This window comes from Streptomyces sp. FXJ1.172 (assembly GCF_001636945.3).
Taxonomy (GTDB): Bacteria; Actinomycetota; Actinomycetes; order Streptomycetales; family Streptomycetaceae; genus Streptomyces.
In genome coordinates, this window is sequence record NZ_CP119133.2 from 6700496 (window position 1) to 6757204 (window position 56709).

The window sequence follows — 56709 nt, forward strand, 5'->3', positions numbered from 1 at the left end:
GCGGGGGCGAGGACGGGGAGGGCGGCGGCGGGCGGGTACTGCCAGGTCACGTCGTCCAGCGGAAACGTTCCCTGCCGCAGGACCTCGTACCAGCCGCGGTAGGTCACCGACACGTCGGAGGTGACGTCCAGCCCTCCGGGGAAGACCCACACCTGGAAGACGAACAGCAGCAGCACCAGACGGGTGACGCCCCAGGTCGCGAGCAGCCATGCCAGGGACCGCCCGGCGCCTTTGGTCTCCACGTGATCCCCTTGCCGTCCGGTTCCGGTTCGATAGCCGCGTCGCGGACCATGATGTCGTGCGCGGCCGTGTACCTGCCACAGACCCGGCCGCGCACAGCCCATTCGGTCGCGGCCGGGTACGTCCCGTTCGGTAAGGTCGGCGACGATGCACAAGACCCTGATCGTCACCAACGACTTCCCGCCCCGGCCGGGCGGCATCCAGGCGTTCCTGCACAACATGGCCCTGCGCCTGGACCCGGACCGGCTGGTCGTCTACGCCTCCACCTGGAAGCGGAGCCGGGAGGGCGTTGAGGCCACGGCCGCCTTCGACGCCGAGCAGCCCTTCACCGTCGTACGCGACCCTACGACCATGCTGCTGCCCACCCCGCAGGCGACCCGGCGCGCCGCCGGGCTGCTGCGCGAGCACGGCTGCACGTCGGTGTGGTTCGGTGCGGCGGCACCGCTCGGCCTCATGGCCCCGGCCCTGCGCAAGGCCGGTGCCCAGCGGCTGGTCGCCACCACCCATGGGCACGAGGCCGGCTGGGCCCAGCTGCCCGCCGCCCGGCAGCTGCTGCGCCGGATCGGCGAGTCGACGGACACGATCACCTATCTGGGTGAGTACACACGGTCGCGCATCGCCCCGGCCCTCACCCCGCGGGCGGCCGGCCGCATGGTCCAGCTGCCGCCCGGGGTCGACGAGAAGATCTTCCACCCCGGCTCCGGCGGCGACGAGGTCCGCGCCCGCCTCGGCCTCACCGACCGCCCGGTCGTGGTCTGCGTCTCCCGGCTGGTCCCGCGCAAGGGCCAGGACACGCTGATCCGGGCCATGCCCCGCATCCTCGCGGCCGAGCCCGACACCGTGCTGCTCGTCGTCGGCGGCGGCCCCTACGAGCAGGACCTGCGCCGACTGGCCCGCGAGAGCGGCGTCGAGGCCTCGGTCCGTTTCACCGGCGCGGTCCCCTGGTCCGAGCTGCCGGCCCACTACGGCGCCGGGGACGTCTTCGCCATGCCCTGCCGGACGCGACGGGGCGGCCTGGACGTGGAGGGCCTCGGCATCGTCTACCTGGAGGCCTCCGCGACCGGTCTCCCGGTCGTGGCCGGCGACTCCGGCGGCGCCCCCGACGCGGTCCTGGACGGCGAGACCGGGTGGGTCGTCAGGGGAGGCTCCCCCGAGGAGGCGGCCGACCGCATCGTGCCCTTGCTGGGCGATTCCGGACTGCGCCGCAGGATGGGCGAGCGGGGCCGGCAGTGGGTGGAGGAGCGCTGGCGCTGGGACCTGCTGGCGGAGAAGCTCAAAGCCCTCCTCTAAAACGTTCCGGAGAGTCTAGGCGGAACCGGAAAATCCGCACATGCTGCGCGCATGGCAGCAAAACTGATAGAGCGTCAGCTGGCAGAGCGTCAACTGACCAGACGCCACATCCTGGGCATGATCGCCCTCCAGACCGCCGCCACGGCCGGTCTCACCCGCATCGGTCTCCAGTCCGCGCACGCCGCCGAACCGCCCGAGGCCGACAACTCCCCGGCCATCGTGGTCGGTTCGGGCTACGGCGGCGCCGTCGCAGCCCTCCGGCTCGGCCAGGCCGGCATCCGCACCCTCGTCCTGGAGATGGGGCAGCTGTGGAACACCGCCGGCGCCGACGGCAAGGTCTTCTGCTCCACCCTCGCCCCCGACCAGCGGTCCATGTGGTTCCGCAGCCGCACCGAGGCCCCGCTCGCGACCTTCCTCTGGCTGGACGTCGTCAACAAGGACATCAGCCCCTACCCCGGCGTCCTGGACCGCGTGCACTACGACAACATGTCCGTCTACGTCGGCCGGGGCGTCGGCGGCGGCTCGCTCGTCAACGGCGGCATGGCGGTCACACCCGTGAAGTCGTACTTCGCCGAGCAGTTCCCGACCGTCGACGCCGACGAGATGTACGGCACCTACTACCCGCGCGCCCGGGCCGCGCTCGGCGTCAACACGATCGACCCGGCCTGGTTCGAGTCCACCGAGTGGTACCGGTTCGCCCGCACCTCCCGGAAGGCGGCGGGCAACGCGGGCCTGAAGACCACCTTCGTGCCCAACGTCTACGACTTCGGCTACATGCAGCAGGAGGCCGCCGGCACGGCCACGAGGTCCGCGCTCGCCGGGGAGGTCATCTACGGCAACAACCACGGCAAGCGCAGCCTCGACAAGACCTATCTGGCCGCCGCCCTCGGCACCGGGAACGTCACGGTCAACACCCTGGAGAAGGTCACGTCGGTCAGCCGCGCGAGCGACGGGTCGTACGTCCTGAGCACCGACCGGACCGACACCACCGGCGCGGTCGTGGAGAGACGGCAGTACAGCTGCACGTACCTCTTCCTCGGCGGCGGCAGCCTCGGCACCACCGAACTCCTCGTCCGCGCCCGGGACACCGGCACCCTGCCCGGCCTGACCGCCGACGTCGGCGCCGGCTGGGGCACCAACGGCAACACCATGCTCGGCCGCGCCAACCACGTCTGGGACACCGTCGGCGCGAACCAGGCCACCATGCCGGTGCTGGGCATCGACGACTGGGCCAACACCGGCAACCCGGTCTTCGCCGAGATCGCCCCGCTGCCCATGGGGTTCGAGCACTGGATCAGCCTCTATCTGGCGATCACCAAGAACCCCGAGCGGGCGTCGTTCTCGTACGACTCCTCGTCCGGGGCGGTGAAACTCGGCTGGACCCCCGCCCAGAGCGCGGTCTCGGTGGCTATGGCCAAGAAGCTGTTCGACCGGATCAACCTGGCCAACGCCACCATCTACCGCTACGACCTGTTCGGCTCCACGAGCAAGGTCTTCGCCGACGACTTCTGCTACCACCCGCTCGGCGGCTGCGTCCTCGGCAGGGCGACCGACGACTACGGCCGGGTGAAGGGCTACGACCGGCTCTACGTCACCGACGGCTCGCTCGTGCCCGGCAACATCGGCGTGAACCCGTTCGTCACCATCACCGCGCTCGCCGAACGCACGATGGCGCGGGTCCTCGCCGAGGACACCGCGCCATGACGCACCGTCAGGAGGCACTGATGGGTGACTACTTCGCGTAGATGGCCTCGATCTCGGATGCGTAGTCCTTCGCCACCACGTTCCGCTTCAGCTTCAGCGACGGGGTGAGGTGGCCCGACTCCTCCGTGAACTGGGAGGACAGAATGCGGAACTTCCGCACCGATTCCGCCTTCGACACCGCGGCGTTGCCGTCGTCGACCGCCGCCTGGATCGCCGCGACCAGGTCCGGATCGTCCTTCAGCGACGCCGCGGTGGAGCCCGCAGGCTTGCCGTGCTCTTCGGCCCAACGGCCCAGGAACTCGTCGTCGATGGTGACCAGCGCGCCCACGAACGGCCGCCCGTCGCCCACCACCATGCACTCCGCGACCAGCGCGTGCGCCCGGATCCGGTCCTCGATCACGGCCGGGGCGACGTTCTTGCCGCCCGCGGTGACGATGATCTCCTTCTTGCGGCCGGTGATCCTGAGGTAGCCGTCCTCGTCCAGGGTGCCGATGTCACCGGTGTGGAACCAGCCGTCGGCCAGCGCCTCCGCGGTCGCGCCCGGGTTGTTCCAGTACTCCTTGAACAGGTGCTCGCCGTGCAGCAGCACCTCGCCGTCGTCCGCTATCCGGACCACCGAGCCGGGCAGCGGCTGGCCGACCGTGCCGATCTTCTGCCGGTCCCACGGGTTGAACGCCGTCGCCGCGCAGGACTCGGTCAGGCCGTAGCCCTCCAGCACCGTGAAGCCGATGCCGCGGAAGAAGTGGCCGAGCCGCTCGCCCAAGGGGGCGCCGCCGGAGATGGCGTACTCGCCCCGGCCGCCGAGCACCGCGCGCAGCTTGCTGTAGACCAGCCGGTCGAAGACCTTGTGCTTGACCTTCAGTCCGAACGACGGCCCGGAGGCGCTGTCCAGCGCCTTGCTGTAGGCGATCGCGGTGTCCGCCGCCTTGTCGAAGACCGCGCCCTTGCCGTCCGCCTGCGCCTTGGCGCGCGCGGAGTTGTAGACCTTCTCGAAGACGCGCGGGACACCGAGGACCAGCGTCGGCCGGAAGGCGGCCAGTTCGTCGGTGAGGTGCTTGATGTCCGGGACACAGCCCAGCTTGATCGGCGCCATCATCGGGGCGATCTGCACGAGCCGGCCGAAGACGTGCGCGAGCGGCAGGAAGAGCAGCACCGAGCACTCGCCGGTGCGGAACAGCGGGCGCAGTCGCTCCACGATGTTGCCGCACTCGGCGAAGAAGCTGCGGTGGGTGAGCACACAGCCCTTGGGGCGGCCGGTCGTACCGCTCGTGTACACGATGGTCGCCGGGTCGTCGGCCCTGGCGAGCGAGCTGCGCTCCTCCACCGTCTGGTCCGACACGTCCTGCCCGAGCCGGCCCAGCTCCTCCACGCCGCCGGCCTCGATCTGCCAGACGTGCTTGAGGGCGGGCAGCGACTCGCGCACCGACTCCACGGCCGCCGCGTGGGAGTCCAGCTCCACCACGCACGCGGTCGCGCCCGAGTCGGACAGGATCCACTGCACCTGCTCCGGCGAGCTGGTCTCGTACACCGGCACGGTGACCGCGCCCGCGCTCCAGATCGCGAAGTCCATGAGCGTCCACTCATAGCGGGTGCGGGACATCAGGCCCACCCGGTCGCCCGGCTGCACCCCGGCCGCGATGAGGCCCTTGGCGGCGGTGTGCACCTCGGCGAGGAACTGCCGGGCCGTCACGTCCTGCCAGACCCCGCCGACCTTGCGGGCGATGACGGCGACGTCCGGATGCTGCGCGGCGTTTCTGCGGACGATGTCGGTCAGGTTGCCGTCCGCAGGGACCTCGTACAAAGCCGGAAGGCTGAACTCGCGCAAGACTGCTGCTCCTCATAGGGCGCCGGCGCCACGACACTGTGTGATGCGACGGTGCGGTCCAAGGCTCGGGCTGGTGCTCGGGTCTTCGGTGGTTGAAATCCAGAGCACGACTGGACGGCCCGGACGTTACCCGCCGGTATGGCGTTCCCGACAGGGGGTCCGGGCGAGATGTTCGCTGCGTCACACACGATGGCGTTCCTTCCGCGCACAGTAGTCCACGGCCGAACCGACCGGCGAGTAACCGCAGGCCGGGCCGCCACTGTTCACGCACACCGCACACGCCTACGCTTGATCGCCATGGCATCCACACCCGCCGGTAACCGGAACGCCGGAATACGCAGGACACGCGGCACACGCGTCCACGTGGTCAGCGACGTGCACGGCAACGCCCGGGACCTGGCCCGGGCCGGCGAGGGTGCCGACGCCCTGATCTGCCTGGGCGACCTCGTCCTCTTCCTCGACTACGCCGACCACTCGCGCGGCATCTTCCCCGACCTGTTCGGCAAGGAGAACGCCGACCGCATCGTCGAGCTGCGCACCGCCCGCCGCTTCGAGGAGGCCCGGGAGTTCGGTGCACGGCTGTGGGCCGGCATCGGCGCCGACCGGGCCGGGGCCATCGAGAAGGCGGTGCGCAAGCAGTACGCCGAGATGTTCGCCGTGTTCCCCACCCCTACGTACGCCACCTACGGAAATGTCGACATGCCGCCTTTGTGGCGGGAGTACGCCCGGCCCGGCACCACCGTCCTCGACGGCCAGCGGGTGGAGATCGGTGGCCGCACCTTCGGCTTCGTCGGCGGCGGCCTGAAGACGCCCATGCGCACGCCGTACGAGATCGACGACGAGGAGTACGCGGCGAAGATCGAGGCGGTCGGCGAGGTCGACGTGCTGTGCACGCACATCCCGCCGGAGGTCCCCGAGCTGGTCTACGACACCGTCGCCCGCCGCTTCGAGCGCGGCAGCCGCGCCCTGCTGGCCGCCATCCGCCGCACCAGACCCCGGTATTCGCTCTTCGGGCACGTCCACCAGCCGCTCGTGCGCCGGATGCGGATAGGCGCGACCGAGTGCGTGAACGTGGGGCACTTCGCCGGGACCGGCAGGCCGTGGGCGCTCGAATGGTGATCAGCGGGACACGCAGTGAAGGCGGCAGGTCGGCGGCGCGGTAGCCTTCACGCTGCACACACGTGCGCACGACGACCTCAGTACGGCCCGCATCTGGAGGAGCCACGGCGATGGCGGAACACACCAGCTCGAGCATCACGATCGAGGCGGCACCGGCCGACGTCATGGCGGTGATCGCCGACTTCGCGCGCTACCCGGACTGGACCGGCGAGGTGAAGGAGGCGGAGGTCCTCGCGACCGACGGCCAGGGCCGCGCCGAGCAGGTCCGCCTGGTCATGGACGCCGGCGCGATCAAGGACGACCAGACCCTCGCCTACACCTGGACCGGCGCGAACGAGGTCTCCTGGAGCCTGGTGAAGTCCCAGATGCTCCGCTCCCTCGACGGCTCCTACCTCCTCCAGCCGGCCGGCCAGGGCGCCACCGAGGTCACCTACCGGCTCACCGTCGACGTCAAGATCCCCATGCTCGGCATGATCAAGCGCAAGGCGGAAAAGGTCATCATCGACCGGGCGCTGGCCGGTCTGAAGAAGAGGGTGGAGTCGGGCGAGCAGTAACCCGGCCCGCAGCACGGGGCACCGGTCCAACGCCCCGCGGCCCTGCAGTCCGTTACGGTTCACCCTCATGCGCACCATCCTGATCACGGGCCCCGGCGGCAGCGGTCGTACCACGATCGCCGCCGCGACTGCGCTCACCGCCGCCCGCGAGGGCACCAGAACCCTCCTGCTGAGCGCCGACCGCACCGACACCCCCGGCGCGGCCCTGGGCTCCGCGACAGGGCCGGCGCCGCAGGAAACCGCGCCGAACCTCACCACCTGGCGGCCCGACGCGGCCGACCGCTTCCGCGAGGACCTGACCGCCTTCCAGTCCCGCGCCGCGAACGTCCTCGACCTGCTCGGCGCCTCCCGCCTGGACGCGGAGGAGGTCACCCCGCTGCCCGGGGCCGAGGAGCTGTCCTTCCTGCGCGCGCTCAGGGACGCCGCCCTCAGCGAGCGCTACGACCTCCTCGTCGTCGACCTCCCGCCGCTCCCGCAGGCCCTGGCGCTGCTCGCCCTGCCCGAGGAACTGCGCCGCTATCTGCGCCGGCTGCTCCCGCCCGAGCGGCAGGCGGCCCGCGCCCTGCGCCCGGTCCTCGGCCGGCTGGCCGGGGTGCCGATGCCCGCCGACTGGCTGTACGAGACGGCGGCCCGCTGGGACGTCGAACTCGCCGCCGTCGAGGCCGTCCTCACCGACCGCGCCACCGCCGTACGCCTGGTCGCCGAGCCCGGCCCGGCCGGCGCCGACGCCGTGCGCACCGCCGGCCTCGGCCTCGCCCTGCGCGGCCTGCGCACCGAGGCCCTGATCGCCAACCGCACCCTGCCCGAGACCGGGCCGGACAGCTGGCCGGCCGCGCTCCTCGCCCAGCAGCGCAAGACCCTCGCCGACTGGCAGGAACAGCCGTACGACGTCCACCCCGTCGCCCACCTGGGCCGCGACCCGCGCGGCGACGACGACCTCGCGGACCTCGCCGTACCCCGCGTCAACCCGTCGCCCGCCCCGGTCGGGTGGCCCGTCACCGACCGGATCGCCGGGGACGGCGTGCTGGTCTGGCACATCCCGCTGCCCGGCGCGATACGGGACGAGCTGGACCTGATCCGGCGCGGCGACGAAGTCGTGATCGCCGCCGGCCCGTTCCGCCGGATTGTTCCGCTGCCCTCGGCCCTGCGCCGCTGCACCGTCGCCGGCGCCGCACTGCGCGAGGGCGAGCTGTGCATCCGGTTCGCCCCTGACCCGGACCTGTGGCCCGCCGCCGGACGATGAACCGGGTACGCCCGTTCGGGTAACGTCGTACAGGCGAACCGTAGTCAGGAGTCCGCCATGAGCGAAGAGCGCCCCGCATCCGACTCGCACGAGGAAAAGGCATACGGGAAACAGGGCCGGGCGACCGACGCCGACGCCTGGGCCACCGCCTGTGCCGAGGACCTCGCCGCCGAGAAGGCCCGCCGCCGCGCCGGGCACGGCCCGCAGCCCGGCTCGGCCGCCGAGGAACTGAAGAAGTTCGTGGACACGGTGGCCGACAAGCTCTCCGGCCTGCAGTCACCCCTCCTCGGCGGCCTCGCCGGACCGGCCGCCCAGCAGATGGTGCGCCAGGTCGTACAGCAGGCCAAGGCCGCCGTCGAGCCCGTCGTGGAGCGCAACCCGGACGTCTTCGACCACCTGGCCGCGGCCGGCGGCGAGCTGCTCGCCGCCTACCGGTCCGCCGTCCAGGGCCAGGAGCGCCGCTGGACCGCCCGCACGGCCGAGGACCTGACCCGCGAGCGGCCCGAGGACCCGGGCGACCGGCGCGAGCGCCGGGACCCGGGCGAGGGCACAGGTCCGGGGGAGCGGATCGACCTGGACTGAAGCGCTCCCACGGCAGGGCCTCGGGTACGGTTGGCCGTAGCGGGGCTCGACCGAAACTGAGGGATTCATGGGACTCACCATCGGCGTCGACATCGGCGGCACCAAGATTGCGGCCGGCGTGGTCGACGAGGAAGGAAACATCCTCTCGACCCACAAGGTGCCGACCCCGGGCACGCCCGAGGCGATCGTGGACGCCATCGCCTCCGCCGTGGAGGGCGCGCGCGCCGGGCACGAGATCGTCGGCGTGGGCATCGGTGCGGCCGGTTACGTCAACCGGCAGCGCTCGACGGTGTACTTCGCGCCGAACATCGACTGGCGCCAGGAGCCGCTGAAGGAGAAGGTCGAGGCCCGCGTGGGCCTCCCGGTCGTGGTCGAGAACGACGCCAACGCCGCCGCCTGGGGCGAGTACAAGTTCGGCGCCGGCAAGGGCCACCGCAACGTCATCTGCATCACGCTCGGCACCGGCCTCGGCGGCGGCATCATCATCGGCAACAAGCTGCGCCGCGGGCACTTCGGCGTGGCCGCCGAGTTCGGCCACATCCGGATGGTCCCGGACGGCCTGCTGTGCGGCTGCGGCTCGCAGGGCTGCTGGGAGCAGTACGCCTCCGGCCGTGCCCTGGTCCGCTACGCCAAGCAGCGCGCCAACGCCACCCCCGAGCACGCGGAGCTGCTGCTCTCGCTCGGCGACGGCACCCCCGAGGGCATCGAGGGCAAGCACATCTCCATGGCCGCCCGTCAGGGCGACCCGGTGGCCGTCGACTCCTACCGCGAGCTGGCCCGCTGGGCCGGCGCCGGCCTTGCCGACCTGGCCTCGCTCTTCGACCCGTCCGCGTTCATCGTCGGCGGCGGCCTGTCCGACGAGGGCGAACTGGTCCTCGACCCGATCCGCAAGTCCTACAAGCGCTGGCTGGTCGGCGGCAACTGGCGCCCGGTGGCCGACGTGATCGCGGCGCAGCTGGGCAACAAGGCGGGCCTGGTGGGCGCGGCGGACCTGGCGCGGGAGCCCGACCCGATCATGTGAGAAGCCGTACGACAGTGCCCGCCGCGTCCGGTCCCGGGACGGGCGGGCATCGTCGTACGCCGGCGGGCATCGTCGTATGTTGAGCGGCATGGCGACCAGCACGCTGCTTCCCAACTCCCGTACCGAATCCGATGGTTCCGCGGTCATCCGCGTCCTGAGCTACAACATCCGCTCGATGCGCGACGACACCGCTGCCCTCGCCCGGGTGATCACCGCCTGCGCCCCCGACCTGGTCCTCGTCCAGGAAGCCCCCCGCTTCTTCCGCTGGCGCAAGAAGCTGGCCCGGCTGGCGGCGGCCTCCGGCCAGGTCGTCCTCACCGGCGGCGCCACCGCGGCAGGCCCGGCGATCCTCTGCTCGCTCCGTGTCACGGTCGAGCGCACCGAGGACGTCCTCCTTCCGCTCACCCCCGGACTCCACCGGCGCGGCTTCGCCACGGCCGTGATCCGTGTCGGCGGGGCCCGGCTGGGGGTGATCAGCTGTCATCTGAGCCTGGACGACAAGGAGCGGTACGAGCAGGGCGGCCTGCTCCTCGACCGCGTCGCCGGGCTCGGCGCCGAGCACGCCGTCGCCGGCGGCGACCTCAACGAAGGCCCCGGCGGCGCCGCGTTCGGGCGGCTCTCCGCGAGCCTCCAGGACTGCCGCGTAGTGGCCCCTTGGGGCGGCGAGACCACCTGGCCGCACAGCGACCCTCCGCAGCGCATCGACGCCGTCTTCGCGACCAAGGGCATCGAGGTGCTCGGCTGCGGGGTGCCGATCGGGCAGCCGGGCGTCACCCGCGCCGATCTGACCGCGGCCACGGACCATCTCCCGGTCCTCGCCGCCCTGCGGGTACCGGCGACGTGAGCACTGCCTGATCAGTCGGAGGAGTTCAGACCACCGCGCCCCGCCCCGGGTCGTCGTCCTCGTCGTCGTCCGTGCGCATCCGCGCCACCAGCGTGGCGAAGCCGCCGAGGAAGCCGCCGATGCCCAGGGTGGTCAGCCACCACGTCATGTCCCAGCCGAACAGCACCGCCAGCAGGAGCAGCACCGGGCCGCCGACCACCCCGAGCCAGGCGAACTTGGCGGTGGTGTCCGCGGTCGGCAGCGGGGGCGGCTCCGGCGGGACGAAATGGCCCTCGTCGTCCTCGTCGAAGTCGTCCTCGGAGGGCTCCGGAGCCCTGTGGTCGCGCGGGCCGATGCCGGGCGCGAAGGTGACCGAGCTGCCCAGCGGGCGGACGGGCGGCGGAGAGGCGGAGTCGTCCTTCCCGCTCCTGCCGTCCTGCGCGGTGTCCGCCTCAACGTCCTTCTCCGGGAGCGCGAGGTCCTGCACCGGCTTGAAGGGTCTGGCGCCCGGCGGGTCCGGCGGCTCCTCGCCGTACCCGGCGACGATGGCCCGCCAGGCGGCGTCCTCGTCGAAGGGCGCCCCCTGGTCGTCCGGCTCGCGACCCTCGCGGTCCGAGTCGTGCTCAGCCAACTGCGGCCGTCCCTTCCTTGCCGTCCTTGCCGACACCGGGCGCGAGCCGGCCGATGAAAGCGAGGCTCTCCTCGAAGATCCGGTCCGCATCCTCGTCCAACGTCGCCACGTGGTAGCTCTGTTCCAGCACGATCTCCGTCACGTCCGTGGACGACACCCGGCTCAGCACCCGGGCCGAGTCGACGGCCGGCACGACGTGGTCCTGCGCGCTGCGCAGCAGCAGCAACGGCTGGGTGACCTGGGGCAGCTCGCCGTCCAGCCGGCGCAGGAACACCCGCAGCGAGTGCGCCGCGTGCAGCGGCACCCGGTCGTAGCCCAGCTCCGCCGCGCCCTCCTTGGCGATGTCGCTGGCGATGCCCTTCGTCGTGCGCACGAGGTGCCGGGCCACCGGAAGGGCGTACGCCGACAGGCCGTGCACCTTGTTCGCCGGATTGACGACCACCGCGCCCGTGACCCGCGCGCCGTGCCGGGCCGCGAGCCTGAGGGCCAGGGCGCCGCCCATCGACAGGCCCGCGACGAACACCTGCGAGCAGCGCTCGGAGAGCAGGCGCAGCTCGCGGTCCACCTCCGCGTACCAGTCCTGCCAGCCTGTGACCTGCATGTCCTCCCAGCGGGTGCCGTGGCCGGGCAGCAGCGGCAGCGACACGGTCAGGCCGTGGGCCGCGTGGTGCTCCGCCCAGGGGCGCAGCGACTGGGGCGAGCCGGTGAAGCCGTGGCAGAGGAGGACCCCCGCCTCCCCGCCCTCGTGGCGGTACGGCTCGGCTCCGGGGAGAAGTGGCATGTGCTTCACCGTACGCGACCGCACTGACACCGACCAGGGTCGTCGGGCCCTTTGACGGTCCTCCGGGTTAAGGTCTGTTCGACGGAAACGGGAGGCACACGGGTGTTGTACGGCACGATGAAGGTCGCCATCGGAGGGCCGCTGAAGGTCGCCTTCAGGCCCTGGGTGGAGGGGCTGGAGAACATCCCGGCCGAGGGCGCGGCCATCCTGGCGAGCAATCACCTGTCCTTCTCGGACTCGTTCTTCCTGCCCGCCGTCCTGGACCGCAAGGTCACCTTCATCGCGAAGGCCGAGTACTTCACCACCCCGGGCGTGAAGGGCCGGCTGACGGCGGCCTTCTTCAAGGGCGTCGGACAGCTGCCGGTGGACCGCTCCGGGGCGCGCGGCGCCGGCGAGGCCGCGATCAAGAGCGGCATAGAGGTGCTCGAGCGCGGCGAGCTGTTCGGCATCTATCCCGAGGGCACCCGCTCGCCCGACGGCCGGCTCTACCGGGGCAAGCCCGGCGGCCTCGCGCGCGTGGCGCTCGCCACCGGCGCTCCGGTCATCCCCGTGGCGATGATCGACACGGAGAAGATCCAGCCGCCCGGCAAGGTGATGCCGAAGCTGATGCGGCCCGGCATCCGGATCGGCAAGCCGCTGGACTTCAGCCGCTACCACGGCATGGAGCACGACCGCTTCGTCCTGCGCGCCCTGACCGACGAGGTCATGTACGAGATCATGAAGCTCTCCGGCCAGGAGTACGTCGACATGTACGCGACCGCCGCCAAGCGGCAGATCGCGGAGGCGGCGAAGGCGGCCAAGGAAGCGGAGAAGGCCAAGGAGGCCGAGAAGAAGGCGGAAGCCCAAGGGGCTTGACCGAGAGGCCTGACCGAGGGGCGGGGGACCGGGGGAGATGCCCGAGCGCGAGCGCGTGATACGGATGTCGGTCGAGCTGCCGCTGTGGCGCGCGCTCGCCGGCTACCGCGTCCTGACCATGCTGTACGCGATCGGCCTGGGCATCACCAGGCACTCCCTCTTCGGGCGTCCCTGGGTCGCCGTGTGCTACTTCGCCGTCCTGTTCGTGTGGACCCTCGCCACCCTGCCGAGGGTGCGCAACGCGGTGAGCTGCACCAAGCGCTTCCTGGCCGCCGACCTGGCCATCGCCCTCACCGGCGTCCTGATCACCCCGCTCGCCGACAGCCACCAGCCGGTCGCGGGCGGCCCCACCCTGCCGTCGATATGGACCGAAGGCGCGGTGCTGGCCTTCGCGATCAAGGGCGGCTGGCACTGGGCCGCCGTCGCCTCCACGCCGGTTGCGCTGGCCAACCTGGTCGAACGCGGCCATCCCGCCCGGGACACGGTGAACAGCCTGATCCTCGTCTGGGTGGCCTCCCTCGCCATCGGCTACGTCGTGGAGGTCGCCCGCGCCTCCGAGCGCACCCTCGCCCGCGCCCTGGAGATCGAGGCCGCGACCCGGGAGCGGGAGCGGCTCGCCCGGGACATCCACGACAGCGTGCTGCAGGTGCTGGCGATGGTGCAGCGGCGCGGCGCGGTCATCGGCGGCGAGGCGGCGGAGCTGGGGCGGCTCGCGGGCGAACAGGAGGTGGCGCTGCGCACGCTGGTCTCCGGCGGTCCGCTGCCGGTCTCCCGGATGTCGCCGGGCGCCGCCGGAGCCGTCGTACGCGGCGCCGGGGGGCCGGACGACGAGGGCGTGGTGGATCTGTGCACGCTGCTGATGCCCTTCGCGGGCGCCCGGGTGAGCCTGGCCGAGCCCGGCGCGCCGGTCGAACTGCCCGCTTCGGCCGCGCGGGAGCTGGCCGCCGCCGTCGGGGCCGCCCTGGACAACGTACGCGAGCACGCGGGCGAGGGGGCCCGGGCCTGGATCCTGGTCGAGGACGAGCCGGACGAGGTCCTCGTGACCGTCCGGGACGACGGACCCGGCATCCCCGAGGGCCGGCTCGCCCAGGCCGAGGGCGAGGGCCGGCTCGGGGTCGCCCAGTCCATCCGCGGCCGGCTGCGCGACCTGGGCGGCAGTGCCGAACTCGGCTCCGTCCCCGGGCAGGGCACGGAAGTGGAACTGAAGGTACCGAAGAACGCGAAGGCGGGGCGGCGATGAGCGAGCAGCAGGACCCGATCAAGGTCATGGTGGTGGACGACCACCCCATGTGGCGCGACGCGGTCGCCCGGGACCTGGCCGAGTCCGGCTTCGACGTGGTCGCCACCGCCGGCGACGGCGAGCAGGCGGTCCGCCGCGCCAAGGCCGCCGCCCCCGACGTCCTCGTCCTGGACCTCAACCTGCCCGCCAAGCCCGGCGTCCAGGTGTGCAAGGAACTGGTCGGCCACAACCCGGCGTTGCGCGTCCTCGTCCTGTCCGCGAGCGGCGAGCACGCCGACGTCCTGGAGGCGGTGAAGTCCGGCGCGACCGGCTATCTGCTGAAGTCGGCCTCCACCGAGGACCTGCTGGACGCCGTGCGCCGTACCGCCGTCGGCGACCCGGTGTTCACCCCGGGCCTCGCCGGACTGGTCCTCGGCGAGTACCGCCGCCTGGCCTGCGAACCGGCCCCCGCCCCGGACGCCGACGAGCCGGGCGCACCCCGGCTGACGGACCGGGAGACGGAGGTGCTGCGGCTGGTCGCCAAGGGGCTGAGCTACAAGCAGATCGCCGAACGCCTCGTCATCTCCCACCGCACGGTGCAGAACCACGTCCAGAACACCCTCGGCAAGCTCCAGTTGCACAACCGGGTCGAGCTGGTGCGCTACGCCATCGAGCGCGGACTCGACGACGAGTAGGACCGCCGGGCCCGCTCCGGCCGTGCACCGGAATCACCCGTCCCGCCCCTCCCTATGTGACGTAAGTCACCGTAGCGTGACCAAGTGTCAGGAAACCGCGGTGAAGGGACTTTTCCATGCGGGTCGGAGTACTGACCGGAGGCGGCGACTGCCCCGGGCTCAACGCCGTCATCCGGGGCATCGTCCGCAAGGGCGTGCAGGAGTACGGCTATGACTTCGTCGGCTTCCGGGACGGCTGGCGCGGTCCTCTCGAGGGCGACACCGTCCGTCTCGACATCCCCGCGGTGCGCGGCATCCTGCCCCGCGGCGGCACGATCCTCGGCTCTTCGCGAACGAACCCCCTCAAGGCGGACAACGGCGTCCGCCGGATCAAGGACAACCTCGCCAAGCTGGACGTCCAGGCCCTCATCGCGATCGGCGGCGAGGACACCCTGGGCGTCGCCGCACGGCTGTCCGACGAGTACGCGGTGCCCTGCGTCGGGGTGCCCAAGACGATCGACAACGACCTGTCGGCCACCGACTACACCTTCGGCTTCGACACCGCCGTCAACATCGCCACCGAGGCCATCGACCGGCTGCACACCACCGCCGAGTCCCATATGCGGGTCCTGGTCGTGGAGGTGATGGGCCGGCACGCCGGCTGGATCGCCATCCACTCGGGGCTGGCCGGCGGCGCCAACGTCATCCTCATCCCCGAGCGGCGCTTCGACATCGAGCAGGTCTGCGCCTGGGTGACCTCCCGCTTCAGGGCGTCGTACGCGCCGATCGTGGTCGTCGCCGAGGGCGCCATGCCCAAGGACGGCGAACTGGTCCTCAAGGACGGCTCGTTGGACTCCTTCGGGCACGTCCGGCTCTCCGGGGTCGGCGAGTGGCTGGCCAAGGAGATCGAGAGCCGCACCGGCAAGGAGGCCCGCACCACCGTCCTCGGCCACGTCCAGCGCGGCGGCACGCCCAGCGCCTTCGACCGCTGGCTCGCCACCCGCTTCGGCCTGCACGCCATCGACTGCGTCCACGACGGCGACTTCGGCACCATGGTCGCCCTGCGCGCCACCGACATCGTCCGTGTCCCGCTGGCCGCGGCCACGGCCAAGCTGAAGACCGTGGACCCGAAGCTGTACGAGGAGGTCGGGGTCTTCTTCGGCTGACAGTCCGGTCCGGGCCCGGGGACCGAGCGGTCCCCGGGCCCGCCCGCTCATCTCGCGCTGCTCGCCCCGCGCAGCCGGCCGACCAGCTCCCGCACGATCGCGGCCCCGTTCAGAGTGAGGACCGACTCGGGATGGAACTGCACCCCGGCGAAGCCCGGACCCCGCAGGGCGTGCACCTCGTGCGAGCCGCTCCGGCTCACCTCCACGCCGTGCGCAGCCAGCTCCCGCGCCGCGTCCTCGTCGCACCGCGCCACGAAGCTGTTGTAGAACCCGACGGTCTCCTGTCGCCCGAACAGGTCCACGCTCGTCTGCGCTCCCTGGTACGGCACCTCCTTGCGGACGATGTCCAGGCCAAGCTCGGCCGCGATCAGCTCATGGCCGAGGCAGACCCCCAGCACCCCGTGCCGGTGCTCCCGGAGCACCGTGGCGGTCAGCTCCCGCAGCAACCGCATCTTCGGGTCGGCCAGGTCACAGGGGTCGCCCGGGCCGGGACCGAGCACCATCAGGCCCTGGTGCCCGAGCACGGCCGCCCGCAGCCCCGGCTCGTCGTACCGCCGTACGGTCACCTCCAGGCCGCCCGAGCGCAGCACGTGCGCCAGCATCGCCGTGAAGGTGTCCTCGCCGTCCACGACGAGGGCGTGGCCCTCGACCGCCGGCAGCCGTTCCTGCATCCGCAGCCAGAACGGGGCGAGCGAGGCCCGCCGCCCGTCCAGCGCGGCCCGCACCCGCGGGTCGTCGGCGAGCCGGGGCCGCTCCCGCTCCGCGCGCGGCCGGGCCGGCCGTACCCCGAGGGCCGCCAGCACACCGGCCGCCTTCGCATGCGTCTCCGCGACCTCGCCCGCCGGGTCCGAACCGCGCACCAGCGTCGCCCCGACCGGGACCCGCAGCTGCCCCTCGGCACAGATGTCGGCGGTGCGGATCAGGATGGGGGAGTCCAGTGTCTGCGCACCGCCGCAGTCCCGCCCGAGCAGCGCCAGCGCCCCCGCGTAGTAGCCGCGCCCCCCGGTCTCGTACCGCTCGATCACCCGGCAGGCGTTCTGCACCGGCGAGCCGGTGACGGTCGCCGCGAACATGGTCTCCTTCAGCACCTCCCGCGCGTCCAGGGAAGACTTGCCGCGCAGTTCGTACTCGGTGTGCGCGAGGTGGGCCATCTCCTTCAGCCGCGGTCCGACGACGACCCCGCCCATGTCGCCGACGGTGCACATCATCTTCAGCTCCTCGTCGACGACCATCGACAGCTCCTCGATCTCCTTGCCGTCGGCGAGGAAGGAGAGCAGGTGCTCCGGGGTCGGGCCCTGGGCGGGATACCGGTACGTGCCGCTGATCGGGTTCATCACGACCGTGCCGCCGGACATCCGCACATGCACCTCCGGGCTCGCGCCCACCAGCGTCCGGTCCCCGGTGTGCACCACGAACGTCCAGTACGCCCCCCGCTCGCCCGCCAGCAGCCGCCGGAACAGCGCGAGCGCGTCCGCGCGCCCGAAGCCCGGGATCCTGCCCCCGTAGGTGCGCCGGATCACGAAGTTCGCGCCCTCGCCCCGGCCGATCTCCTCGGCCAGCACCCGCCCGACGGTCTCGGCGTACTCCTCGTCGTCGACGTCGAAACCGCCGTCCTCGACCCGCACCTCGTGCGCCGGGAGCCGCTCCAGCGCCTCCTCGAGGGGGATCTCGTACGACTGCTCGGGGGTGAGCACCAGCAGCGGGGTGGCGTCGTCACGGACGTCGAAGCCACGTTCGCGGATCTGCCGGAACGGGACGAGGGCGAGGCCCTCGTCCGGCAGGTCGGCCAGCCGCTCGCGGCTGCTCACCGGGCCGAGCAGCAGTTCCACCACGTTCTCGTCCCGGCCGGGCGTACGGCGGCGGAGCAGGGCGAAGGGACGGGGGTCGTGCAACAGGTCCTGGAGATCCACGGGTGCTCCTTCTCGATCTTCTGACAGAGAGGAACGACCCCGGAACGCACCGAAGGCCGCCCCTCGGGCGGCCTTCGCGAAGTCTGGATACGCGCAGTCAGCGGGCCGCCGGAGAAGCGGTCCACCACCAGTTCTGGGTGCAGTTCTGGGTCGAAAGCGCGAACATGCCAGGAACTCTACCGCACCCGGCACCGGTCCACGGGTCAAACGGCGCGTCTCACCCTTCGAGCCAGAAATCAACGCACGCGGCGCGACCCCGTAATGTTTACGAGGTGACCGTGAACGCTAAGACCAGCGAGAGCGCTGGCAACACCTGGCGAAACCTGCCCGCGGCGCAGCAGCCCGAGTACCCCGACGCCGAGGCTCTGCGCGCAGTGATCGCGGACCTCGAGTCGTATCCGCCGCTCGTCTTCGCGGGCGAGTGCGACCAGCTGCGCGCCCGGATGGCGGCCGTCGCCAAGGGAGAGGCGTTCCTCCTCCAGGGCGGCGACTGTGCCGAGGCCTTCGACGCGGTGTCCGCCGACCACATCCGCAACAAGCTGAAGACGCTGCTCCAGATGGGTGCCGTCCTCACCTACGCGGCCGCCGTGCCCGTGGTGAAGGTCGGCCGGATCGCGGGGCAGTACTCCAAGCCGCGCTCCAAGCCGACCGAGACCCGCGACGGCGTGACGCTCCCGGTGTACCGGGGCGACTCCGTCAACGGTTTCGACTTCACCGAGGCGTCCCGCATCCCGGACCCCGAGCGGCTCAAGCACATGTACCACGCCTCGGCGTCCACGCTGAACCTGGTGCGCGCCTTCACCACCGGCGGTTACGCCGACCTGCGCCAGGTGCACGCCTGGAACCAGGACTTCGTCCGCACCTCGCCGTCGGGCCAGCGCTACGAGCAGCTCGCGCGGGAGATCGACAACGCGCTGAACTTCATGCGGGCCTGCGGCACGGACCCGGAGGAGTTCAAGACCGTCGAGCTGTTCTCCTCGCACGAGGCGCTGCTGCTGGACTACGAGTCCGCCCTGACCCGGGTCGACTCCCGCACCGGCAAGCTGTACGACGTCTCCGCGCACATGGTGTGGATCGGCGAGCGCACCCGCCAGCTGGACGGGGCGCACATCGAGTTCGCCTCGAAGATCCGCAACCCGCTCGGCATCAAGCTCGGCCCGACGACGACGGCCGAGGACGCGCTGAAGTACATCGACCGCCTCGACCCCGACCGGGAGCCGGGCCGGCTGACGTTCATCGTCCGCATGGGCGCCGACAAGATCCGCGACAAGCTCCCCGAGCTGGTCGAGAAGGTCACGGCGTCCGGCGCGACGGTGGCCTGGGTGACCGACCCGATGCACGGCAACACCTTCGAGGCGGCCTCCGGGCACAAGACCCGCCGCTTCGACGACGTGCTGGACGAGGTCAAGGGATTCTTCGAGGTCCACAAGGCCCTCGGCACCCACCCGGGCGGCATCCATGTCGAGCTGACCGGCGACGACGTCACCGAGTGCGTGGGCGGCGGCGACGAGATCTTCGTCGACGACCTGCACCAGCGCTACGAGACGGCCTGCGACCCGCGGCTGAACCGCAGCCAGTCGCTCGACCTGGCGTTCCTCGTCGCGGAGATGTACCGGGACCAGTAGGACCGGCAGGTCCCCGTGGGCGATCTGGGGCGCGGATCACATCCGATCCGCGCCCTTCCCCACTTTTGCGGACCCTGCCCGACGGGTAAGGTTAGGTTTGCCTCACCGATCAAGGGGATGGCAGTAGCACAGTGATCCCGTCGGGAGGTGAATCCGCGTGTACGTCTGCAGCTGCTTCGGCATCACCGAGGCCCAGGTCAAGCAGCACGCGGAGGACGGCGCCTGCACCCCCCGCCAGATAGCCTCCGCATGCAAGGCCGGCACGGACTGCGGCTCGTGCGTCCGCCGGATCCAGGCCCTCCTCGGCCGCGGCGCCTGCCCCCGCCGCGAGCTGGCCGACCAGGGCAGGCCGGTGCTCGCCGAGCTGCCCGGCGCCGTCGGCCTGGACGAGGCCGCCTAGCTGTGCTGTCCGGTCAGCACGCCTAGCTGCTCTCGGGCTGCTCGATGATCTGCGAGATGTAGAGCGCCTCGCCGAGCTTCTCCACCAGTTCCAGCTGGGTGTCGAGGTAGTCGATGTGGTGCTCCTCGTCGGCGAGGATGTCCTCGAAGATGTTCGCGGACGTGATGTCGCCCTTCTCGCGCATCACCTTGACGCCCCGCTTCAGCCGGTCGATCGCCTCCACCTCGATCTGCCGGTCCGCCTCGAACATCTCCTTCACGGTCTGTCCCACGCGGACGTGGAAGAGCCGCTGGTAGTTCGGCAGCCCCTCCAGGAACAGGATCCGGTCGGTGAGCACCTCCGCGTGCTTCATCTCGTCGAACGACTCGTGCCGCGTGTACTTGGCGAGCTTGTACCAGCCGAAGTTCTCCTGCATCTTCGCGTGCAGGAAGTACTGGTTGATCGCGGTCAGCTCGCCGGTGAGCTGCTCGTTGAGGAATTCGATGACCTCGGGGTCGCCCTGCATCGCAGCGGCTCCTTCCACGGGAATCGGGGGAGGTGTGCGGCGGCATGATCGCACCGGCGACGAAGATCGTCCAGTAAGTGCGTACTTAGTAAGTAAGTGATTGCTTGATGTGAGTTGTCCGGTTCATGAATCCATGGTCAAGGGCACGGTCCGAGGTCTGTCAGGATGGATACATGGGTCATCCGGTGGAGCGAGAGTCTGGAGCAGCGGCAGGGTCCGAGCTTCCGCCGGGTCAGCGGCTCCAGCGCGGCTGGCCGGTCACCCACTACGGGCCCGTACCGAAGTTCCGGCCCGAGCGCTGGGAGTTCCGGGTCTTCGGCGCCACCGCCGACGGTGACAAGCACACCTGGGGCCACGAGGAGTTCACGGCGCTGCCGTACACCACCGTGGTGGCCGATCTGCACTGCGTGACCAAGTTCAGCATGATCGGCGCCGAGTGGGGCGGCGTCCCGGCCGCCGCGATCCTGGACCTGGCCCCGCCCGCCCCGGACGTCACCCATGTGATGGTCTGGGCGGAGTACGGCTTCAGCAGCAATCTGCGCCTGTCGGACTTCGCCTCCGACCGCACGATCTTCGCCACCCACAAGGACGGCGAACTCCTCACCGCCGAGCACGGCTTCCCGGTCCGCCTGATCGTGCCCCACCTGTACGCCTGGAAGGGCCCCAAGTGGGTCCGGGGCGTGGAGTACATGACCGCCGACCGCCGCGGCTTCTGGGAGGAGCGCGGCTACCACAACGTCGGCGACCCCTGGAAGGAACAGCGCTACTCCTACCAGGAGGGACCGGGCGACGGCCCGGAGCTGTAGCCCCGGGCGGGCGGGTCAGCCGTCGCGCAGCTTCTTCAGCCGCTCCACGTCCGCCGCGTGCCCCTCCTGGCCGCCGGGTGTCTCGATGACGAGCGGGACGCCCTCGGTCGCGGGGTGGGTCATCAGCGCGCGGAACGGGTCCTCGCCGATGTGGCCGGCGCCGATGTTCTCGTGCCGGTCCTTGTGGGCGCCGACCACGTCCTTGGAGTCGTTGGCGTGGATCAGCTTCAGCCGGCCCTCGCCGACGGTGTCCACCAGCAGGTCCAGCGTCTGGTGCATACCGCTCGGCCCGGTCAGGTCGTGTCCGGCGGCGAAGACGTGGCAGGTGTCCAGGCACACGCCCAGCTTCGGATGGGCGTCCAGCGCCTCGAAGTACGGCCCGAAGTCCCAGGTCCGGGAACACAGTGAGGCGCCCTGCCCGGCCGTCGACTCCAGCAGCAGGAACGGATCGTCGTCGTGGGTCAGCTCGTCCAGCAGCGGCAGCATGCGCTCCCGTACCTGCCGCAGCGCCACGGCCCGCTCCCGTCCGCCGGTCGCGCTCCCGGTGTGCACGACGACACCGAGCGCTCCGATCTCGCGCCCGCGCCGCAGCGAGTGCCGCAGCGACTGGACCGACAGCTCCACGGTCGCCTCGGTGTGCGAGCCGAAGTTGATCAGGTAGGGGGCGTGGACGTACGCCGGGACCGACTCCTCGGCGCAGGCCTCGCGGAACCTCTCGTCCTGCTGGGGGTTGCCGGCCGGCGTCGCCCAGCCGCGCGGGTTGGCCACGAAGACCTGCACGGTCTCCGCCCGCAGCGCACGGGCGTAGGACAGCCCCACGGAGTGCAGGCCGCCGGCCACGGGGACGTGCCCGCCGACGGGGTTGCGGGGCGGGGAAGGCCGGGGCGGTGAAGGCCGAAGGGACGACGACTGGTCGGGACTCACCCGTTCAGGGTGTCATGCCCGGCCGGGGCTCCCGTCACCGGATGGTGATCGTGATCGTCGAGCCCTTGGGGGCGGTGCCGCCGCCCTTGACCGACTGCTTCTTCACGGTGTCGCCGAACAGCCCGAGCAGGCCGCGGTCCTCGCTCACCTTGAAGCCGGCGCCCTCCAGCGCCTTGTGGGCGTCCTCCACGCTGTCGCCGGTCACGTCGGGCACCTCGACCATCTGCGGACCCTTGGACAGCGTCAGCGTCACCGTGTCGCCCTCGGCGGCCTGACTGCCGCCGCCTGGGCTCTGCTGGGCCACCTTGCCCTTGTCGTACTCGGAGTTGACCCGGTCCGGGGCGACGACCACGTTCAGCCCGGCGTCCGTCAGCTGCTGCCGGGCGTCCGCCGGATCGTCGCCGGTGACGTCCGGAACGTCGATCGGGCTGCCCTTGCTGACCGTCAGCGCGATCGCCGAGCCCGCGTGCCGCTTGGTCCCCGCCTGCGGTGCCGTGGCGATCACGGAGCCCTTGGCGACGCTGTCACTGAACTCGCGGGTGACCATGCCCGGCTCCAGCCCGTCCGCCTTCAGCCGCGCCCGCGCCTCGGCGAGCGTCCGGCCCGTCACATCCGGCACGTTCACCGTCTCCGGGCCCAGCGAGACGGTCAGCGTCACCGAGTCGTTGTCACGGATCCGGGATCCGGGCGCCGGGTCGGAGCTGATGACCGTGCCGCGCTGGACGGCGTCGTTGTACGCGCGCCTGACCTGCCCGACCTCCAGCCCGGCCGTCTCGAGCCGCGCCCGCGCCTGCGCCTCGGTCTTCGACAGCAGCGGCGGGACCTTCGTGAACTGGCCGGAGTTGATGTACCAGACACCCGCCCCCACGCCGAACACCACCAGGACGGCGGCGACGACCGTCAGCATCAGGCGCCTCGACCGGCGCGGCGGCACCGGCGGGGCCTGGAGCCGGCTGGTGTGCTGGACCGCGCCCCCGGCGGACGAGGCCGGCTCGTCCTCGTTCACGGGCAGCGGCCGGGATGGGGGTCCCCCCGCGCGAGCGAAGCCGAGCGTGGGGGAGGTCAGCGAGCGCGGTATCACGCTCGTACGGTCACCGGCGTTGTCGTGCTCCGCGGACAGCGCCTGCGGCGGCAGCGCGTCCAGCTGCTCGTCGCTCAGTGCCCGGCGTGCCTCGCGCACCCGGGCGAGCAGCGCCACGGCGTCCTGCGGCCGGCCGTCCGGGGTGCGCGCGGTGGCCGCCGCGACCAGCTGGTCCAGCTCGTACGGCAGCCCCGGCACCAGCGCCGAGGGCGGGGGCACGTCCTCGTGTATGTGCTTGTAGAGCACCAGGGCGGGGGAGTCGCCGGAGTGCGGCTTGTCGCCCGTCAGCATCTCGTAGAGCACCACACCGCACGCGTACACGTCGACGCGCGGGTCCGCGGTGCCCTGCTCCATCTGCTCGGGCGCGAGGTACGAGACGGTCCCGAGCACGGCGCCCGTGGTGCTGGTCACGGTGTCCACGGACCGCACCAGCCCGAAGTCGGCGACCTTGACCCGGCCGTCGTCGCCTATCAGCACGTTCTCGGGCTTCATGTCCCGGTGCACGAAACCGGCCCGGTGCGCGGCGCCGAGCGCGGCGAGCACCGGCTCCAGGATGTCCAGCGCGGCCCGCGGCTGCAGCGCGCCCCGCTCGCGCAGCACGTCCCGCAGGGTGCACCCGGCGACGTACTCCATCGCGAGGTACACGTACGACCCGTCGGCGCCCTGGTCGAAGACCTGGACGACATTGGGGTGGGCGAGCCGCGCGACGGACTTCGCCTCCCGGATGAACCGCTCGACGAAGGTGCCGTCGGCCGCGAGCGTCGGGTGCATCACCTTCAGCGCGAGGACGCGGTCCAGCCGGGTGTCCAGGGCCCGGTAGACCGTGGCCATCCCGCCGACGGCGATCCGCGCGTCGACGCGATAACGGCCGTCGAGCACCTGCCCGACGAGAGGGTCCTGAAGGGTCGTATCCACGAAAGGGGAGTCTACGAGGACCGACCGACAGTGCCGCACGCTGCGCTGCCGGGCGCACGGACTGCAGCCGAGCTGTGACGCTCGCGCGACCGGCGGGCCGGCAGCCAGTGCCCCGGCACTGGCCGGCACTAGAAGGCGGGGCGTTCGGGGTCCAGCCGGGCCAGCCCCCCCATCGGCGAGGAGGCCTCCGCGAAGTGCCGTCGCGGAATCCGCCCCGCCAGCCGGGCCAGCCGCCCCGCCTCCGTCGCGTGCCGCATCGCCGCCGCCATCAGCTCCGGCTCCTGCGCGCGCGTCACGGCGGAGGCGAGCATCACCCCCGCGCACCCCAGCTCCATCGCCAGCGCCACGTCGGACGCCGTGCCGGCCCCCGCGTCCAGGATCACCGGCACGCGCGCGTGCTCCACGATCAGCTGGAAATTGTGGGGGTTGCGGATCCCGAGCCCCGAACCGATCGGCGACCCCAGCGGCATCACCGCCGCGCACCCGACGTCCTCGAGTTTGCGCGCGAGCACCGGATCGTCGTTGGTGTACGGCAGCACCGTGAACCCGTCGTCCACCAGGGTCTCGGCCGCCTCCAGCAGCTCCACCGGATCCGGCAGCAGCGTGCGCTCGTCGGCGATGACCTCCAGCTTGACCAGATCCGTGCCCAGCGCCTCCCGGGCCAGCCGCGCGGTCAGCACCGCCTCCCCGGCGGTGAAACAGCCCGCCGTGTTCGGCAGCACCTGGATGCCCAGCTTCCGCAGCACCGACAGCACCGAGCCGTGCACGGAGGGGTCCACCCGCCGCATCGCGACCGTCGTCAGCTCCGTGCCGGAGGCGATGAGCGCCCGCTCCAGCACCTCCAGGCTGGGCGCACCGCCCGTGCCCATGATCAGCCGCGACGAGAACGCCGCAGCGCCGAGGACCAGGGAAGAATCGTCGGCCATGGCTCAGCCCCCCTGCACAGCGGTGAGGACTTCCACGCGGTCGCCCTCGCGCAAGGACGTGTCCGCCCACCGCGCGCGCGGGACGACGGTCTCGTTGACGGCCGCGGCCACCCCGGAGGGCGCGGCGGCCAGAGAGCGCACGACGGAGTCGAGCGCGGTGCCCGCGGCGACGTCCCGGCGCTCGCCGTTGACGGAGATGGAGACGGTGACGGAGGTGCTCATACGGGCTGCTCCTGGAGGACGGCGCCGAAGCGCAGCGGCGTGAACGGACGGGCCTCTTCCGGTAGTTCGCCGTCGGCCAGCAGCCGGGCCAGCACATCGCCGGTGACCGGCGTGAGCAGCACCCCGTTGCGGTGGTGCCCGGTGGCCAGCAGCAGCCCGTCGAGCCCGGACGGGCCGAGCAGGGGCGCGTTGTCGGGCGAGCCGGGGCGCAGCCCGGCGCGGGTCTCGGTGAGCGGCAGCTCGGTGATGCCCGGCACCAGCTCATGGGCGTCGCGCAGCAGCTCGTACACGCCGCCCGCGGTGACGGTCGTGTCCCAGCCCAGCTCCTCGCTGGTGGCGCCGACGACCAGCTCGCCGTTCTCGCGGGGCACCAGGTAGACATGACAGCCGCGGACGATGGCCCGCACGGTACGGCTCAGGAACGGCGCGTACGCGCCCGGCACGGCCAGCCGCAGCACCTGCCCCTTCACCGGCCGCACCGGCGGCACCAGCGCCTCGGGCACACCCGCGAGCCGCCCGCTGAGGCTTCCGGCCGCGAGGACCGTCTGCCCGGCGCGCAGCTCGGTGCCGTCGGCGAGGACGACCCCGGCGGCCCGGCCCCGCACGACGTCCAGCCGCTTCGCCCACGCGCGGTGGAAGACCACCCCGGCCCGCTCGCACGCGACCACGAGGGCCGCCGCGAGGCGCCGCGGGTCGATCTGGTGGTCGCCGTCCACCCGAAGCCCGCCGCGCACCACGGGCGACAGCATCGGCTCCAGGCGCCGGCACTCCCGCCCGGACAGCCACTCGGACTCCAGGCCGCAGCGCCGCTGCAGGGCGTGCAGTTCACGCAGGCCGGCGCGGTCGTCGGCGTCGAGCGCGACCTGGAGGGTGCCGCAGCGGCGGTAGCCGAGGTCGTGTCCGGTCAGGTCGGTCAGCTCGGCCGCGAAGAGGGGGTAGCGGCGGGCCGATTCCAGGTTCAGGGTGAGCAGGGTCTCCTCGCCGTAGTGCAGTTCGGTGACCGCGGCCAGCATCCCGGCCGCGACCTGCGCGGCCCCGCCGCCGGGCTCGGGGTCCACGACGGCCGTGGCGAGCCCGCGCTGCGCCGCGCGCCAGGCCGTGACCAGGCCGATGATCCCGCCCCCGATGACGAGGACGTCGGACGTACGTGACGACATGGGCGTCCAGCCCCTCCCTTCGCCGGCATGACCCGGATCAGGTTCGTACGGTCGGAGGCCGCCAGCCTCCCTCTCAGCCCGGTGCGTCCGGGCTCCCGCGAGTGCTTGTACGGAGGCCACCCTAGCCCGCCGCGCCCGGCACCCGTAAGAGAGCCCCGGTCCGTGGCCCGGCGCACGGGCGGTGTGGAGCAGGTCACCGAGTACGACCGCTGACTCACAATCCGTCACGTGTCTATGGTGATCAGGTGAGCGAGCACACAGCCCAGGAGGGCACGTCACAGGGGCGGCGCGTGGTCGTCGTCGGCGCGGGCATGGCCGGGGTGCAGACCGCGGTCGCGCTCCGGGAACAGGGCTTCAACGGCACCATCACCGTGATCGGCGCCGAGCCGCACCAGCCGTACGACCGGCCGCCGCTGTCGAAGGCCGTGCTGCTCGGCAAGGCCGAGGACTCCGCCTTCGAGGTGGACTTCGAGTCGCTCGGCGTCGAACTGCGGCTCGGCTGCGAGGTGCTGGGCCTGCGCCCCGCCGAGCACGAGCTGGACACCGAGGCCGGCCCGGTGGCGTACGACGTCCTGGTCCTCGCCACCGGCGCGGAGCCGGTCCTGCTGCCGGGCACCGAGGGCGTTGCCGGTGTGCATCTGCTGCGCACCCTGGACGACGCCGAGCGGCTGCGGCCCGTGCTCGCCCGCCAGCACGAGATCGTCGTCGTGGGCGCCGGCTGGATCGGCGCCGAGTTCGCCACGGCCGCGCGCGAGGCGGGCTGCGCGGTCACCGTCGTCGAGGCGGCCGACCGGCCGCTCGCGGGCGCCCTGCCCGCCGAGGTCGCGGCCCCCATGGCCCGCTGGTACGCCGACGCGGGGGCGGAGTTGCGCACCCGCGCGCGCGTGGAGCGCGTCGAGCCCGGTGCGGTGGTGCTCGCCGACGGCACGCGGCTGCCCGCGGGCGCTGTCGTCGTCGGCATCGGTGCCCGCCCCGCCACCGGCTGGCTGGCCGGCTCCGGTATCGAGCTGGGTCCGCACGGCGAGGTCTTCGCCGACGCCCACCTGCGCACCAGCGTCGAGAACGTGTACGCCGTCGGCGACTGCGCCTCCTTCCCGTCGGCCCGCTACGGGGAACGGCTGCTCGTCCACCACTGGGACAACGCCCTGCAGGGCCCGCGCACGGTCGCCGCGAACATCATGGGCGAGACCCTGACGGAGTACGACCCGGTGCCGTACTTCTGGTCCGAGCAGTTCGGCCGGTTCGTGCAGTACGCCGGGCACCACGCCGGGGCCGACCGCCTGGTGTGGCGCGGCGACCCGGCCGGCCCGGCCTGGACGGTGTGCTGGCTGTGCGAGGGCCGCCTGGTGGCCCTGCTCGCCGTGGGCCGCCCGCGTGATCTCGCGCAGGGGCGACGGCTGATCGAGGCGGGCCGCCGCATGGACGCGCAGGCCCTGGCGGACCCGGGCAGACCCCTGAAGGATGCAACGGCCGACTAGCACACCCTCCGGCTGGACCTGCCTGACTTCCGACTGTCAGTGGGGGATGGCAGGCTTGTTGACGTGACCGAGATTGACGCAAAGATCGATGCTCTCGTCCCCGCCTGGCTCACCCTGCCCGACATCGCCGAGATGCTCGGCGTCGAGGTGACGCGCGTGCGGCAGCTGGTCAAGGAGGGCCAGCTCATCGCCGTACGCCGAGGGGAGAACCGGGCGCTGCACGTCCCCGCCGCCTTCATCGACGGGGACAAGGTGGTCAAGGGCCTGTCCGGGACCCTGACACTCCTGCGGGACGACGGCTTCACGGTCGAAGAGATGATCGAGTGGCTCTTCACCCCCGACCCGACCCTGCCCGGCACCCCCGCGCAGGCCCTGAGTGAGAATCGCGGCACGGAGGTGAAGCGCCGCGCCCAGGCGCTCGCCGTCTGAGCCGACCCGTACCACGAGGTGTGGCGTGCGGGCCGTCGCAGCCCGCACGCCACCCGCGACAACCGACAGTGACGCCCACCCAGGGGGGACCCAGGCATGTCCGACACCGCACGCACCGCGCTCGCCGGCGCCCGCCTGTACCTGTGCACGGACGCGCGCAGGCGCCAGGGCGACCTGCCCGAGTTCCTGGACGCGGTCCTGTCCGGCGGCGTCGACATCGTGCAGCTGCGCGACAAGGGCATGGAGGCCGCCGAGGAGCTGGCACACCTGGAGGTCTTCGCCGACGCCTGCGCCCGGCACGGCAAGCTCCTCGCGGTCAACGACCGCGCGGACGTCGCCCACGCCGCCCGTGCCGATGTGCTCCACCTCGGCCAGGGCGACCTGCCGGTCCCCGCGGCCCGCGCCGTCCTCGGCGACGAGGTGCTGATCGGCCGCTCCACGCACGCCGAGTCCGAGGCTGCCGCGGCCGCCGCGCAGGACGGGGTGGACTACTTCTGCACGGGCCCCTGCTGGCCCACCCCCACCAAGCCCGGCCGCCACGCCCCCGGCCTCGACCTGGTGCGGTACACGGCCGCTCTGGGCACCGAGCGCCCGTGGTTCGCCATCGGCGGTATCGACCTGTCCAACCTCGACGAGGTACTGGACGCCGGCGCCCGCCGGGTGGTCGTCGTCCGCGCGATCACCGAGGCCGGCGATCCGGGAGCCGCCGCGGCGGAGTTCGCCAAGCGGCTGCGGCAGGCCTGACGGCGGCGGCCGCCGCCGGCCCTGTCCGGGCAGTGGTCCGGGCACGCGGCCAGGTGTTTGTCCGGGAATCTGTCCAAGGGATGGACAGCAGGCCGACAAATCGGGCAAATTTCCGGCGTCCGGTTGGGGGACCGTCCACCCCTGGCTAACCTGCCCGTATGGCCCTCGGAACCGCATCCACCAGGACTGATCGTGCACGCACCGTGCGCGACATCCTCGCCACCGGCAAGACGACGTACTCGTTCGAGTTCTCGGCGCCGAAGACCCCCAAGGGCGAGCGGAACCTGTGGAGCGCGCTCCGGCGGGTCGAGGCGGTCGCCCCCGACTTCGTCTCCGTGACCTACGGCGCCGGCGGATCCACCCGCGCGGGCACGGTCAAGGAGACCCAGCAGATCGTCGCCGACACCACGCTCACCCCCGTCGCCCACCTCACCGCGGTCGACCACTCCGTCGCCGAACTGCGCAACATCATCGGCCAGTACGCGGACGCCGGCATCCGCAACATGCTCGCGGTGCGCGGCGACCCGCCCGGCGACCCCATGGGCGCATGGGTCCCGCACCCCAAGGGCCTGGCCTACGCGGCCGAGCTCGTCCGGCTCATCAAGGAGTCGGGCGACTTCTGCGTGGGCGTCGCCGCGTTCCCGGAGATGCACCCGCGCTCCGCGGACTGGGACACCGACGTCGCCCACTTCGTGGACAAGTGCCGCGCGGGCGCCGACTACGCCATCACACAGATGTTCTTCCAGCCGGAGTCGTATCTCCGGCTGCGCGACCGCGTGGCGGCCGCGGGCTGTGACACCCCGGTGATTCCGGAGGTTTTGCCGGTCACCAGCGTGAAGATGCTGGAACGGCTGCCCAAACTCAGCAATGCGGTCTTCCCCGATGCCCTGAAAGAGCGGATCCTCACAGCAAAGGACGATCCGACGGCGGTACGCTCCATCGGTATCGACTTCGCCACGGAGTTCTGCGCTCGGCTGCTCGCCGAGGGAGTGCCCGGACTGCACTTCATCACGCTCAACAACTCCACGGCGACCCTGGAAATCTACGAGAACCTGGGCCTGCACCACCCCCCGCAGGCCTAGACCGGCCGCACCGCGATACGACACACTGCGTAGCGGTCACTGGGAGAGGGGCGTACATGGGCTGGACGGTCCTCTACATCGCGTTCGGCGTCGTCGCACTGTGGCTGCTCGGCGAGGTGCTGCTGCAGTACAAGGCGCGGCTGCGCTGGCGGCTGCTCGCCTTCGCCGGCTTCCTCGGTGTCGTGGTCGGTGTGCTGATGCCGTCCGTGATCGTGATCGGCGCGGGCGCCATCGCCTTCGCCGTCGGGCAGACCTACGTCACCCTCTCGTTCCGCCGCGGCTTCGCCGCCGGCTGGGCGGTCAAGCGGCCCGAAGGCGACACCGCCGCCGACTCCGGCGGCAGCAAGCGCCGCCGCGGCAGGCCGGACCGGCAGGATCCGGCGCCGGAGGTCTCCGACCTGGAGCCCGCCGGCCCCGAGGACGAGCGGGAGCCCGACCGGGCCGGCTACGCGCAGGGCCACGAGAACTACGACGACTACGACCGCGACGACGTCTTCACCCCGGTCCGGCCCGGCGAGCCCGCCGCCGAGACCACCGCCGTCTACGAGCCCCAGCCGATGCCCGAGGACACCGGCTCCTACGGCGTCTACGGCGACACCGCCACCCACGCGGCCCAGGCCCAGGGCGCCGGGCAGCAGGCCTACGCCTACGACTACTCCGGCTACGGCCAGCAGGGCTACGGCTACGACGCCGGCGCCCAGCAGGGCTACGCCAACTACTCCGACCCGTACATCGGCAGCCAGCCCTACGGCGGCTCCTACGACACCGGTTACTCCGGGCAGTACGGCCAGCAGGGCTATGCCCAGGACCCGTATGCCGGCGGCGGCTACGGCGAGACCCCGCCCGGCGGCGTGTGGGTGCCGCAGCAGCGCACCGACGAGAACTACGGCGGCGAACTCCCGCAGGAGCAGCCGTACCCGTACCAGAACAACGGGCAGGGCCATGGGCAGCAGCAGCCGCAGCCGGGCGCCGGATACGACGAGCAGTACCGTTTCTGAGGGCTGAGCCCGGCTCACTGGGAGCCGCGGAACTCCGGGCCTTCCACGATCAGCCCCGCCACCAGCGCGCCCGACATGCCCGCGTGCGGCAGCCCGCCGCCGGGGTGGGACCAGCCGCCGACCCGGTACAGGCCGGGCAGCGCTGTGGTGTTCGACGGATGCAGGAAACGGCCCCCGCCGGCGGCCAGTGAAGGAGCCGGCACCGCGCCGAGAAGGGCGCCCGTCTCGTCGTCGGTGTCGCCGGGGGTGCGCACCTCCTGCCACAGCACGCGGTCCCGAAGGCCCGGTATCGCGGCCTCGGCGGCTTCGAGGAGATGGTCCGCATACCGCCGGACCAGGCCCTCCTCCGTCCAGTCGGCGGCGCCCGGCACCACCGCGGACAGCACCACGGACTCGTGCCCGTCGTCCGGCCTGAGCGCGGGGTCGCCGGGGCGCAGCACGGTCACCGTGGGCCGCGGCGGCCGGTCCGCCGCCGCGGAGGCCAGGAAGTCCAGCTCGGACCGAGGGGCCGGCGCGTGGACGACCGTGCGGTGCGCGGCACCCGGCTCGCGCCCGCCGCGCAGGGCCAGCAGCACGGCGAACCGCCCCGGACGGGTCATGAACGGATCGGCCTGGACATCCCCGTCCTTGTCCAGCGGACGGTCCGTCATCGCCTTCAACCGGGCCGGGTCCACGTCCGCCACGACATGGCCGGCCTCGGCCACCGTGCCGTCCCGCAGCTCCACACCCGCGGCCCGCCCGTCCTTGTCCAGGATGCGCACGACCTCCGCGTCGAAGACGAACTCGACCCGCCGTTTCACGCACCGCTCGTACACCGTGCGCGCCAACTCCCGGATGCCGCCGCGCACATACCAGGTGCCGAAGGCATGCTCCATGTAGGGCAGCACGGCCGCGCTCGCCGGAGCGGTCCGCGGATCGAGGCCGTGACCGAGCGCGCAGCTCTCCAGCAGGGCCGTCAGCCGCTCGTCGCGCAGCTCCCAAGCGCCGATCTCGGCCAGCGTGCTCGCGCGCCGGGTGCGCAGCAGCCGCTTGTGCGGGACGCCCGGATACGGCTCCTTCTCGGCCAGCACCTGCCAGTTGGGCCACAGCGGCTCCTCCAGCAGCGGCCGGCGGGTGCGGTCCCAGGCCTCCCGGGCCCGCACCAGGAACTCGCCCCACCGCTCGCCCGCGCCGCCGCCCAGCGCCTCGTCCAGGGCCGCGACCACGCCCGCGCGCGAGGCGTTCGGCAGGCACACCTCGCTGCCGTCCGCGAAGACATGCCGCGAGGACGGGTCGACCTGGACCAGCTCGACACAGTCCTCCAGCGGCTCCTTGCCGGTCTTGACGAACAGATCGCGGTACACGGCGGGCAGCGTCAGCAGGCCCGGGCCCGTGTCGAAGCCGAACCCGTCCCGCTCCCGGCGGCGCACCGCACCGCCGTACGTCTCCGTACGCTCGTACACCGTCACCCGGTGGCCCGCGACGGCCAGCCGGGCGGCGGCCGCCATCGCGCCCATCCCGGCGCCGATCACCGCAATCCGTGCCATGCCTGCGACTTTATCGACCGCCACTGACAATCCGGTCCGGGGGCCGGTCGGGACGACCGCGGGGCCGGCCGGTGCCGTCGAGCCGCCGGTGGTGCTTTCCGGGGGACACGGCCCTGGGGCCCTGGGCGTGGGCGCGCGTGCCCACGGCTGAGTATCCGTACCTAGGCCGCGAGATGAGTACCCGCGCGGATGGGGCGAGACCCGCGGGGACGGGACAGTGGAGGCACGGCAAGGGGCGCGGCCCGGCACCGCCGGCACGGGGCGGCGGAACGGCGCCCGCCACCTGGCCGCTCCTTCCGCCGATCCGTCGGCGGAAGCGAGTCGGGGGACCCGGGGGAGCGACCACCCACGGGGGACCAGCGGGGGAGAACCGTACGGGGGAGTACGGGGAACAAGGGGAAACGGGAAGGCGCCGGTCCGGCAGCGGACCGGCGCCTTTCCCATGTGGTCCGGAACCTTTCACGCGCGGTCCGGAGGTCTTCCCGTGAGGGTGCGGAGGAGGGCCGCTCAGACCCTGCCGCTCACGCGCCCCTGCAGCAGCCGGGACAGGGCCGCGTGGACGTCGTCCAGGGAGCGCTCCGGCTGGAAGGACTTCCAGTCCAGCGCGGCCACCAGGACCATGCCGACCAGCGCGGCCGCCGTCAGCTGCACATCGATCTCGTCGCTGAACTCCCCGGCAGCCACGCCCTCGCGCAGGACCCCCTCGACCACCGCGACGGCCTCCTGCCGGACCACCATCAGCGTGGACTGCCAGGCCCGGTTGGTGCGCCACAGCTCGGCCACGTACAGCTGGGTGAAGGCCGGGTAGCGGTCGATGAAGACCAGGCCTGCGCGGACCATCGCGTCCAGCGCGTCCACCTTGCTGCCGCCCTCGCGCGCGGTCTGCTCCGCGGCCTCCTTCAACGAGGCGGTGAGCAGGCCCACGCCGTGCCGCAGCAGCTCCTCGAAGAGGACCGACTTGCTCGCGAAGTTGTAGTAGACCGTGCCTTTCGCGACCCCGGCCCGCTCGGCGATCTCGTCCACCGTGGTCGCCGAGAAGCCCTGCTCGGCGATGAGCGTGACGGCCGCCTCGTAGAGCTTCTGCCGGGTGGCCTCGCGGCGCGTGCTGCCGCCGGACCTGGCGCTGCTGCTTTCCATGGCCCCGATTCTCACAGGTACGCGCCCGTGCGGGACGCCACCGGGGATCAAAGGCTCAGCTCCGGATGCAGCCGGTCCAGCGTCCACACCTGGCGGCGCCGGGCCGCGAGGGCGGTCAGGGCGAGCGCCCCGGCGGTGAACGCGGCGAGCACGGCGCACGCCTGCCAGACCGGGCCGAGCCCACCGCCCGTGATCAGCCGGCGCAGCGCCTCCACGATGTAGCTCATCGGCAGGAACGGGTGGATCGCGTTGAAGAAGCCCGGACTGGTCTGCACGGGATACGTGCCGCCCGCCGAGGTCAGCTGGAGCATCAGCAGCGCCAGCACCAGGATCCGGCCCGCCGCGCCGAAGCGGGCGTTCAGCCACTGCACGATCGCCGCGAAGCACGCCGTGACCAGGAACAGGAAGCCGATCGTGCCGGCCGCGCGCAGCATCTGCAGACCGATCGCCCAGTGCAGCACGGCCATCAGCGCGGACACCTGGAGCACGCCCACGGCGACCACCGGCAGCCAGCCCGCGAGCGCGGCCCGCCACGCGGACGAACCGGCCGACAGGGCACGCCGGTTGAGCGGCTGGATCAGCATGTAGGCCACCATCGCGCCCACCCAGAGGGACAGCGGGATGAAGTACGGGGCGAACCCTGTGCCGTAGTTCGGCGCCCGGTGCAGGTCCTGGGAGGCCAGCTGGACCGGGTCGGCCATCACACCGGTGCGTGTGTCGCGCTCGCGCTTGTCGTAGTCCGGGATCTTCTTCGCGCCGTCGTGCAGCCCGCCGGCGAGTTTCCCGGAGCCGTCGGACAGCTTGAACAGGCCGCCGTTGAGGGTCTGGGCGCCCGAGGCGGCCGTGCCGATGCCCGTGTCCAGCGTGTCCGCGCCGGCCTCGGCGGTGCCGAGTCCGGTGTGCAGCTTCTTGGCTCCCGCGGCGACCTTCTGCGCGCCGTCGTTCAGTTTGTTGATCTTCGTGACGGCGTCGTCGGCGTCCTCGTACAGGTGCGGTGCGCGCGCGGCCAGGGCGTCGGCCTGCGTCTGGAGCGTGCCCAGGTTGGCCCGCATCGTCTTCAGGTCGCCGTCCTGGTCGGCGACCAGCGTGTCGAGGTCGTCGGCGACGGTGGCGACCTCGGCGGTGGCCGTCCTGGCCCGTTTCAGGTCCGCGCACGCCGGGTCGGGCAGGGGCGCGTTCTCGCAGCGCGCCCGGTAGATCGCGTCCATGACGGCCGAGGAGGCGTGCACGGTCCTGTCGGCGGCGGGCGCGAGCTTCATCAGGACGTCGAGGTTGTCCTTGACCGTCCTGGCCGAGTCGGAGACCAGCCGGGCGGTGTCCCCGATGGTCTTCTCGTTGTCCTTGAGGAACGGGCCGGCCTTGCCGTAGACGCCGTTGACCTTGTCGGCGAGCGCCTGGGTGCCGTCGGCGACCTGCCGGGACCCGTCCTGGAGGTCACCGGCGCCCGTGTTCAGCTTCTTCAGGCCCTTGGCCAGCTTGCCGCTGCCGCTCTTGGCGTCCTTCAGGCCGTCGGCGAGATCCTTGGATCCCTTCTCCGCCCTGCCGATGCCGCTGTTCAGCTTGTCGGCGCCCTCGGCGGCGGTGACGGTCTTGCCGTGGATGTCGGAGAAGGAGACGAAGATCTTGTCCAGGAAGGAGCGGGAGGCCTTGGCGGAGGCGGCCGAGCGCACCTCGTTGAAGACGGTCCGGGAGATCTGGCCGACGATGTAGTTGTTCGCGTCGTTGGTGCGCACCTGAAGGGCGCCGGTCTCCGGGGAGTCACCGGAACTGGACGCGATCCGCCCGCTGAAGTCGGCCGGCATGGTCAACGACAGGTAGTACGTGCCGTTTTCGACGCCCTCACGCGCCTCCTCGTCGCTCACCTCGTGCCAGTCGAAGGTCCGGCTGTCGCGCAGCCCGGCGACGATGTCGTCCCCGGCGGTGATCTTCTTCCCGCCGGCCGTGGCGCCCTTGTCGTCGTTGACCAGGGCCACCGGGATGCGGTCCAGGCGGCCGTAGGGGTCCCAGAACGACCAGAGGTACAGGGCTCCGTAGAGCAGCGGCAGCACGAGCAGCGCGACCAGGGCGGCGCGCGGCAGCTTCCCGCGTCCGAAGCGCCTCAGCTCGAGCGCGGCCAGCCTAGGCGAGCGCATCGGCGTCCTCCTTGGGGTCGCTCTTCTCGCCGCTCTCGCCGGCGCTCGTGCCGGCCGTGGCTCGCCCGCCGGCCGTGGCCCCGGTGTCCTTCGCCCCGGTTTCTACGGCCACGCAGTCCACGGGCGCGGTGCGGCAGACGGCCACGACCGTCGTCCCCGCGCGCGTGAGGGAGCGCAGCAGGTCCCAGGCCTCGGCGCGCTCGGCGTCCGAGAGCTTCAGGTCGATGTCGTCGACGCCGAGCAGCCCGGGCCGGCCGAGCAGCGCCAAAGCGATGGACAGCCGCAGCTCCTGGAGCCGCTCCAGGTCGCGTACGGCCGTGCGGGAGCCTTTGGGCAGCGTCTCGAGGTCGAGTCCGGCGGCGGCCAGGGCCTCGTCGACGCGCAGCCGTGCTGTGTGCGCGCGCTGGGCGTGGGGGCGCAGCAGATCGCGCAGCGAGTCGCCGAACCGGCTCTGCAGCAGCGCCCGTTCGCGCAGGTGCTCGCCGACGGTCAGGGCCGGCTCCAGGTCGGTCACCCCGGCCACGTTGGCTACCGCGCTGATCCGGCGCAGCGCGGCCATGCGCCTCGGGAGCGCGAGCCCGCCGACGGCGGCCGTGCCCTCGGCGGGCTTCATCCGCCCGGTGAGCGCGAGCAGCAAGGACGTACGGCCGGAGCCGGACGGTCCCTCGATCGCGATGAGCGAGCCGGGCTCCGCGTCGAGGGTGATGCCGCGGAAGGCCCACCCCCGCGGTCCCTTGAGCCCGAGTCCCTCGGCCCTGACGTCCACGCCGTCCACAAGCCCCCCTGCCTGATCACCCGTTTTTGAACTGACTGGTCAGTGCAAAAATACGCCCGAACCTGCGATCGAAGCAAAGCCCCAGGTCAGAAGGGATTGTCAGTGCCATACCTCACGATGGGCACATACGGCACCCGTGCCGTCACCCAGACGACAGGAGGTTCGTCATGGCCAACCCGTCCGCCGCCGCCCGCCGGCGCCGCGCCACCGGCCCTGCCCCCTCACTGACCGGCCCGGCGAGCGACGTCCACCCCGTGCTCCGCCGGACCACGGCCCCGCCCGCCGCCCTCGACCTGCTCGCCCAGGCCCGCGCCGGACTGGAGGAGGCCGCCGTCCTGGAAACGCCGAACGAGCGCTATGCGACGGCCCACCTCGCCGCCCTGCGCACCGCCGCCGCCGTGCTCGCCGCCCGGGGACGGCCCGAGACCAACCCGCGCCGCCGCGCCCGGATCCGCAGCGCCTGGGAGGTGCTGCCCGAGATCGCACCCGAACTGACCGAGTGGAGCGCCCTGTTCGCCTCGGGCGCCGCCCGCCGCGCCCGCGCCGAGGCCGGCATCCAGGGCGCGGCCGGACAGCGCGACGCCGACGACCTGATACGCGACGTCGGGATGTTCCTGCGCATCGTGGAGCGGATGCTCGTCCTCCAGCCCGTCCTGCCCCAGCCGCGCAGGGACGCACGGGACACCGGGGAAGAGGCCGGTCCGAGAGCACGCGGTGACCTTCCGGACGCGGGCTGACCATGCGGAAGTCCGCCGTGCGAGACGCACCGCGTCCCGTCCGGCCGCGGTGACCGGCGGGGCGCCGGAGGCAATAGGGTGGAGGTCGCCTGAAGCGTTCCGCCTGCCGAGGAGTCAACTGCCGTGTCGGACCCGACGCGCCCCCGCGCCTCTCTCCGTACCGCCGTGGTCTGGGAGGTCCTCCAGGACGCTCTCGACCGCCGGGTCAAGGCCACGGGCCGGGACTCGCTGGACGTCCTCGACACCGGAGGCGGCAGCGGCAACTTCGCCGTGCCGCTCGCCCGGCTCGGCCACCACGTCACCGTGGTCGACCCCAGCCCGAACGCGCTGTTCGCGCTGGAGCGCAGGGCCGCCGAGGCCGGCGTCGCCGACCGGGTCCGGGGCGTCCAGGGCGACGCCCACGGTCTGTTCGAGGTGGTCGAGCGGGGCGGCTACGACGCCGTGCTGTGCCATGGCGTCCTGGAGTACGTCGACGACCCGGCCGAGGGCGTGCGCAACGCGGTCGCCGCACTGCGCACGGAGGGCGTCCTCAGCCTGCTCGCCGCCGGTCTCGGCGGTGCCGTGCTCGCGCGCGCCCTCGCCGGCCACTTCACCGAGGCCCGGCAGGCGCTCCAGGCCCCCGACGGCCGCTGGGGCGCCGGCGATCCGATGCCGCGCCGGTTCACCGCCGAGCAGCTCACCGCGCTCGTCGAGGGCGCGGGCCTGACCATCGGCGCCGTGCACGGAGTGCGGGTCTTCGCCGACCTCGTCCCCGGCGTCCTGGTGGACACCGAGCCCGGCGCCCTCGATGCGTTGTTGAAGCTGGAGGCCGCCGCGGCCGAGTTGCCGGCGTTCCACTCCGTCGCCACCCAGCTGCATGTGCTCGGTGAGACGCCGGGTGCCGCCGGGGCCTGAACGCACTGCCAGGACCCGCCGCTGATCAGGGCCTCGAGGGCGGATGGAGTACGACACAAGACCCCCCGAACGAGGGGTTTGCGCCGTATGATCGAGGTGCACCACCCGGCATGACGGGTCGGCCGCAGGGGAATGGAAGCCTCAGCGAGCCGGGACGGCCATGACGGTTCCGGTTGGCCAATTGGCGTAGAGGGGCGGGTTTCACGGGGGCGATTCCCTGCCTATCCTGAAGGGACCCCCCGGGTCGCCCCGGCGACTGCACGATGAGGAGGACTCCGTGCCGCTCTCGGAGCACGAGCAGCGCATGCTCGAGCAGATGGAGCGAGCGCTGTACGCCGAAGATCCCAAGTTCGCGTCGGCGCTTGAGGGAAGCGGACTGCGCACGTACACCCGGCGCCGGGTCTACCAGGCGGTCGCAGGCTTTCTCGTAGGTATCGCGCTCCTCATGGCCGGAATGGTCGCGCAGCTGATCTGGGTCAGCGTGGTGGGTTTCCTCGTCATGCTGGGCTGCGCCGTCCTCGCCGTCACCGGCTGGCGCAAGGCCCCGAAGCCGGGCGAACAGCCCGCGGGCGCCACTCGCCGCCCGGTGCGCCCGAAGCGCTCCATGATGGACCGGATCGAGGAGCGCTGGCAGCGCCGCCGGGACGAACAGGGCCATTAGCGCCGTCCGGCGCTTTCCGCCGGAACCGACGGACAACGTGTGAGGGGCGACCACCCAAGGTGGTCGCCCCTCACACGTTGTGTCTCAGCTCCGCTGCTCCGACGGACGGCGCAGGCTCGGCCGGGCCGCCGACACCCGGACCCGGAGCACCGACCAGCGAGCCGAGAGCGCCCACAGCACCCGCACCGCCGAGCGGGGCAGGAACAGCGCCCGCAGCCGCGCACCGGCACCGACCGCACCGCGCAGCCCCTCGATCACCCGGCGCACATCCTCCGCCGCACCCGCCGCCGGGCGCGGCCGCGGTGCGTACAGCACCTGCTCCACAGCGTCCGCCACCCGGTGCACCGCGGCACCGGCCGCCGCATCCAGCTCGCCGAGCCGGACGATCCGCTCGGCCGCACTGCGCGCCGTCAGCGACTCGTCCGGCGCGATGCCGTAGTCCCAGGCGCTGTCCGTCAGCTCCTGCCAGGCAGCCAGGGTGTGCGCCGCCGCACCCTCCTCGGTGCGGGCATGCGCCCCCAGCCGCACCGACCGTATCCGCGCCCGCCACAGCAGCGGCGACAGCGGAACGGCCAGCACCACGAGCGCGGCCAGCCCGATCAGCAGGGCCCACCACGGACCCGCGCCCCCGCCACCGCTGTGCGGGGCCGCCGCGGCGGACGCGGTGCCGCAGTCCTGAAGCCTGATCAGCTCGGGTGAGCAGCTCTCGCTGGGCGAGGCGGCCGCCGAGGGCGCCGCGGACGACTGGTGCGACGGCAGGCTCTGGTCCGGCAGCGAGGTGCCGGGTGTGTCCGGCACCGTGTACGACGGTGTGGTGCCCCGGGTCGGGGTCGGCTCGAAGCGGGTCCAGCCGACGCCTTCGAAGTACAGCTCGGGCCAGGCGTGCGCATCCTTCTGGTCCACCGAGACCGTGCCGTCGGCCTGCGGGGTGCCGGGCGCGAAGCCCACCGCGACCCGGGCCGGGATCCCGAGGGTGCGGGCCATCGCCGCCATGGCGAAGGAGAAGTGGACGCAGAAGCCCTGCTTCTTCTTCAGGAAGGCCGCGATGGCATTGGGGCCGCGGCCGACCTCCACCTGGGTGTCGTACTGGAAGCCGCCCGTGACGGCGAAGTAGTCCTGGAGCTTGACCGCTTCCTCGTAGTGGTTGTGCGTGCCCGCGGTGATCTGCCTGGCGGTCTGCGCCACCACCTTCGGCAGCGCGGACGGCACCTGGGTGTACTCGCGCTTCAGGGCCGCCGGGGGCTCCGGCGCGGAGGCGAGCTGCGCCGCGGTCGGCGCCACGTTCAGGCTGGTCACCTGATAGGTCTCACCACGGGTGTTCTGGCCGTGGTCGCCGACGAGGGTCATGCCGACCGGCTCGTAGCGCCAGCGGCCGGCGATCTTCACAGCGCTCGGTGGGTACGGCATCGGCAGCCAGTCCTGGGCGTACCAGTCCGCCGCCGTGATCGTCGTCGTCACCGCGCCGCGCTTGACGTCCGCGCCCAGGCCGATGGGCGTGGGGAACGTGTCTGGCACGCCGACGATGTGCCGCTGGGCCGGTTTCCAGGTGGTGCCGTCGAAGTCGTCGAGCGAGACGATCCGCAGGTACAGGTCCGAGGCGTCGTTCGTGCTGGTCCTCAGGGACAGCACCTGGCGGTCGTCGGTCGTGTTCAGGCTGTCGCGCAGCGACACCAGCGGGTTGACCGCGGAGATCGTGCCGCCGTCGCCGCCTCCCGCCCCCACTCCGGTGCCGGCCGCGTCCAGCAGGCCGCCGCTCATCGCAGGCAGGGCCAGCGGCACCAGCAGGGCCACCCCGAGCGCCACCGCGCCGATCCGGCGCCCGGTGCGCACCGGGGCCACCGCGCCGTCGTCCGGGGCTCCGGGGGGGCGGGGCCCGCCGCCGAAGACCCGGCCCCACTGCGCCAGCCGGTCCCGTCCCTCCGCGAGCAGCAGCATCAGATAACCGGCGGCCGCCACCAGGAACCACAGCCAGTCGGTCCCGCCGTCGGACAGCCCGGCCGCCACCGAGTACAGCGCGAGCAGCGGCAGCCCGGCGGGGGCCGCGCTGCGGAAGGTCACCGCGAGCATGTCCACGAACAGGCTGATCAGCAGGACGCCGCCGATCAGCATCAGCTTGATCCCGTCGGTGAGCGGCGCCGGTATCGCGTACTCGCTGACGTCGGTGGAGCCCTGCTGGAGCAGGTCGGTCAGGTACCGGAAGGTGCCCGGGCCGGGGATCATCCCGATGATCGCGTGCTGCCGCGCGAAGACCAGGGTCAGCAGGACCAGAGTGGCCAGCGCCTGCGCCGCGACGGTCAGCAGCCGACCGAGCGGCACCCGGCGGGCCGCCGCGCCCACCCCGGTCTGCACGGCCACCAGCGGGATCAGTTCCAGCAGCCAGGTCGGCTCGGCCACCAGCGGCAGCAGCGCGCAGGAGGCCATCAGCGTGGCCGCGGCGGCGAACAGCGCCAGTCGTGCCCGCCCGCTCATCCCGCCGCCTCCCCGCTCACGGCGGCCAGGCCCGAACGCTCCCGGTCCGCCTGCTGCCACAGTGCGTTCGGCGCGGCGCCGCGCGGCACGCTCAGCGCCGTCCAGCCCGCCTCCCGCAGCATGCGCAGTCGCTCGGTATGCCGGTCGCCGGGCCGCGGCACGTCGGTCGCCTCGCGCACCCAGGTGTCCGGGTCGAGCACGAAGGCGACGGCACCGCCGCTGCGCCGGCTCATCTTGGCGACCGTTGCTGCCTGTTCCTCGTCCAGATCGCCCAGGAAGGCCACCAGCAGCCCCTCGTTGCCGCCGCGCAGCATGTCGTACGCCCGGGACAGGCCCGTGCCGTCGGAGTGGTCGATCACCGCGAGGGTGTCCATCATCAGCCCGGCCGCGTCCGCGGTCTCCGGGCCGCTGCCCGCGAAGCCGTCGCCGCCCTGGCCGGGCACCGCGCTGCCGCTGTCGGTCAGCAGCCGTACCGAGAAGCCGCGTTCGAGCATGTGCACCAGCACCGAGGCGGCCGCGGAGACCGCCCACTCGAAGGCCGAGTCGGGGCCCGCGCCCTCGTAGGCACCGCCCCGGGTGTCCAGCAGGACGGTGCAGCGGGAGCGCCGGGGCTGCTCCTCGCGGCGCACCATCAGCTCGCCGTAGCGCGCGGTGGACCGCCAGTGCACCCGGCGCAGGTCGTCGCCGTAGCGGTACCCGCGCGGAATCACGTCGTCCTCGCCCGCGAGGGCCAGCGAGCGCTGCCGGCCGTCGCCGTAGCCGTTGGCCTCGCCGCCGAAGCGGACCGGGGCGAGCGGCTCCACGCGCGGGATGACCGTGAGTGTGTCGAACGCCGAGAAGGAGCGGGTCAGTTCGCACATCCCGAACGGATCGGTCAGCCGCAGCTGGAGCGGGCCCAGGGGGTAGCGGCCGCGCAGGTCCGAGCGGACCCGGTAGGAGACCTCGCGGCGACCGCCCGGCTCCACGCGGTCCAGTACGAACCGGGGGCGCGGGCCGAGGACGTAGGGCACCCGGTCCTGGAGCATCAGCAGGCCGGTGGGCAGCCGGGAGACGTTGTCCATCCGCAGGTGCACGCGGGCCTCACTGCCGGCCGGAACACGCGCGGGGGCGAGCCGGCGGGTGGCGGCCACCCGGTAGCGCGTGCGGTAGAGCACGGTCGCGCACAGCAGGGGCAGCACGGCCAGCAGCAGGCCGACGCGCAGCAGGTCGCTCTGGCCGAGGACGTAGGAGCAGATCGAGGCGGCGATCCCGGCCGCCAGGAAGGAGCGGCCACGGGTCGTCAGGCCCGCCAGGGCCGTACGGACGCCGCCCGCATCCCCGCGGTCGGCCTCCGCCTGTCCGGTCCCCCCGGCGCTCATCACAGACTCCGCGGCGGCTGCTGCGGATACGCCGGGACGCCCCGCCCCAGAGCGCCGAAGCCGCTCTGCTGCCCGGGCGCCGCGGGCACCGGGGTGCGCTGGAGGATCTCCTGCACGACCTGCTCGGCCGTACGGCGGTTGAGCTGGGCCTGGGCGGTGGGCAGCAGACGGTGGGCGAGGACGGCGACGGCGAGCGCCTGTACGTCGTCCGGCAGCGCGTACTCGCGGCCGGCCAGGGCCGCGGTCGCCTTCGCCGCGCGCAGCAGGTGCAGCGTCGCGCGCGGGGAGGCGCCGAGTCTGAGGTCGGGGTGGGTGCGCGTGGCGGCGACCAGCTCCACCGCGTACCTGCGGACCGGCTCGGAGACGTGCACCCCGCGCACCGCCTCGACCAGCTTCACGATCTCGTGCGCGTGCGCCACGGGCTGCAGGTCCTCCAGCGGGCTCACTCCGCCGTGGACGTCGAGCATCTGCAACTCGGCCTCCACGCTGGGGTAGCCGACCGAGACGCGGGCCATGAAGCGGTCGCGCTGGGCCTCGGGCAGTGGGTAGGTGCCCTCCATCTCGACCGGGTTCTGCGTGGCCACCACCATGAAGGGGCTGGGCAGTTCGTAGGTCTGCCCGTCGATGGTGACCTGCCGCTCCTCCATGGACTCCAGCAGCGCCGACTGGGTCTTGGGCGAGGCGCGGTTGATCTCGTCGCCGATCACGATCTGCGCGAAGATGGCGCCCGGCTTGAACTCGAAGTCCCGGCGCTGCTGGTCCCAGATGGACACGCCCGTGATGTCCGAGGGCAGCAGGTCGGGCGTGAACTGGATACGCCGCACCGAGCAGTCGATGGACCGCGCCAGCGCCTTGGCCAGCATCGTCTTGCCCACTCCGGGGACATCCTCGATCAGCAGGTGGCCCTCGGCGAGCAGCACGGTCAGCGCGAGCCGTACGACCTCGGGCTTGCCCTCGATCACGCTCTCCACCGAACCGCGCACCCGCTCCACCGTGGCGGTCAGATCAGTGAGGCTCGCTCGATCGTCATAGGTCGTCACCCGGCCCTCCTCGGCCCGTTCATTCCGGGCCGACGCTCTGCGATGCGAAACCGGCCCACCCCGAAACACGGACACCACACGAGAAAGGTTCCGCGTGACGTCACACCACGCATTCTTGCTGCCGTTACCGATTCGTGTCACTCGCCTGTGGACAACTGCCCGAACGATGTCGGCCTTGCGGCCTTTTCGACCCGGTTTTCGATACAGGCATGGTGTGACAGGGCCGGTACGGCAGGACGCCGTGTCTTCGGGGCGGCCGGCCGGCGGACCCGGTCAGACCGGGTCGACCTCGCGCAGCAGACCGGTGCGCACGTCGAACACGAAGCCGCGCACGTCGTCGGTGTGCACCAGGAACGGCGAGGTGCGCACGCGCTGCATGGACTGGCGCACGTCCTGGTCGACGTCCCGGAAGGCCTCCACCGCCCAGGCGGGCCGCTGGCCGACCTCCATCTCCAGGTCGTGCCGGAAGTCCTCGGTGATGGTCTCCATGCCGCACCCGGTGTGGTGGATGAGCACGACGCTGCGGGTGCCGAGCGCCCGCTGGCTGATGGTCAGGGAGCGGATCACGTCGTCGGTGACCACGCCGCCCGCGTTGCGGATGGTGTGACAGTCGCCGAGTGCCAGGCCGAGCGCCTGGTGCAGGTCGAGACGGGCGTCCATGCAGGCCACGACCGCGACCCGGAGGACGGGGTGTGCGTCCATGCCCGGGTCGGCGAACTCGGCGGCGTACCGCTGGTTGGCCTCGACCAGGCGATCGGTCACGGTGCCGCCGTGGGTTATGGCGCCTTCGGATCCAGTGGGAACTGCTGCGGAAGTCGTCATAGTCATGACGTTACTGGTCACCCGTGGTCTCGGCCCGCTGTGAGGACGGACAAAGAACGCCGTGGTGGCTTGTTGTGAGCTAACCCACACGGACGGCAAACCTGGTCCGCACGGGTGAATCCCGTCGAATTGCGGCTCCCGCCGTGATGCGGTACGCGACGCGCAGGCCGGTTGATTGACCGCGAGACACGGTGGACTAAAGTGACGCGAAGCGGGAGACGTGGCTCTCCCTGCTGGTGAAACCCCCGGAGACCCCGGACCGTACCCGGACCGTCTCCCCGCGTGCGCGGCGCGTACGTACGGCTCGGCCTCCTCCCGCTCCCGGTCGGCTGACGCTTCCGGCGCCGGCCGGCCTCCTTCTTCACGAGCGGGCGGGGACCCGGCGGTGCGTACGGCCCGCAGGATCTGAGAGGCCCCTTTGAGCCAGAGTCGACACGTCCCGGTGATGCTCCAGCGGTGCCTGGATCTGCTGGCGCCCGCCCTGGAGCGGCCGGGAGCGGTGGTCGTCGACTGCACCCTCGGCCTCGGCGGACACAGCGAGGCGCTGCTGACCCGGTTCCCCGAGGTCCGGCTGATCGGCCTCGACCGGGACAAGGAGGCGCTGCGCCTGTCCGGCGAGCGCCTGGCGCCCTTCGGCGAGCGCGCCACCCTCGTGCACGCCGTGTACGACGAACTGCCCGAGGTGCTGCGCAGGCTCGGCATCGCGCGCGTGCAGGGCGTGCTGTTCGACCTCGGGGTCTCCTCCATGCAACTGGACGAGGCCGGCCGCGGCTTCGCCTACGCCCAGGACGCGCCGTTGGACATGCGCATGGACCAGACGACGGGTGTCAGCGCCGCCGAGGTCCTCAACACCTACCCGGCGGGCGAACTCGTGCGCATCCTGCGCGCGTACGGCGAGGAGAAGCAGGCCAAGCGGATCGTGGCCGCGATCGTGCGCGAGCGTGAGAAGGAGCCGTTCAGCAACAGCGCCCGGCTCGTGGAGCTGATCCGGGACGCCCTGCCGCAGGCCGCCAAGCGCACCGGCGGCAACCCGGCCAAGCGCACCTTCCAGGCGCTGCGCATCGAGGTCAACGGCGAACTGTCCGTCCTGGAGCGGGCGATCCCGGCCGCGGTGCAGGCCATCGACGTCGGCGGGCGGGTCGCCGTGCTGTCGTACCACTCGCTCGAGGACCGGCTGGTCAAGCAGGTGTTCGCGGCCGGTGCCGCGTCGACCGCGCCGCCGGGGCTGCCGGTCGTGCCCGAGCGCTACCAGCCGCGGCTCAAGCTGCTCACCCGGGGTGCCGAACTTCCCACCGAGGAAGAGGTCGCCGAGAACCGCCGGGCCGCACCGGCGAGGCTGCGCGGGGCCGAGCGCATCAGGGAGGACGCCGAGTGAGGGAGACGGGGGAGCAGTGAGCAGGAAACCCGAACTGAGGGGACGGGCCGCGCGGCTCGCCCGGCTCTTCCCGGCGGGCCGCGCGCGGGCGGCCCGGACCCCGTTCGTCCTCCTCGTCGTCCTGGTCCTCGGCGGCGGCCTCATCGGGCTGCTGGTCCTGAACTCCGCCCTCAGCGAAGGCTCGTTCAAACTCGCCGACCTGCAGAAGCAGACGAAGAGCCTCACCGACGAGGAACAGTCCCTCCAGCGGGACATCGACGCCTACTCCTCGCCCGACGCCCTCCAGCGCCGCGCCCGCGAACTCGGCATGGTGCCCGGCGGAGACCCGGCCTTCCTCGGCCCCGGCGGCACGGTCAAGGGCGTCCCGAGCGCCGCCCCCGAGTCGGCCGCCCTCACCGGCCCGGTGGCCCCCGAGACCATGACCCCGGCCGCGGCCCTCTCCGCATCCCCGGCCGCGCCCGCGGCCCCCTCCGCCTCACCGGCCCGGCCCCAGGGCACCCCGCCCCCGCCACCCCGGCGGAGGCCGTACCGCCGCCCCCACCACCCCGCCCGCCGCCACCCCGGCCCCCGGCAGGTGAGGGAAGTGTCCGACAGGGAACCGCCGCGGCGTGGCCTGCCCGGGGCCGCCCCTGCCCCGGCAGGCGCGGCGGCGTCGCTCTCGAACCCTCAGCCCATGCCCACCCCGACCCCCGGCAGGTGACGGAAGTGTCCGACAGGGAACCGCCGCGGCGTCGTGTGGCCGGGCCGGTCAAGCCACCGCGGCCGAGGAACGCCGTGCGGCGGCAGCCCGTGCCCGGTGCCCGGCCGGTACGCCGGCCCGGCGGCGCACGGCCGCCGGTCCAGCGCAAACTCCGGCTCGGCAGCCCGCGACCGCGGCTGCGCCTGGTCAGCCTGACCCTGACCCTGGTGCTGATCGCCTTCGTCGTGCGGCTGTTCCAGGTCCAGGCCGTCGACGCGAGCGAGTACGCCGCCCGCGCCGACCAGAACCGTTATGTCGTGCACACCCTCACCGCCGAGCGCGGCGGGATCACCGACCGCAACGGTGTGGCGCTGGCCGTCAGCGAGGACGCGTACGACATCACGGCCGACCCGACGATGTTCAGTGCCAAGCAGCTGAAGATCGACGACGGCCCGGAACAGGCCGCCGCGCTGCTCGCGCCGATCCTCGGGCAGGACCAGGCCACGATCGTGAAGAAGCTGCGGCCCGCGAACAGGAACTCCCGCTACACCCGGCTCGCCACCCGGCAGACCCCCCAGGTCTGGAAGCAGATCAAGGACCTCAGGAGCGCGCTCACCGCGAAGGCGCAGACGGACAAGAACACCGTCAACGTGCTCGCCGGCGTCTTCGCCGACCCCAGCAGCCAGCGCGTGTACCCCAACGGCGACCTGGCCGCCGGGATACTGGGCTGGGTCAACGCCGACGGCCAGGGTGCCGGCGGCGTCGAGCAGGAGCTGAACAGGGTGCTGTCGGGCAAGGACGGCCAGGTCCGCTACGCCCAGGCCGGCGGGCGCGAGGTGCCCACGGCGGGATCGACCCAGATCCCGGCCGTGCCCGGCGCCGACGTCGAGCTGACCATCGACCGCGACATCCAGTGGGCCGCGCAGAACGCCATCAGCGAGCAGGTGAAGAAGTCCAGGGCGGACCGCGGTTACGTCGTCGTCCAGGACACCCGCACGGGCCAGATCCTGGCCATGGCCGACGCGCCCGGCTTCGACCCCAACAACCTGGCCGAGGCGGACGCCGCGGCCATGGGCAACGCGGCCGTCCAGGACGCCTACGAACCCGGCTCCACCGCCAAGGTGATGTCCATGGCGGCCGTGCTGGAGGAGAACGCGGCCACCCCGCTCACCCACGTCGTCGTGCCCAACCGGCTGCACCGCGGCGACCGGCTCTTCTCCGACGACGTCGACCACGACACCTGGCACCTCACGCTGAACGGCGTCCTCGCCAAGTCCAGCAACATCGGCACCATCCTGGCCACCGGCCAGCTCGGCAGGACGCAGGGCGAGGCGGACAAGGTCCTCTACTCCTACCTGCGCAAGTTCGGCATCGGCAGCTACTCCGGGCTCGGCTTCCCCGGTGAGACCCGGGGCATCCTCGCGCCGTACCAGAAGTGGTCCACTTCGCAGCAGTACACGATTCCGTTCGGCCAGGGCTTCTCCATCAACGCCATGCAGGCCGCCTCCGTGTACTCGACCATCGCCAACGGCGGGGTCCGCGTCGAGCCGACCCTGGTGCGCGGCACGAAGGGCGCCGACGGGCGCTTCACGCCCGCGCCCAAGCCCCAGCAGACACGGGTCGTCAGCGGCAGGACCGCCAGGACGCTCGCCCAGATGCTGGAGTCGGTCGTGGACGACGAGCAGGGCACCGGCAACCTGGCCCGCATCCCCGGCTACAACGTCGCCGGCAAGACCGGCACGGCCAACCGTGTGGATCCGGCCACCGGCAAGTACCACGGGTACACCTCGTCGTTCGCCGGCTTCGCACCCGCGGACAACCCCCGCATCACCGTCTACTGCGCCATCCAGAACGCCACCTCCGGCAGCTACTACGGCGGCCAGATCTGCGGTCCCATCTACAAGCAGGTGATGGAGTTCGCCCTCAAGACCCTCCAGGTCCCGCCGACCGGGGCGCCGGCCGCCAACCTGCCCGTCGACTACAAACCCTGATCAGCACCGCCCGCACCGCGGCAAGACCACCAGGAACGAACTCGTGACAACGATCACTCCGGACCCCGGGAACCAAAGCGCCCCGAGCCCCTCGCTTCGCTCCGGAGCGGGTGCGCCCGGTACGCTCACCGCCGTGCCACACGCTGATCAGTCCCAAACCACCCAGAAGGGCGCTTCCGTGACATATCCGGGACCGCCGCGACCGGTTCAGGTCTCCGCCACACCCCTCGCGGAGCTGGCCGATCAGCTGGGTGCCGCCGCTCCGGATGCCGCCGCCGAGATCACGGGGATCACCCACGACTCGCGCGCCGTCCGCCCCGGTGACCTGTACGCCGCCCTCCCGGGCGCCCGCCTGCACGGCGCCGACTTCGTCACGCAGGCCGCCGGCCTCGGCGCCGCCGCCGTGCTCACCGACCCGACGGGCGCCGAGCGCAGCGCCGCGACCGGACTGCCGGTCCTGGTCGTCGACGACCCGCGCGCGCGGATGGGTGAACTGGCGGCGACGATCTACGGCCGCCCGGGCCGCGACCTGCTGCAGATCGGCATCACCGGCACCTCCGGCAAGACCACCACGGCCTACCTGGTCGAGGGCGGGCTGCGGACCGCGAAGTCCACCGGTCTCGTCGGCACGGTCGAGATGCGCATCGGCGACGAGCGCATCAAGTCCGAGCGCACCACCCCCGAGGCCACCGACCTGCAGGCCCTGTTCGCCGTCATGCGCGAGCGCGGGGTCGAGGCGGTCGCCATGGAGGTCTCCAGCCACGCCCTGGTCCTCGGCCGGGTCGACGGCTGTGTCTTCGACATCGCCGTGTTCACCAACCTCAGCCCGGAGCACATGGAGTTCCACTCCGGCATGGAGGACTACTTCCAGGCCAAGGCGCAGCTGTTCACGCCGCAGCGCAGCAGACTCGGTGTGATCAACGCCGACGACGAGTACGGCCGCCGGCTCGCCGAGCAGGCCACGGTCCCGGTCGTCACCTTCTCCGCCGAGGGCCACCCCGACGCCGACTGGCGCGCCGAGGACGTCCAGGTCGGCCCGATGGACTCCACGTTCACCGTCGTCGGCCCGAACGGGGAGCGGATCCACGCCAGGTCGCCGATCGCCGGACCCTTCAACGTGGCGAACACCCTCGCCGCCGTCGTCGCCCTCGCCGCCGCCGGTCTCGACCCGCAGACCGCCGCCGACGGCATCGCCGCCGTCCCGGGCGTCCCCGGCCGCCTGGAGCGCGTGGACGCCGGGCAGCCCTACCTCGCGGTCGTGGACTACGCCCACAAGACCGACGCGGTCGAGTCCGTGCTCAAGGCGCTGCGCAAGGTCACCAAGGGCCGCCTGCACGTCGTCCTCGGGTGCGGCGGCGACCGCGACCGGACCAAGCGCGCGCCGATGGGGGCCGCCGCGGCCCGACTCGCCGACACGGCCGTACTGACCTCCGACAACCCCCGCTCCGAGGACCCGCTCGCGATCCTCGCGACCATGCTCGAGGGTGCGGCCTCCGTGCCCGCGTACGAGCGCGGCGAGGTGCTCCTCTTCGAGGACCGGGCCGCGGCGATCGCCGCCGCCGTCGGCCGCGCCGCGCCCGGCGACACCGTGCTGGTCGCGGGCAAGGGCCACGAGCAGGGCCAGGACATCGCCGGCGTGGTCCGTCCCTTCGACGACCGCCAGGTGCTCCGCGCAGCCATCCAGAAGACCCAGGGATGAAAATCCAGAAGACCCAGGGGATGAACTTGTGATCGCCCTCTCCCTCGCCGAGATCGCAGCAGTCGTCGGCGGGCAGACGCACGACATACCGGATCCGTCCGTCCAGGTCACCGGACCGGTCGTCCGGGACTCCCGCGAGGTGGTGCCCGGCAGCCTGTTCGCCGCCTTCGTCGGCGAGCGCGTGGACGGCCACGACTTCGCGCCGCAGGTGGTCGAGGCGGGCGCGGTCGCCGTGCTGGCGTCGCGCCCGGTCGGTGTACCGGCGATCGTGGTCGAGGACGTGCAGAGCGCCCTCGGCGCCCTCGCCCGGCACGTCGTACGCCGGCTCGGCGCGACGCTCGTCGCCCTGACCGGCTCGGCCGGCAAGACCAGCACCAAGGACCTGATCGCGCAGGTGCTCCGGCACAAGGCGCCGACGGTGTTCACGCCCGGTTCGCTCAACAACGAGATCGGGCTGCCGCTGACCGCCCTGTCCGCCACCGAGGAGACCCGGTTCCTGGTGCTGGAGATGGGCGCCCGCGGCATCGGACACATCCGCTACCTCGCCGGCCTGACCCCGCCGAAGATCGGCCTGGTCCTCAACGTCGGCACCGCCCACATCGGCGAGTTCGGCGGCCGCGAGCAGATCGCCGAGGCCAAGGGCGAGATCGTCGAAGCTCTCCCCGAGGACGGCGCCGCGATCCTCAACGCGGACGACCCGCTGGTCAGGGCCATGGCCTCGCGTACCAAGGCGAAGGTGGTCCTTTTCGGAGAGTCGGCCGAAGCGGACGTACGCGCCGAGAACGTGCGACTCACGGACAGTGGACAGCCGTCCTTCAGGCTTCACACACCCTCCGGTGCATGTGATGTGACCATGCGCCTGTACGGTGAGCACCACGTGTCGAACGCGCTCGCCGCGGCCGCCGTCGCCCATGAGCTGGGCATGTCCGTAGCTGAGATCGCCACCGCGCTCTCCGAGGCGGGCACCCTCTCCCGCTGGCGCATGGAGGTCACCGAGCGACCGGACGGCGTGACCATCGTCAACGACGCCTACAACGCCAACCCCGAGTCCGTGCGGGCCGCCCTGAGGGCGCTCGCGGCCATGGGCAAGGGGCGCCGCACGTGGGCGGTGCTCGGCAAGATGGCCGAGCTGGGGGACGAGGCGCTCGCCGAGCACGACGCCGTCGGACGGCTCGCCGTCCGGCTCAACGTCAGCAAGCTCGTCGCGGTCGGGGGGATTGAGGCCTCCTGGCTGCAACTGGGCGCATATAACGAGGGTTCGTGGGGTGAGGAGTCGGTGCACGTGTCCGACGCACAGGCGGCGATCGACCTGTTGCGCAGCGAGTTGCGCCCGGGGGACGTCGTGCTCGTGAAGGCGTCCCGTTCGGTGGGGCTCGAGAGCGTTGCCCAGGCGCTGCTCGAGGCCGGTGCCGAGGGCGAGGTTGCCGCCCGATGATGAAGCAGATCCTGTTCTCAGGAGTCATTGGCCTCTTCCTGACGCTGATCGGCACCCCGCTGCTGATCAAGCTCCTCGCCCGCAAGGGCTACGGCCAGTACATCCGTGACGACGGCCCGCGCGAGCACGCCAGCAAGCGCGGTACGCCGACCATGGGCGGTATCGCCTTCATCCTGGCGACGATCGCCGCGTACTTCCTGAGCAAGCTCATCACCGGTTACCCGCCCACCTACTCCGGCCTGCTGGTGCTCGGCCTGATGTTCGGCATGGGCCTGGTCGGCTTCCTCGACGACTACATCAAGATCGTCAAGCGGCGTTCGCTGGGCCTGCGGGCCAAGGCGAAGATGGCCGGCCAGCTGATCGTCGGCATCTCCTTCGCGGTGCTGTCGCTGATGTTCGCGGACGCGCGCGGCAACACCCCGGCGTCCACCAAACTGTCCTTCATCACCGACTTCGGCTGGTCGATCGGCCCGGTGCTGTTCGTGATCTGGGCGCTGTTCATGATCCTCGCGATGTCGAACGGCGTGAACCTCACCGACGGCCTGGACGGTCTGGCCACCGGTGCCTCCGTGCTCGTCTTCGGCGCCTACACCTTCATCGGTGTCTGGCAGTTCCAGGAGTCCTGCGCCAACGCGCAGACGCTGACGAATCCGGCCGCCTGCTACGAGGTGCGCGACCCGCTCGACCTCGCGGTGGTCGCCTCCGCGCTGATGGGTGCCTGCCTGGGCTTCCTGTGGTGGAACACCTCGCCGGCGAAGATCTTCATGGGCGACACCGGCTCGCTCGCCCTCGGTGGTGTCCTCACCGGTCTGGCCATCCTCTCCCGCACGGAGCTGCTGGTGGCCATCATGGGCGGCCTGTTCGTCCTCATCACCATGTCGGTCGTCATCCAGGTCGGTTCCTTCCGGCTCACCGGAAGGCGTGTCTTCCGGATGGCGCCACTGCAGCACCACTTCGAACTCAAGGGCTGGTCCGAAGTCCTGGTGGTGGTCCGATTCTGGATCATTCAGGGCATCTGTGTGATCGTCGGACTGGGCCTCTTCTATGCAGGATGGGCAGCGGACAAGTGACCTCCACCTCGGAGCCCTTCGACTTCCAGGGCAAGCACGTCGTCGTCGCCGGCCTAGGTGTCTCCGGCGTCCCGGCGGCCAAGGTTCTGCACGCGCGCGGGGCCGTCGTCACGGTCGTCAACGACGGCGACGACGCGCGCGCGCGTGAGCAGGCCGCCGAACTGGAGGCGCTCGGCATCACCGTGCGCCTCGGCGACGGGTCGAGCCTGCCGGAGGGCACCGAGCTGATCGTCACCACGCCCGGCTGGCAGCCGGACAAGCCGCTGTTCCTGGCGGCGGAGCAGGCGGGCGTGCCCGTCTGGGGCGACGTCGAGCTGGCCTGGCGCCTGCGCGGCCTGGACGGCAGGAAAGCGGCCCCCTGGCTGGCCGTCACGGGCACCAACGGCAAGACGACCACCGTCCGGATGCTCGCCTCCATCCTCACCGCGGCGGGCCTGCGCACGGCCGCCGTCGGCAACATCGGGGTCTCCCTGCTGGACGTCGTCCTCGGCGAGGAGCAGTACGACGTCCTCGCCGTCGAGCTGTCCAGCTACCAGCTGCACTGGTCGCCGTCCCTGCGCGCGGACTCCGCCGTCGTGCTGAACATCGCGCCCGACCACCTCGACTGGCACGGCTCCATGGAGGCGTACGCGCGCGACAAGGGCCGTATCTACGAGGGCAATCGGGTCGCCTGCGTCTACAACGTCGAGGACAGGGCCACCGAGGACCTGGTCCGCGAGGCCGACGTCGAGGAGGGCTGCCGGGCCGTCGGGTTCACCCTCGGCACCCCCGCGCCCTCCCAACTCGGCGTCGTGGACGGCATCCTGGTCGACCGTGCCTTCGTCGAGAACCGGCAGAAGAACGCGCAGGAGCTGGCCGAGGTCTCCGACATCGACCCGCCGGCCCCGCACAACATCGCCAACGCCCTTGCCGCGGCGGCCCTCGCGCGTGCCTTCGGGGTGCCCGCCCCGGCCGTACGCGACGGACTGCGGGCCTTCCGCCCCGACGCCCACCGCATCGAGCACGTCGCCGACCTCGACGGGGTCGCGTACGTGGACGACTCCAAGGCGACCAACACGCATGCCGCCGAAGCCTCGTTGGCTGCATATGAGTCGATCGTATGGATTGCGGGTGGTCTGGCGAAGGGCGCGACCTTCGACGAGCTGGTCGCCAAGTCGGCAAAGCGACTTCGCGCAGTGGTCCTCATCGGTGCCGACCGGGCGCTGATCCGTGACGCCCTTGCGCGACACGCCCCGGAAGTACCCGTGGTCGACCTCGACCGGACCGACACTGGGGCGATGCTCCAGGCGGTGACGGAAGCGAAGCGGCTGGCGGTCGCCGGCGACACGGTGCTGCTCGCCCCGGCCTGTGCCTCCATGGACATGTTCACCAACTACAACCAGCGCGGTGACGCGTTCGCGGCGGCGGTCCGCGAACTCGGAGCCTGACCCCGGCCGCCCGCCGGGCGGATCTTGGGAGGGACGCGTGGGACGGTCGACGTTCAGTGGAGGCGCCGATGCCCAGTAGCCGTACCGGCCGGCCGCCCGCGCAGCGGGCGTCCCGCCGTCCCGCCGTCCCGCGGCCGCCGCGTGAGCACCCCTTCCAGCGGCTCTACACGCGCATGCGCAAGGCCTGGGACCGGCCGCTGACCGCCTACTACCTGATCCTCGGCGGCAGCGTGCTGATCACCGTGCTGGGCCTGGTGATGGTCTACTCGGCCTCCCAGATCACCGCGCTGCAGATGTCCCTGCCGGGGTCGTACTTCTTCCGCAAGCAGCTGCTGGCCGCCGTGATGGGCGGTGTCCTGCTGTTCATGGCCTCGCGCATGCCGGTGAAGCTGCACCGGGCGCTGGCCTACCCGATCCTCGCCGGTGCCGTGTTCCTGATGGTCCTGGTGCAGGTGCCCGGGATAGGGATGGCGGTCAACGGCAACCAGAACTGGATCTCCCTCGGCGGCTCCTTCCAGATCCAGCCCAGCGAGTTCGGCAAGCTCGCCCTGGTGCTGTGGGGCGCGGACCTGATCGCCCGCAAGCAGGAGAAGAAGCTGCTGAACCAGTGGAAACACATGCTGGTGCCGCTCGTGCCGGTCGCCTTCATGCTGCTCGGACTGATCATGCTCGGCGGCGACATGGGGACGACGATCATCCTGACGGCGATCCTGTTCGGGCTGCTGTGGCTCGCCGGGGCGCCGACCCGGCTGTTCTCCGGGGTGCTGGGCGTCGCCGTGGTGCTCGGCGCCATCGCCATCGAGACCAGCCCGCACCGGCTGGCCCGCCTCAACTGCATCGCGGCCACCGACCCCGGACCCGGCGACATGTGCTGGCAGGGCGCCCACGGGATCTACGCCCTCGCCTCCGGCGGATTCTTCGGCTCCGGCCTCGGCGCGAGTGTGGAAAAATGGGGCCAACTGCCGGAGGCCCACACGGACTTCATCTTCGCCGTCACCGGTGAGGAACTGGGTCTCGCGGGGACGCTGTCGGTGCTCGCCCTGTTCGCGGCTCTAGGCTATGCGGGTATCCGCGTGGCCGGACGCACGGAGGACCCCTTCGTGAGGTACGCCGCGGGAGGCGTGACCACCTGGATCACCGCCCAGGCGGTGATCAACATGGGTGCGGTGCTCGGTCTGCTGCCGATCGCCGGTGTCCCCCTCCCGCTGTTCTCCTACGGAGGATCCGCCCTGCTGCCGACCATGTTCGCCATCGGGCTGATGATCGCCTTCGCGCGCGACGAGCCCGCTGCGCGGGCGGCGCTTGCGATGCGGCAACCTCGCTTTGGTAGAAAGCGGGGAGCCGGGGGCTCCGGGTCCGGTCGGAGTCCCCGGAGATGGAACACGATGAGACGGCGTGCCTCGGTGGCGCGCTCGTCCGGAGAGCGGTGAATTTCGGTGCATGTCGTACTCGCCGGTGGGGGGACCGCCGGCCACATCGAGCCCGCGCTCGCCCTCGCGGACGCCCTGCGCAGGCAGGACCCGACCGTGGGAATCACGGCCCTGGGCACGGAGCGCGGCCTGGAGACCCGGCTCGTCCCGGAGCGCGGCTACGAGCTGGCGCTGATCCCAGCCGTGCCGCTGCCCCGCAAGCCCACGCCCGAGCTGATCACCGTCCCGGGCCGGCTGCGCGGCACCATCAAGGCCGCCGAGCAGATCCTGGAGCGCACCAAGGCGGACGTCGTGGTGGGCTTCGGCGGCTATGTCGCCCTGCCCGGCTACCTGGCCGCCAAGCGGCTCGGCGTGCCCATCGTGATCCACGAGGCCAACGCCCGCCCCGGCCTGGCCAACAAGATCGGCTCGCGGTACGCGGCCCGGGTCGCCGTCTCCACCCCGGACAGCAAGCTGCGTGACGCGCGTTACATCGGCATCCCGCTGCGCCGCTCCATCGCCACCCTGGACCGGGCCGCGGCCCGCCCGGAGGCCCGTGCGATGTTCGGGCTCGACCCGAACCTGCCGACGCTGCTCGTCACCGGCGGCTCGCAGGGCGCCCGGCGCCTCAACGAGGTCGTCCAGCAGGTCGCCCCGTGGCTCCAGCAGGCCGGCATCCAGATCCTGCACGCGGTCGGCCCGAAGAACGAACTGCCGCAGGTGCACCAGATGCCGGGTATGCCGCCCTACATCCCGGTAAGTTACCTGGACCGGATGGACCTCGCGTACGCCGCGGCCGACATGATGCTCTGCCGCGCGGGCGCGATGACCGTCGCCGAACTCTCCGCCGTCGGACTCCCGGCCGCCTACGTCCCGCTGCCCATCGGCAACGGCGAACAGCGGCTCAACGCCCAGCCGGTGGTGAAGGCCGGTGGCGGACTCCTCGTCGACGACGCGGAACTGACACCCGAGTGGGTACAGCAGAACGTCCTGCCCGTGCTGGCCGATCCGCACCGGTTGTACGAGATGTCCCGCTCGGCGAGCGAGTTCGGCCGCCGGGACGCCGACGAGTTGCTCGTCGGCATGGTGTACGAGGCGATCGCCTCGCGCCGTTAGGACCGTATGACGAAAGGGCAGTGAGCGT

The 56709-nt window shown here is 72.1% G+C and carries 52 protein-coding genes and 1 riboswitch (2 of these 53 only partly in view); of the genes, 33 read left to right on the forward strand and 19 right to left on the reverse strand.

Annotation, left to right across the window (positions count from 1 at the left end):
• Positions 1–242: the start of a glycosyltransferase 87 family protein gene (locus A6P39_RS30055; RefSeq protein WP_067038922.1), read on the reverse strand. The gene continues 997 nt to the left of window position 1, outside the view; only the first 242 of its 1239 coding nucleotides appear in the window; it begins with the start codon at positions 240–242; its stop codon lies off the left edge, out of view.
• A gap of 145 nt (positions 243–387) precedes the next feature.
• Here A6P39_RS30055 and A6P39_RS30060 point away from each other — a divergent pair, with 145 nt between their 5' ends.
• Positions 388–1530 (forward strand): glycosyltransferase family 4 protein, encoded by a 1143-nt coding sequence (locus A6P39_RS30060; protein WP_067038921.1) that lies wholly within the window; start codon positions 388–390, stop codon positions 1528–1530.
• A 117-nt stretch (positions 1531–1647) separates the two neighbouring features.
• Positions 1648–3234 (forward strand): GMC oxidoreductase, encoded by a 1587-nt coding sequence (locus A6P39_RS30065; protein WP_067038920.1) that lies wholly within the window; start codon positions 1648–1650, stop codon positions 3232–3234.
• Between the two features lie 28 nt (positions 3235–3262).
• On the opposite strand, the gene A6P39_RS30070 is transcribed toward A6P39_RS30065, so the two are convergent.
• Positions 3263–5059 carry an AMP-dependent synthetase/ligase gene (locus tag A6P39_RS30070; RefSeq protein WP_275883923.1) on the reverse strand — a complete coding sequence of 599 codons (1797 nt, stop codon included), beginning with the start codon at positions 5057–5059 and terminating at the stop codon, positions 3263–3265.
• Positions 5060–5356: 297 nt separating this feature from the next.
• Between A6P39_RS30070 and A6P39_RS30075 the strand changes: the two genes are divergently transcribed.
• The 6 genes from A6P39_RS30075 (at position 5357) to A6P39_RS30100 (ending at position 10422) form a co-directional block, all read left to right on the forward strand.
• Positions 5357–6178 (forward strand): metallophosphoesterase family protein, encoded by an 822-nt coding sequence (locus A6P39_RS30075; RefSeq protein WP_199840737.1) that lies wholly within the window; start codon positions 5357–5359, stop codon positions 6176–6178.
• Between the two features lie 110 nt (positions 6179–6288).
• Positions 6289–6732 (forward strand): SRPBCC family protein, encoded by a 444-nt coding sequence (locus A6P39_RS30080; protein ID WP_067042468.1) that lies wholly within the window; start codon positions 6289–6291, stop codon positions 6730–6732.
• A gap of 67 nt (positions 6733–6799) precedes the next feature.
• Positions 6800–7975, forward strand: coding sequence for an ArsA family ATPase (locus tag A6P39_RS30085; protein ID WP_067042470.1), 1176 nt, complete (start codon positions 6800–6802; stop codon positions 7973–7975).
• A 57-nt stretch (positions 7976–8032) separates the two neighbouring features.
• Entirely contained in the window at positions 8033–8557 is a 525-nt protein-coding gene (locus A6P39_RS30090) for a DUF5304 domain-containing protein (protein ID WP_067042473.1), read from the forward strand.
• A 67-nt stretch (positions 8558–8624) separates the two neighbouring features.
• Positions 8625–9578 carry an ROK family glucokinase gene (locus A6P39_RS30095; RefSeq protein ID WP_067042476.1) on the forward strand — a complete coding sequence of 318 codons (954 nt, stop codon included), beginning with the start codon at positions 8625–8627 and terminating at the stop codon, positions 9576–9578.
• 88 nt (positions 9579–9666) lie between these two features.
• Positions 9667–10422, forward strand: coding sequence for an endonuclease/exonuclease/phosphatase family protein (locus A6P39_RS30100; protein WP_067042479.1), 756 nt, complete (start codon positions 9667–9669; stop codon positions 10420–10422).
• Between the two features lie 25 nt (positions 10423–10447).
• Here A6P39_RS30100 and A6P39_RS30105 read toward each other — a convergent pair whose 3' ends face one another.
• Both A6P39_RS30105 and A6P39_RS30110 read right to left on the reverse strand, forming a co-directional pair.
• Positions 10448–11032: a hypothetical protein gene (locus tag A6P39_RS30105; RefSeq protein WP_067042481.1), complete on the reverse strand. Its 585-nt coding sequence runs from the start codon at positions 11030–11032 to the stop codon at positions 10448–10450.
• The gene (locus A6P39_RS30110; protein WP_067042974.1) at positions 11025–11813 is read right to left on the reverse strand and encodes an alpha/beta hydrolase; all 789 of its coding nucleotides are present in this window, start codon (positions 11811–11813) and stop codon (positions 11025–11027) included. The genes A6P39_RS30105 and A6P39_RS30110 overlap by 8 nt, the downstream gene beginning before the upstream one ends.
• Positions 11814–11930: 117 nt before the next feature.
• On the opposite strand from A6P39_RS30110, the gene A6P39_RS30115 reads away from it, so the two are divergent.
• The 4 genes from A6P39_RS30115 (at position 11931) to A6P39_RS30130 (ending at position 15727) form a co-directional block, all read left to right on the forward strand.
• A complete protein-coding gene (locus A6P39_RS30115) occupies positions 11931–12668 on the forward strand; it encodes a lysophospholipid acyltransferase family protein (RefSeq protein WP_079133251.1) in 738 nt (245 codons plus the stop codon).
• A 37-nt stretch (positions 12669–12705) separates the two neighbouring features.
• Positions 12706–13908, forward strand: coding sequence for a MacS family sensor histidine kinase (macS, locus tag A6P39_RS30120; RefSeq protein WP_067042483.1), 1203 nt, complete (start codon positions 12706–12708; stop codon positions 13906–13908).
• Positions 13905–14582 (forward strand): response regulator, encoded by a 678-nt coding sequence (locus A6P39_RS30125; RefSeq protein WP_067042486.1) that lies wholly within the window; start codon positions 13905–13907, stop codon positions 14580–14582. Before macS ends, A6P39_RS30125 begins: the two co-directional genes overlap by 4 nt.
• 116 nt (positions 14583–14698) lie before the next feature.
• The gene (locus A6P39_RS30130; RefSeq protein ID WP_067042488.1) at positions 14699–15727 is read left to right on the forward strand and encodes a 6-phosphofructokinase; all 1029 of its coding nucleotides are present in this window, start codon (positions 14699–14701) and stop codon (positions 15725–15727) included.
• A gap of 47 nt (positions 15728–15774) precedes the next feature.
• On the opposite strand, the gene A6P39_RS30135 is transcribed toward A6P39_RS30130, so the two are convergent.
• Entirely contained in the window at positions 15775–17637 is a 1863-nt protein-coding gene (locus tag A6P39_RS30135; protein ID WP_067042491.1) for an anthranilate synthase family protein, read from the reverse strand.
• Between the two features lie 272 nt (positions 17638–17909).
• On the opposite strand from A6P39_RS30135, the gene A6P39_RS30140 reads away from it, so the two are divergent.
• Together A6P39_RS30140 and A6P39_RS30145 are read left to right on the forward strand one after the other, a co-directional pair.
• Positions 17910–19262 (forward strand): class II 3-deoxy-7-phosphoheptulonate synthase, encoded by a 1353-nt coding sequence (locus A6P39_RS30140; RefSeq protein WP_067042495.1) that lies wholly within the window; start codon positions 17910–17912, stop codon positions 19260–19262.
• Between the two features lie 157 nt (positions 19263–19419).
• Positions 19420–19662, forward strand: a complete 243-nt coding sequence (locus tag A6P39_RS30145; protein ID WP_067042498.1) for a (2Fe-2S)-binding protein — start codon at positions 19420–19422, stop codon at positions 19660–19662.
• A 22-nt stretch (positions 19663–19684) separates the two neighbouring features.
• On the opposite strand, the gene bfr is transcribed toward A6P39_RS30145, so the two are convergent.
• Positions 19685–20167, reverse strand: coding sequence for a bacterioferritin (gene bfr / locus A6P39_RS30150; protein WP_067042501.1), 483 nt, complete (start codon positions 20165–20167; stop codon positions 19685–19687).
• Between the two features lie 173 nt (positions 20168–20340).
• Here bfr and A6P39_RS30155 point away from each other — a divergent pair, with 173 nt between their 5' ends.
• A complete protein-coding gene (locus A6P39_RS30155) occupies positions 20341–20973 on the forward strand; it encodes a sulfite oxidase-like oxidoreductase (protein ID WP_067042504.1) in 633 nt (210 codons plus the stop codon).
• A gap of 15 nt (positions 20974–20988) precedes the next feature.
• On the opposite strand, the gene A6P39_RS30160 is transcribed toward A6P39_RS30155, so the two are convergent.
• The 5 genes from A6P39_RS30160 to thiO form a co-directional block, all read right to left on the reverse strand.
• Positions 20989–21897, reverse strand: coding sequence for a deoxyribonuclease IV (locus A6P39_RS30160; protein WP_079133241.1), 909 nt, complete (start codon positions 21895–21897; stop codon positions 20989–20991).
• A gap of 34 nt (positions 21898–21931) precedes the next feature.
• The gene (gene pknB / locus A6P39_RS30165; protein ID WP_067042511.1) at positions 21932–23893 is read right to left on the reverse strand and encodes a Stk1 family PASTA domain-containing Ser/Thr kinase; all 1962 of its coding nucleotides are present in this window, start codon (positions 23891–23893) and stop codon (positions 21932–21934) included.
• A gap of 128 nt (positions 23894–24021) precedes the next feature.
• The gene (locus A6P39_RS30170; RefSeq protein ID WP_067042514.1) at positions 24022–24819 is read right to left on the reverse strand and encodes a thiazole synthase; all 798 of its coding nucleotides are present in this window, start codon (positions 24817–24819) and stop codon (positions 24022–24024) included.
• Positions 24820–24822: 3 nt separating this feature from the next.
• Positions 24823–25041 (reverse strand): sulfur carrier protein ThiS, encoded by a 219-nt coding sequence (gene thiS / locus A6P39_RS30175; RefSeq protein WP_067042517.1) that lies wholly within the window; start codon positions 25039–25041, stop codon positions 24823–24825.
• Positions 25038–26198 carry a glycine oxidase ThiO gene (gene thiO / locus A6P39_RS30180; RefSeq protein WP_067042980.1) on the reverse strand — a complete coding sequence of 387 codons (1161 nt, stop codon included), beginning with the start codon at positions 26196–26198 and terminating at the stop codon, positions 25038–25040. The genes thiS and thiO overlap by 4 nt, the downstream gene beginning before the upstream one ends.
• Positions 26196–26307: riboswitch (TPP riboswitch) on the reverse strand. It overlaps the preceding gene by 3 nt.
• Before the next feature lie 136 nt (positions 26308–26443).
• On the opposite strand from thiO, the gene A6P39_RS30185 reads away from it, so the two are divergent.
• The 5 genes from A6P39_RS30185 to A6P39_RS30205 all read left to right on the forward strand — a co-directional run bounded on the left by A6P39_RS30185 (position 26444) and on the right by A6P39_RS30205 (position 30929).
• Positions 26444–27676, forward strand: a complete 1233-nt coding sequence (locus tag A6P39_RS30185) for an NAD(P)/FAD-dependent oxidoreductase (RefSeq protein WP_199840738.1) — start codon at positions 26444–26446, stop codon at positions 27674–27676.
• A gap of 63 nt (positions 27677–27739) precedes the next feature.
• Positions 27740–28105 carry an Rv2175c family DNA-binding protein gene (locus A6P39_RS30190; protein ID WP_030641990.1) on the forward strand — a complete coding sequence of 122 codons (366 nt, stop codon included), beginning with the start codon at positions 27740–27742 and terminating at the stop codon, positions 28103–28105.
• Between the two features lie 96 nt (positions 28106–28201).
• Complete coding sequence (thiE, locus tag A6P39_RS30195; protein ID WP_067042523.1) at positions 28202–28849, forward strand: thiamine phosphate synthase; 648 nt, start codon at positions 28202–28204, stop codon at positions 28847–28849.
• A gap of 158 nt (positions 28850–29007) precedes the next feature.
• Positions 29008–29931 (forward strand): methylenetetrahydrofolate reductase [NAD(P)H], encoded by a 924-nt coding sequence (gene metF, locus A6P39_RS30200; protein ID WP_067042525.1) that lies wholly within the window; start codon positions 29008–29010, stop codon positions 29929–29931.
• Between the two features lie 56 nt (positions 29932–29987).
• Entirely contained in the window at positions 29988–30929 is a 942-nt protein-coding gene (locus A6P39_RS30205) for an SCO2102 family sporulation regulator (RefSeq protein ID WP_067042528.1), read from the forward strand.
• A 14-nt stretch (positions 30930–30943) separates the two neighbouring features.
• Here the strand turns inward: A6P39_RS30205 and A6P39_RS30210 are convergent, their stop codons facing one another.
• The 4 genes from A6P39_RS30210 to A6P39_RS30225 all read right to left on the reverse strand — a co-directional run bounded on the left by A6P39_RS30210 (position 30944) and on the right by A6P39_RS30225 (position 36499).
• Entirely contained in the window at positions 30944–32455 is a 1512-nt protein-coding gene (locus A6P39_RS30210) for a phytoene desaturase family protein (RefSeq protein ID WP_199840739.1), read from the reverse strand.
• Positions 32456–32962: 507 nt separating this feature from the next.
• The gene (locus A6P39_RS30215; protein WP_067042534.1) at positions 32963–33592 is read right to left on the reverse strand and encodes a TetR/AcrR family transcriptional regulator; all 630 of its coding nucleotides are present in this window, start codon (positions 33590–33592) and stop codon (positions 32963–32965) included.
• A gap of 47 nt (positions 33593–33639) precedes the next feature.
• On the reverse strand, positions 33640–35724 hold the full coding sequence (locus tag A6P39_RS30220; RefSeq protein ID WP_067042537.1) for a YhgE/Pip domain-containing protein: 2085 nt from the start codon (positions 35722–35724) through the stop codon (positions 33640–33642).
• The gene (locus A6P39_RS30225) at positions 35711–36499 is read right to left on the reverse strand and encodes an ATP-binding cassette domain-containing protein (protein WP_067042541.1); all 789 of its coding nucleotides are present in this window, start codon (positions 36497–36499) and stop codon (positions 35711–35713) included. Before A6P39_RS30225 ends, A6P39_RS30220 begins: the two co-directional genes overlap by 14 nt.
• Before the next feature lie 167 nt (positions 36500–36666).
• Here A6P39_RS30225 and A6P39_RS30230 point away from each other — a divergent pair, with 167 nt between their 5' ends.
• The 3 genes from A6P39_RS30230 (at position 36667) to A6P39_RS30240 (ending at position 38791) form a co-directional block, all read left to right on the forward strand.
• Positions 36667–37236: an SAV_6107 family HEPN domain-containing protein gene (locus A6P39_RS30230; RefSeq protein WP_067042543.1), complete on the forward strand. Its 570-nt coding sequence runs from the start codon at positions 36667–36669 to the stop codon at positions 37234–37236.
• Between the two features lie 123 nt (positions 37237–37359).
• Positions 37360–38130: a methyltransferase gene (locus A6P39_RS30235; RefSeq protein WP_067042546.1), complete on the forward strand. Its 771-nt coding sequence runs from the start codon at positions 37360–37362 to the stop codon at positions 38128–38130.
• 277 nt (positions 38131–38407) lie between these two features.
• On the forward strand, positions 38408–38791 hold the full coding sequence (locus tag A6P39_RS30240) for a DUF3040 domain-containing protein (protein WP_067042549.1): 384 nt from the start codon (positions 38408–38410) through the stop codon (positions 38789–38791).
• Positions 38792–38875: 84 nt separating this feature from the next.
• On the opposite strand, the gene A6P39_RS30245 is transcribed toward A6P39_RS30240, so the two are convergent.
• The 4 genes from A6P39_RS30245 to A6P39_RS30260 form a co-directional block, all read right to left on the reverse strand.
• Positions 38876–41260 carry a transglutaminase TgpA family protein gene (locus tag A6P39_RS30245; RefSeq protein ID WP_067042552.1) on the reverse strand — a complete coding sequence of 795 codons (2385 nt, stop codon included), beginning with the start codon at positions 41258–41260 and terminating at the stop codon, positions 38876–38878.
• A complete protein-coding gene (locus A6P39_RS30250; RefSeq protein ID WP_067042555.1) occupies positions 41257–42618 on the reverse strand; it encodes a DUF58 domain-containing protein in 1362 nt (453 codons plus the stop codon). The genes A6P39_RS30245 and A6P39_RS30250 overlap by 4 nt, the downstream gene beginning before the upstream one ends.
• On the reverse strand, positions 42618–43658 hold the full coding sequence (locus A6P39_RS30255; RefSeq protein ID WP_067042558.1) for an AAA family ATPase: 1041 nt from the start codon (positions 43656–43658) through the stop codon (positions 42618–42620). The genes A6P39_RS30250 and A6P39_RS30255 overlap by 1 nt, the downstream gene beginning before the upstream one ends.
• A 273-nt stretch (positions 43659–43931) precedes the next feature.
• Positions 43932–44480, reverse strand: coding sequence for a beta-class carbonic anhydrase (locus tag A6P39_RS30260; RefSeq protein WP_067042560.1), 549 nt, complete (start codon positions 44478–44480; stop codon positions 43932–43934).
• Positions 44481–44898: 418 nt separating this feature from the next.
• On the opposite strand from A6P39_RS30260, the gene rsmH reads away from it, so the two are divergent.
• The 10 genes from rsmH to A6P39_RS30310 form a co-directional block, all read left to right on the forward strand.
• Complete coding sequence (gene rsmH, locus A6P39_RS30265; RefSeq protein WP_079133242.1) at positions 44899–45855, forward strand: 16S rRNA (cytosine(1402)-N(4))-methyltransferase RsmH; 957 nt, start codon at positions 44899–44901, stop codon at positions 45853–45855.
• Positions 45856–45871: 16 nt separating this feature from the next.
• Positions 45872–46555, forward strand: a complete 684-nt coding sequence (locus tag A6P39_RS30270; protein ID WP_275883924.1) for a septum formation initiator family protein — start codon at positions 45872–45874, stop codon at positions 46553–46555.
• Positions 46556–46560: 5 nt separating this feature from the next.
• Positions 46561–48525: a peptidoglycan D,D-transpeptidase FtsI family protein gene (locus A6P39_RS30275; protein ID WP_275883925.1), complete on the forward strand. Its 1965-nt coding sequence runs from the start codon at positions 46561–46563 to the stop codon at positions 48523–48525.
• Between the two features lie 178 nt (positions 48526–48703).
• Positions 48704–50224 carry a UDP-N-acetylmuramoyl-L-alanyl-D-glutamate--2,6-diaminopimelate ligase gene (locus A6P39_RS30280; protein ID WP_067042571.1) on the forward strand — a complete coding sequence of 507 codons (1521 nt, stop codon included), beginning with the start codon at positions 48704–48706 and terminating at the stop codon, positions 50222–50224.
• Between the two features lie 28 nt (positions 50225–50252).
• On the forward strand, positions 50253–51659 hold the full coding sequence (locus tag A6P39_RS30285) for a UDP-N-acetylmuramoyl-tripeptide--D-alanyl-D-alanine ligase (protein ID WP_067042574.1): 1407 nt from the start codon (positions 50253–50255) through the stop codon (positions 51657–51659).
• A complete protein-coding gene (gene mraY / locus A6P39_RS30290) occupies positions 51656–52729 on the forward strand; it encodes a phospho-N-acetylmuramoyl-pentapeptide-transferase (protein WP_079133243.1) in 1074 nt (357 codons plus the stop codon). Before A6P39_RS30285 ends, mraY begins: the two co-directional genes overlap by 4 nt.
• The gene (gene murD, locus A6P39_RS30295) at positions 52711–54156 is read left to right on the forward strand and encodes a UDP-N-acetylmuramoyl-L-alanine--D-glutamate ligase (RefSeq protein WP_199840740.1); all 1446 of its coding nucleotides are present in this window, start codon (positions 52711–52713) and stop codon (positions 54154–54156) included. The genes mraY and murD overlap by 19 nt, the downstream gene beginning before the upstream one ends.
• 68 nt (positions 54157–54224) lie before the next feature.
• Positions 54225–55586 (forward strand): putative lipid II flippase FtsW, encoded by a 1362-nt coding sequence (gene ftsW, locus A6P39_RS30300; protein WP_067042582.1) that lies wholly within the window; start codon positions 54225–54227, stop codon positions 55584–55586.
• Positions 55587–55592: 6 nt separating this feature from the next.
• Positions 55593–56681 carry an undecaprenyldiphospho-muramoylpentapeptide beta-N-acetylglucosaminyltransferase gene (murG, locus tag A6P39_RS30305; RefSeq protein WP_067042585.1) on the forward strand — a complete coding sequence of 363 codons (1089 nt, stop codon included), beginning with the start codon at positions 55593–55595 and terminating at the stop codon, positions 56679–56681.
• A 26-nt stretch (positions 56682–56707) separates the two neighbouring features.
• Positions 56708–56709, forward strand: a 2-nt sliver of a protein-coding gene (locus A6P39_RS30310) for a cell division protein FtsQ/DivIB (protein WP_067042983.1). 793 nt of this gene lie beyond the right edge of the window; a 2-nt sliver of its 795-nt coding sequence is all that appears in the window; only part of the start codon is in view: it crosses the right edge, with 2 bases visible at positions 56708–56709; its stop codon lies off the right edge, out of view.

What these genes read in the sequence shown, in the direction of transcription:
- A6P39_RS30220 (WP_067042537.1), bottom strand. Translation starts at nt 35,724, where the DNA reads ATGCGCTCGCCTAGGCTGGCCGCGCTCGAGCTGAGGCGCTTCGGACGC.
- mraY (WP_079133243.1), top strand. Translation starts at nt 51,656, where the DNA reads ATGATGAAGCAGATCCTGTTCTCAGGAGTCATTGGCCTCTTCCTGACG.
- macS (WP_067042483.1), top strand. Translation starts at nt 12,706, where the DNA reads ATGCCCGAGCGCGAGCGCGTGATACGGATGTCGGTCGAGCTGCCGCTG.
- A6P39_RS30260 (WP_067042560.1), bottom strand. Translation starts at nt 44,480, where the DNA reads ATGACGACTTCCGCAGCAGTTCCCACTGGATCCGAAGGCGCCATAACC.
- A6P39_RS30075 (WP_199840737.1), top strand. Translation starts at nt 5,357, where the DNA reads ATGGCATCCACACCCGCCGGTAACCGGAACGCCGGAATACGCAGGACA.
- A6P39_RS30130 (WP_067042488.1), top strand. Translation starts at nt 14,699, where the DNA reads ATGCGGGTCGGAGTACTGACCGGAGGCGGCGACTGCCCCGGGCTCAAC.
- A6P39_RS30170 (WP_067042514.1), bottom strand. Translation starts at nt 24,819, where the DNA reads ATGGCCGACGATTCTTCCCTGGTCCTCGGCGCTGCGGCGTTCTCGTCG.
- A6P39_RS30060 (WP_067038921.1), top strand. Translation starts at nt 388, where the DNA reads ATGCACAAGACCCTGATCGTCACCAACGACTTCCCGCCCCGGCCGGGC.
- A6P39_RS30230 (WP_067042543.1), top strand. Translation starts at nt 36,667, where the DNA reads ATGGCCAACCCGTCCGCCGCCGCCCGCCGGCGCCGCGCCACCGGCCCT.
- A6P39_RS30085 (WP_067042470.1), top strand. Translation starts at nt 6,800, where the DNA reads ATGCGCACCATCCTGATCACGGGCCCCGGCGGCAGCGGTCGTACCACG.
- thiS (WP_067042517.1), bottom strand. Translation starts at nt 25,041, where the DNA reads ATGAGCACCTCCGTCACCGTCTCCATCTCCGTCAACGGCGAGCGCCGG.
- ftsW (WP_067042582.1), top strand. Translation starts at nt 54,225, where the DNA reads ATGCCCAGTAGCCGTACCGGCCGGCCGCCCGCGCAGCGGGCGTCCCGC.
- A6P39_RS30155 (WP_067042504.1), top strand. Translation starts at nt 20,341, where the DNA reads ATGGGTCATCCGGTGGAGCGAGAGTCTGGAGCAGCGGCAGGGTCCGAG.
- A6P39_RS30100 (WP_067042479.1), top strand. Translation starts at nt 9,667, where the DNA reads ATGGCGACCAGCACGCTGCTTCCCAACTCCCGTACCGAATCCGATGGT.
- A6P39_RS30090 (WP_067042473.1), top strand. Translation starts at nt 8,033, where the DNA reads ATGAGCGAAGAGCGCCCCGCATCCGACTCGCACGAGGAAAAGGCATAC.
- murD (WP_199840740.1), top strand. Translation starts at nt 52,711, where the DNA reads ATGGGCAGCGGACAAGTGACCTCCACCTCGGAGCCCTTCGACTTCCAG.
- metF (WP_067042525.1), top strand. Translation starts at nt 29,008, where the DNA reads ATGGCCCTCGGAACCGCATCCACCAGGACTGATCGTGCACGCACCGTG.
- A6P39_RS30115 (WP_079133251.1), top strand. Translation starts at nt 11,931, where the DNA reads ATGAAGGTCGCCATCGGAGGGCCGCTGAAGGTCGCCTTCAGGCCCTGG.
- A6P39_RS30210 (WP_199840739.1), bottom strand. Translation starts at nt 32,455, where the DNA reads ATGGCACGGATTGCGGTGATCGGCGCCGGGATGGGCGCGATGGCGGCC.
- A6P39_RS30080 (WP_067042468.1), top strand. Translation starts at nt 6,289, where the DNA reads ATGGCGGAACACACCAGCTCGAGCATCACGATCGAGGCGGCACCGGCC.
- A6P39_RS30205 (WP_067042528.1), top strand. Translation starts at nt 29,988, where the DNA reads ATGGGCTGGACGGTCCTCTACATCGCGTTCGGCGTCGTCGCACTGTGG.
- thiO (WP_067042980.1), bottom strand. Translation starts at nt 26,198, where the DNA reads ATGTCGTCACGTACGTCCGACGTCCTCGTCATCGGGGGCGGGATCATC.
- A6P39_RS30110 (WP_067042974.1), bottom strand. Translation starts at nt 11,813, where the DNA reads ATGCCACTTCTCCCCGGAGCCGAGCCGTACCGCCACGAGGGCGGGGAG.
- A6P39_RS30250 (WP_067042555.1), bottom strand. Translation starts at nt 42,618, where the DNA reads ATGAGCGCCGGGGGGACCGGACAGGCGGAGGCCGACCGCGGGGATGCG.
- A6P39_RS30245 (WP_067042552.1), bottom strand. Translation starts at nt 41,260, where the DNA reads ATGAGCGGGCGGGCACGACTGGCGCTGTTCGCCGCCGCGGCCACGCTG.
- A6P39_RS30125 (WP_067042486.1), top strand. Translation starts at nt 13,905, where the DNA reads ATGAGCGAGCAGCAGGACCCGATCAAGGTCATGGTGGTGGACGACCAC.
- A6P39_RS30065 (WP_067038920.1), top strand. Translation starts at nt 1,648, where the DNA reads ATGATCGCCCTCCAGACCGCCGCCACGGCCGGTCTCACCCGCATCGGT.
- A6P39_RS30215 (WP_067042534.1), bottom strand. Translation starts at nt 33,592, where the DNA reads ATGGAAAGCAGCAGCGCCAGGTCCGGCGGCAGCACGCGCCGCGAGGCC.
- A6P39_RS30095 (WP_067042476.1), top strand. Translation starts at nt 8,625, where the DNA reads ATGGGACTCACCATCGGCGTCGACATCGGCGGCACCAAGATTGCGGCC.
- bfr (WP_067042501.1), bottom strand. Translation starts at nt 20,167, where the DNA reads ATGCAGGGCGACCCCGAGGTCATCGAATTCCTCAACGAGCAGCTCACC.
- thiE (WP_067042523.1), top strand. Translation starts at nt 28,202, where the DNA reads ATGTCCGACACCGCACGCACCGCGCTCGCCGGCGCCCGCCTGTACCTG.